This is a genomic window from Legionella saoudiensis, assembly GCF_001465875.1.
Taxonomy (GTDB): domain Bacteria; phylum Pseudomonadota; class Gammaproteobacteria; order Legionellales; family Legionellaceae; genus Legionella; species Legionella saoudiensis.
In genome coordinates, this window is record NZ_LN901321.1 from 57,672 (window position 1) to 115,342 (window position 57,671).

Below are 57,671 nucleotides of genomic sequence, written 5' to 3' on the forward strand. Positions count from 1 at the left end.
TAAGGCATTGATCGTCCGAATGGCATCATTGCGCAGGGGGTCAGTCATCACCATATAGCCAATGATGGTTTTGTCACGAGCAACCAGGACTAAGTCATCCCCACTGTCTAATTCCGGTAAAACTACATTCGCAGGAATAGTTATGCCCTGCTTATGCATTAAGGAGCGGCTGCCAATGATGTAGCTGGTGCTATTTATTTCCCCGATGATTCCTGAATGGTGCCTTCTATTTAATTCTGTTACCTCTAACTCATCGGAGTTATCGTCTTTAGTGTACGCATAGATCGCTTTACCTGTTGGATGAGCCGATCTTTTTTCTAAAGCCGCGCAAATCTTGCGAAGTTGTGATTCAGAGATTTCTTGCTCATTCAGAGCTTTTATTTGTTTGACTGCAGGGACTCCGGTGGTTAATGTACCATTCAAATCAAAAATAACAGTATCTATAAGCTCCGCATTTTGCAGTACTTTAGTGCTTTTAAATTGAACCCCATTTTCAGCTGCTTTATGCATTCCCGAAGTTACGGCAAGGGGAATAATTAAGCCTAATGTACAAGGACAAGCACTTACCAAAATTGATGCTACACACTGAATTGCTGCAGCCATCGAGAAAAATACCCCAATGGCAGTTCCTGCGGTTAAAGCAAATAAGAGGACCAGGGGAATGAAATATTCTAAAAGTTGTACTGCTTGTAGCTCAAGAGGAGACTTATCTAAAGCCGCTTTGGCAATTTGGCTATCGAGGCGGGAGAGATATGAGTTTTGATGGTTTCTGGTAACACGAATTTTTAATGGAGCCGCATTTTCTGCCAGGCGCATTCCCGCAAGCACTCTGGATTCGGACATGAAATAACGGGGAAGAATAGCTCCAGTTGTAATCGTATTATAAATGGTGCTTTCTGCAAGACATATTCCATCTAAAGGAATAATTTCTCCTGGATTAACAAGGATGACATCATCGGGTTGAATCTGGGTTAACAATACATTTTCTTCGCGCTCTGATGCTCCAGCTTCATTTTCAAAACTAAGTTTTCTTACTGTTTTAGGGGCCCGGTCTTGGAATTTGGCCGTACCAATTCGTGCTTTAATACTGTCTTCAATGCCAAGACCAATATGTCTAAAACCATAAATAAGCAGGGCTGCATCGAACATCATGGGTAGCCAGGGAGCATATAAAGAAGCAAGAGAAATAACTAGAATCAAGCTGGTACTTAAGGCAAAGAGACTATCCATGGTTAAGGCACGACTTGCTCGCCATTTTTTCCATGCATCAGCGTAGGAGTTCGCACCTAATGCGAGAGTTAGGAGGGTACTTAATCCCGCAAGGGGCAGCATCACGGCCAGTGACATAGCAGCGCCGCTTAAACACGCGGCTAATACAATAACACCTGCGCCACATCCGAGAAATCCTTTAAACCAGTGAGAAGAAAAATATTTTTTAGCTTGGTTAATAAAAAGCTCGCGCAGTTGAGGCGATGGAGAGGAGGCTTCAGTGTCTACAGTTTCTTCTATGGTTGGATGTGTTATTTGTGGATGCTTTGACTCGGGTATGTAATCATAGTCTTTACAAGTAAAGGAGAGCTCCTCAATGTATGTTCTTATCTTTTGCCAGCTAACTTGTATTTCTTCATCGGTATCTGAAATAACCATAGTGACTTTTTTCGGATCTTTAAATTGGGAGAAATCGGCATCAAAGGCGAGAAGATTGATGGATTCAGAAGCGAGAGCATGGGTTACAACGCGTTTAATGCTGCCACTACAACCACCACAAGTCATTCCGGAAACATAAAAAGTTAAAGTCTTAGACATATTTACCCGCTAATTTTGATTAGTATTTTATCTTTTGGTTTATTTATTGAGCGTCAACTAAAAACAACTTAAAAACAGCATGTTACAATTTGAGTGAAATCATATCACATATGACATTTTTTGCACCCTTTTTTTGCAAAATTGTTAACTTATATTTACAAAGGGCTAAAACTCGCTGCTATCTGAGGATTTTCAAAGGGCTAAATTAAATAATTGAGCAGTAATTTAATAGAAGATACTCCTTAGAGAAATAAAAAATTGGATGACAGCATTACGGCTTATCGCTATGCTTAACCCACTTTTTAGTAACTACGGAACATTAAAATTTGAGTTCTTTATCATCGAGAAAAGAAAGTTGGCTGGCAATTATTTTGGCGACTTATTGTACTTATTATTTAATCGTTTCCTTAGCTGCTGCTTGGGGGTTTACTACGGATGATGCCTACATCACTTGGCTTTATGCGCGCCAGTTAGTTGAAGGTGAGGGTATTAGCTGGCCTGCGCTTTTGCCTCGTGTCGAAGGATATTCAAATTTTCTTTGGCTTTTAATGGCTGCTTTAAGCTTTAAGCTCCATTGGCCAGTTGTTTTGACCATGAAATGGGTGTCTGTTTTTAGTTTAGGGCTGGGACTGGTTTTTTTATATCGTTTAAGCCGACTTTTTTTAAGCCCCTTACTGGCGATGCTCCCGGTATTCATTTTTAGCCATTATGCTGGCGTGGTGTGGTGGACAGTTAGTGGATTAGAAAGTACTTTTTTCTGCACCTTGGCATTATTATTAATATGGCAATGTGCCGTAGCTTTGGGATTTTCTGCGGTATGTGCACAGCCTACGGGGAAAAACCGATTATCTACTCGGGCTTGGGTGCTTACTAATATTAGCTTACTGTTACTGGGATTAACCCGATTTGAGGGAATCATTTGGGGTCTTCCTGTTGCCGTATTTATCATTTGTCAATGGCGTTCAAATCGTACAGCCATGCGCTTGCCAGACAAGAAAACATGCTATTTATGGGGCTTTATTACCTTTGCATGTTTAGTGCTTCCTTATACCATTTACTTCATTTGGCGTGTACGTTATTTTGGTCATTGGATTCCAAACAGTTACCAATGTAAGGCTATTTTGACTGGACAGAGTGGGGTGGTTGATCTTGATTATGTTCGCGTCATTCTTCCTTTAGTTGTTGCCTCCTTGCCCTATTTGTTAGCGCCTAAAGATTGCCGACATATCCTATTGTGGTTACCTTCTCTGCTCTATGGCACGATGTTATGGGGAGCTGATCCGGTTTTAGCTCATATGTTACGATTATTTTTAGCTCCTTTCGCCTTGATTTCTTTAGTGGCGGTTTTGGGTGTATCTGAGTTTTTAAGCTATTTTAATTTAGCAAAAGAAGATTTAAGGCTGCTCGTTTGCTTTATATTTATTTTAATAACATTTTTATTTATACCCGGGAATAATTTGTCTTCTGTACATGCTTTGGCTGCCAATTATCAAAGTCGAAATCAAAGCCGATTATTGATTGCCAGACTATTGAATGAGCAAGCGGCAAAGGGAGCTACTGTTTTATTGGGGGATTGTGGGGTGATTCCTTTTCATGCGCGCCCTGATTTACGTTTTATCGATAGTCAGTGTTTAAATAACGCAGAGTTAACACAGGCTCCTTATAATCTGAATTTTGCTTCCTATGCTTCTTATCTGCGTAAGCAGGTAAAACCCGATTGGGTTATTATCAGCAAGCCTGTTTTAGAGGCTCGAGGTGATTTTTTAATAAATTTACTCGAAGGTACAGATTTTTTAACCCATTATCAGTTTATTGCTCGGTTTGAATCAGGCCCTGTAGCACATAATACGAAGGGGCATTCGCAAAAAATGGTTGATAATGTATATTTGGTATATAAAAGAGGAGAATAATTTACCGAGACCTTTTGTAATTAGGGTTTTCCGTCGATGTCGGTAAATGTTTATTGTGGATGTGGGCTGGGCTTAACAGCCCAGCTTATTGCATGTTATTGAGAGTTTGTGGTGGTGCCTGCACCGGTGAAGTTCGCGCTAGGTTGAGTGGAGCGAGTATTTTGCAAGAGCATAATGCTGTTTGTCATTAAAAGACGTTCTTGTATTTGTCGATCCAAGTACATTTGATAATTGATTTCAGCTAATAAGGTTGCAATTTCTTTTTCAACGGTTGCTGGAGAAGCTGTATTAATTTGATTAATCCATTGTGTATTTTGACTCATATCCGCATTGAATAATCTCCAGGTAGCCATTTTAAATTCGCTCAAAGCTTGGCTTGCTGGTGCTTGCCCAGTAGTGCTTTGGTTTTGTGGTAACCTTTTAGACATAATGAAATATAAGTTACTTAACCCTACAGAATACTGCGCTGCATAGGTACGCAATGAAGTAAAATAATTATTGAGTGTTGTTTGCGCTTGTATTTGCTGCAACGAAGGCTGCTGGGAACCAGTTGAAGCGGTTGCAGTGCTATATAAAGTGTCATAGGCCTTAAGGTTAGGTAATTGTAATGGCGTTACAGAGCCAGAAACATAGCGAATAAAATTAGCGGCTTGTTGTGCTTGGTTTTGTGCATTTAAGCCCTGATTTTGGTTGTTGCCTTGATTGGAGTTATTGCTTGAGGTGCTCTGGGTCGAATACAAAAGCGGTGCAGTTAAGTTATTGCTGTTTAACTGGCTTAAAAATTGTTGGTTATATTGGTATGTAAAAAATTGATAAGTTGAGGGAATTTGCCCAATAACGTTCGCACTAACCACGCTTCCAGGTACGAGATTACCATTGGCATTAGAGGAACATCCTACCCAGGCAGAACCATCGTAATTCATACAATAGCTGTTATCGGGTGTACCGAGTATATTTAATATACCTTGGTTCACCGGGTCTTGTTGGAAGGTTTGCTGATCAATATTATTTACAACGGATACTTTACCTTGTTGCTGAGATGAGGGATTACTAAAGTTTTGTGCATTAAACGTGTTATTTGCCCATGCATTTATTGAGGAAGCACCTGAGACCTCACTTGGGACGATTTGCGCTAAGGCACTACTGAAGGCGTTAACAGGAAGCGCACCTAAAAAGGTATTAAACATATACGTTTGTACCACCTGGGTCGCAGTAGCGTTAAGTAAGGTTTGACTTACCGTACTGTTATTTTTGGTAGGCGATTGAGTAATGTTATATCCCAGGTAGCCGCCAAGGTTTACTAAATACTGTACTAAGTTTTGAGTGTTGGTCGCTGTTTGCTGGGTGCTGTACTGGGAGATATCATCTGCTACAGCGGGCAGAGCCGTCCAGCAAAACAAATTAATCACAGCGAATTTTGATAGTCGTTTCATCATTCATCCCCTTCAAGTGCGCGCAAAACGAGTTTGAGTCTATATTGACAAAAAACTCGCGATAATAAGCGTAAACGTTCAAATACAATGTTTCTCTTAAGAAAAACTCCTGCAGGATCATGGCTTCCAGTACTCGTTTCTTCCGCATGTATTAAGACACGTGAAGCGCTTCCCGGATGAACTGTATCGATTGCTTGTAACAAGCGTAGTCCTCTCCCTGATTTAATATTTCCTACGATACGAATGAACTTTTCCTCTTCAGACAGGAGTCCTAAATCGATTTTTTCAATATCATCAAGCTCCTTACCCAACTGCTCCATAGCAGCTTCAAATTCGGGGTTACCATCGAGAGTCCAGTCCTCTACACTTTCCATAAAAGTAATTACGCGATAGATCATTGGGTCAATATATTCAAACCAATATTGGGAGGATGCTTCATGGCTAAGATCGGGCATGATTTACTCTTTTTTTACTGTGTTAGATTAATGGACGAATTCATTACTTACTACTATAGTATATTATGAAGGGTAAAAGATAGATTTCTAATTTAAAGAAGTAAAAAATATGAAGAAGCAATCAGAATCGAGAATTGTAAAGCTTATTAGCAGTATTCTAAATGTTCGTGCATGGTTTGATTGGGAACGGGTGAGATCTTTTACTCTATACCTATCTAATGGGTTTAAACGGTTGTTTGTACCACAACAGAATAATGAGGTCGAGTCCTTTGATGAGGCCGCAGCCAAATTAAATCTTAGTGATACAACCTTAATGACAAAACAGAAAGCTTTGTTTCGTTTAAGCATCATCATGCTAATCGCAGCATGCCTAATTTTGGGCTATGCAGGTTATCAACTTTTTTATGGTTCGTTTAAGGCGGTTTTTGTGAGCTTAATAGTCACATTAATCGCATTGGCATTGGCTTTTCGCTACCATTTCTGGTACTACCAAATTAAAAATCGTAAGTTGGGTTGTACCGTTGACGAATGGTTTAGGCACGGATTATTAGGGGAGAAAAAATGAACAATTTTCTTACAAAAACCGTACTCCTCCTTCTCTTTCCTGCCTTGGCATTAGCGGATAACTCGCTGACTTTTGCACCGCCGGCCAGTGACTATTCAATCGTATTTTTGGGTAACTTATTTGGTATCGTAGATGGCGTTATAAGCGGTACGGGCAGCCAAATAATGGGTAGTATGTTTGGGGTGTTTAACTCCGCCGTTCTAGCTCTAGGCGGTATGATCATCATGTATACCTTACTCGTATCAACAATGAATACGGCCCATGAAGGACAAATGCTAGGACAAAAATGGTCCTCTATTTGGATTCCAGTACGCTCTACAGTTGGTTTATCCTTATTGATTCCTAAAGCATCAGGCTATTGCTTAATGCAAATTTTTGTTATGTGGATTGTAGTACAAGGTGTTGGCGCCGCAGATAAAGTGTGGAATGCAGCATTAAGTTACTTGAATCGCGGTGGAGTCATTATTCAAGCGCAGCAAGTAAACCCTGCTTCAGCACTGGTTAATGGTTCTGCTGGAATGACTGGTATCGCTTCTGGCGCGATGAATATTCTTGCTGGTCAAGTGTGTATGTTAGGTTTGCAAACACAACTACAAAATCAGCGGCAAAAATACCTTGATCAAAAGGCAAAAAATTCAGGACCTTGTTCTGGAACTCCTTCTGGAGCTATGGCAACGTTTTGTAATAGCACTGTTCCTGATTTTCTTGGTTCAGTAAATGCGGTAACTACGCAAAATAATAATCCCACTGCAAGCTATTGGACTGTGTCAATGCCTAATTTTGACTCAGGTTCCCCCTATAATTTCTTAAATGGTATTTGCGGTCAGATTCGTTGGAATAACATTAGTACTCTTACTTCAACGTCTACTACAGGTACTACCTCTGCTAATCCTTTCTGGGGCGCCATAGGAAAGACCTTAGGTTTCTCATCAAGTGGAAATGGAAACTCTTTAGCACAGGCAGCAGGACAAGGTTTGGGCTGGACACAAGGCACCACTACTAATTCAAATAACGTAGGTGCTAATTCCTCTGCTTTGAGCTCCGCGCAGGGACAGGTTGGACAGAACACCAATATAGGCGGTGTTTCTCTCTCCGCAGATGAGCTGCAAACCGCACAGATGTCACGGGCAATTGCCATTCAACAAATGTTTGTGGATTTATCTAATGTAACCCAAACTATAATCGGTAATGCTCCTGGGTTTGCGCCACCTGGCTCGAACAATTCGAATAGTGCTACACCATTTATTGCCAATCTTGCAAATCAGCAGTTTGGAGTACCTTATACTCAAAATGGAACTGTATGCTCCTCATATGGTCAGAACTGTTTGATTTGGGGACCTGCTTCAGGCAGCTCTGGTGGCGGCACATTGTTTAATGGAACAGAGTTTATTAATGCGATAAATGATTACAATGGCATTATGATGCCAACGCTAAACCTGTTAACCCAAATGAATAATAATACCAATGCTAGTAATGCACGTTCCTTCATTGCTAACGCATCAACTCAAGGCTGGATTATGGCAGGAGCCTACTTCTTTAATCTAGTGCAAATTCAAGGCAGTGCGACCCAGAGTGCGAGTATGACGGATAGTAATACCGGTTTGGATCAAAGTAGTTTTGATGCCACCCAAATCACTTCGTCTTTTGGTGATAATGGCAGTTGTAGTGGAGGTTCTTTCTCAACGCTATGTACTTGGTTTGGAGGCAACCGTGCGCCTATAGCTATGGTGCAATCATTAATCGATGGTTCAGGTATTTCATCGCCAACCTCTACCTCAGCAAGCAGCCTGGTACCTAAACCTAGTATGACTGCAAATCCAAATAGACCTGCTGTGGGTAGCTTACAATCATCAACAGTCTATGGGTTTATCAACAACTCAGTAATGATGCAAACGCCAGGACAACCAGGGTTAAAACCTTTGACCTTTGCGAATACTATTAACTTCCATGTTGATACATCATTATATACCTTACAACAACAAAGTTTCTCATGCGGTAAGGTTCAGATCTTATTCTTCTCCTTCTGTTTAGGACAATTGTTGGGTAACTTGTTCTATAATGTCATCTTCCTCTTCATCTATAACACCTTGATGCAGGTTTTTGGCCAGATTATTAACCAAGTGATCATGTCCTTCTTAATGATTCCGCTTAGTGGTATGGCTGATATCTTTAAACAAGGAGTGCAAGTACTGTCTGCCCCAGGAGTTAACCCCGTTGTGGCTTTAGCAAATATGGGTGTGCAATACATTAACTTCTCTGGTAACTTGTGGATCATGTTATTGGATATGGCGGTGACTAGTGCGTTAATCCCTGTATTTGGTCTGTTCATATTTGCGTTGATTTCCTTGTCTCTGCCTCTTTTACTCGCCTGGGTAGGAGTCATGACCACCATAGGATTTACAACTGCATACTATGTTCCTATATTGCCCTATCTAATCTTTACATTCGGTGCAATGTCGTGGTTGATCTCCGTTATCGAAGCGATGGTGGCAGCACCCATTGTCGCCTTAGGGGTAACTCACCCTGAAGGACATGATGCCTTTGGTAAAGGTGAGGCGGCAATTATGATCTTGATTAACGTCTTCTTAAGACCTTCGATGATGATTATTGGATATATTGCAGGTATCGCCTTGTCTTACGTGGGCGTATGGATCCTTAACTCTGGATATGATACAGCGATTGCCTTTATTCAACAAGAAAACACTAATAAGAGTGGCCTAGGCACCGCGCTTACAACCTTGGGTGGTGGGGTCTCTGATATGGCGTCAGGTACCGGTGGCTATTCGGATTGGGCCGGTGTTTATGCCTTCTTCTTCTCGATTTTGACCTACACTTCGATGTATTTAGTGTTAATTCAAAAATCCTTTACGCTCATATCTTACTTACCTGACAAGGTCTTACGTTGGATTGGCGGTAACCCTGAAAGCTTAGGACAAGAGTCTGCTCAATGGGCTGGTGAGGTGCAAAAACAACAAGAAGCTGGTATTAAAGATACCCGTGATGCTCAAGGTCAAATTGACAAGCAACTTGGTGGTGTTGGTATGAAAGGACTTAACAAAGCTAAGGGTGCTTTAGGTAGTATGGGTGGCGGCAGCGGTAATGTTGAAGCTACTGGTGACGGTAAAAAACCAGGCGGTAAAGGCGGCGGTGGCGGCAAAGGCGGCGGTCTAGGTGGTAAAGCCGGAAATATGGCTAAAAATATTGGGGGTGGTGAATCCGGTTAATAAGAATAGGGTTATTCACCTACTTAAGGTCTGTTTATATCTGATTGCCAATGCTAGCCGGAATATAAACAGACCTTAGTCTTTTATTAGTTGGGGGATTAGTGTGATTGTAACGGATGAAATAAACTATAATGATGCGAACACGATTTGCAAAGGATTTATCGCGTATGACAAAGGTTTTTCCTCACCACGTCCCACTGTGATGGTGGCCCATGACTGGGGAGGACGGGGCAATGATGCATGTAATAAAGCCATACAGCTTGCAAAACTAGGTTATGTCGGTTTTGCTATTGATATGTATGGGCAGGCACAGGTGGCCTTTGATAAAGTAGAAAAACGCGCCTTAATGACTCCGTTCATGAATGATAGGCAAATGTTAATTAAGCGTATTCAATCAGCATTTAATTTGCTCACTGAATTACCTCAGGTTGATACAAACAAAATTGCAGCGATAGGTTATTGTTTTGGTGGTCTATGTGTTTTGGATTTGGCACGTTTTGGCATTGACGTTAAAGCGGTTGTTAGCTTTCATGGGGTGCTTAAGGCCCCTGAAGAAGAGTTATTTGCCCCAATTAAGGCCAAAATCCTGATTTTGCATGGCTATGATGATCCTTTAGTTAAACCCGAAGAAGTGAATCAATTTGCTCTGGAAATGACTGCGCGCAAAGCGGATTGGCAAATCCATATTTATGGCAATACAGCACATTCATTTACTAATCCATTGGCAAACGATGATGAGATGGGCTTGCATTATAATGAGCAGGCTGCTCGGCGCTCCTGGCAGACTACAGAAATGTTTTTGAAGGAGGTTTTTGCGGAATGATAAAACAAATATCTGGCGCTTGCTCGTAGCTAATTAACAGGATGCGAGCAATTTAAGCGCATGGGCTTGTAACAATTCCTTTTTTCTTTGCTCCGATAGCTGCAGCTCGGTAAATAGGTCAGTAGAAAAACGAACCCAATCTCTAATATCCATTTGTGTTGTTTGCCCTAGATCTGAGCTGTAGATAACCTGAGGAATAGTCTTTAATACGGTACTAAAGTCCTCTTTATCCTGATGCCCTAAAAGGTAAGTCAATGCGGTTTGCTCCACCCAGACAAATTCATTTTGCGCTAACTCTTTTAAGGCAGGGGCTTTTAAATTAACTAATGGATGCGCTGGCTGGTTTAAGATTAATGCAGGCACGCTATACTGAATACAGGCATCCACTAAGCAGTAAACCTCTTCTTTGGATGCATGCCCTGTGGTTAAAACAATCGGATAGTCCTGTGTCATTTTTAATATATCAATTACGTTTTCACCTAATTGCTGTTCACTGTTAAACAATGTTTCACCGCGTTGGCTGTAAGGGCTTAAATGGGGGTAACTTAACTGTCGTGAGAGTTTTGACGGATAGCTGCGCCCCGTAATTGTAGGAAAATGGACCAGAAGTTTTGAGGGAATCTGGGGTTGATACTCATTTAGCGCCTGCATAATAACCCGATAATTAATTCCACCGGCGAGCTGATTTAATATTAATGAAGGGAAAACCGGCAATCCTTGTTGTTGGGCCAGGGTGGCCTGAATACTGGTTGCACCCAGATGGCTAGTTAAAAAAACGGCCCCACGTAAAGATTGATAAATTTCTCCTGCTTGCAATGCATTCCAGCGTCGTGCGTAAAGATCTGGACTGGCATGGTAATGAATATCAATAAATTGATAGTCCGCTAAGCTGTTCATTTCTTTTTAGCTCCCAGCCAAGGTTGATCATAGCGATAATCAATTCGTGCTTGCTCCAATGAGGAGCCTTCTTGAATGGCTTTCGCAATGTTAAATTCGGTGCATTTTATTTTTTCTGCTTTCTCAATCACTTCGGCCACTAATTGCTTGGGGATAACCAAAGCCCCATTATCATCTGCAAAAATGATATCTCCGGGGTGAATGGTAATCTCGTTAATGACCAGGGGGCACTGTTCGGCTACTTTATGGATGCGATTTTTTCCTGAGCGCATGTAGGTTCCTGCGCAAAAAAGCGGGTAATTTGCTTCGCGAATAAAATCGACATCACGAACTGCCCCATTGACTAGGGTTCCTGCTATATTCATATGCAGCGCCATTTTTGTAAGAATAGCCCCCCAGGCGGTACAATCAATGCGTCCCTCATTATCGATGACAATAATCGATTGCTCGGGTACTGCATCGATGTAATTCGCCGCATTTTTAAATCCAGAGCTTTTTTGCTCATTGGCAGCATAACGTACGGTATAGGCTGGTCCTACCATCTTCATACCTGGTGCTAATGCTTTGATATGTAATAAAGCGCCCTCAACATGGCAAGCATCTAATGCATCCGAAATTTCGGTAGTATTATAGGCATATAGTTTTTTTAGTTGTGCATCCATAGTGCTTTCTTCATTTAAGGTTGGGGTTTGATGTTTGCTTTTGGTAGCACCTAAGCATTGATCGATAATTGCATTGGCCATATCTGTGGTGCTTGATTTTCCACCTACATCATAGGTCACAAATCGTCCTTTATTGATAATGGTACGGACTGATTCGCTAATCAGTTTTGCTTGTTCTTCATAACCGAATTGCTTAAGCAGCAGACTGACTGTTAAGAACATGGCGCTTGGATTTGCGGTCTGAGGATGCATCTGCGGACCACTACCATGAACTGGTTCAAAATAACATTGTTTTTTTCCAATATTAGCGCTGGGAGCAAAGCCTAAACCGCCCATAACACCAGCCCCGACATCTGATAAAATATCGCCAAACATATTTTCTGCAACAATAACGCCAAATTCTTCAGGACGACGAATTAGCCACAGACCTACGGCATCAACATTGAGGATGTCCGCATGAATATCAGGGTATTTTTGAGCGATAGACTCAAAAATTTCGCGGGCAAAATGCCCACTTAGACGTAAAACATTAGGCTTGTCTGCAAAAGTGACGCGTTGCATTTGCTGCTTTTTTGCATAGTGGAACGCAAATTCAAATAGGCGCGTTAAACCGGCAGTTGATTGCACGCGCAAAGCACAACTTAACTCTTTTGCTGGTATCTGCTGCCAGTTTTTTTTCTTGGCAAGCAATTCAAGGAGGGCGTCAGGAGGAGGGGCATAATCAAAGCCTGCATAGAGGCCTTCAGTGTTTTCGCGAATAATGCAAAAATTGAATGGTTTTTCACTGGCTTGAATTGAAAAGCAAGGACGTACATTAGCGTATAAATCTAAATTTTGTCTTAATAAGATAATTGGCGAAATATAATTAAGGCCGCATTCACGTAGCTCCGGAGCTAACTCCTGTTGCGCTTCGCGCTGAGGTTTGCTGGTGATCGCTCCTAATAAAACCGTATCGCATTCATGAATCAAGTCCCAAGTTCTTTCTGGAATAGGAGTTCCTTCTTTTTGCCAACAAGACCAGCCAATTTCCCCTCGATGCAAACTAACGGGGAGATCGAGCGCTGTAAATATGGGGAGGGCGGCTTCAGTGACCTCAATGCCAATGCCATCGCCGGGTAGTACGGCGATTTTAAGTTTATTGAGATCCACTTAAAACCTCCAAAATGATTTTTTGACAGTAGCTTGGATTATCTTGCAGCACCCGCATACTGGAATGAGGCACAATAACTAATTGGCCGTTTTGGGCTGCGACCACATTTTTATTATTAACTAAATCGGAGTATTCACCAATTAAATGTAAATGTGGAACTTGGCAATTTCCTAATACAGTTCTGGAATCGGTTTGTAATACCCGGTTTAAACCGAAAATTAATCGCTTATAGGCTTGCTTACGGTCCATGTTAGTATAGGGTAGGGCAGGCATAGGATTGGGGTAAAAAACAGGCTTGTAAAGCGTCTGGAGCGCCTCTTCAAGCTTATCCTCCTGACATAAGCGAATGACAGAGCCAAGCTTTTGGTTTAATGAGTTATCTGCAAAACTGGGTGCTGAAAATAAGATGATTGTTTTGTTTTGCGAATGAAATAATGAAAAACATTGTTGAAGAATAACCCCTCCAAATGCAAATCCAAAAAAGGCATCATAGTCATTAACACAGGTTGCTAATTTTTGCTGCCAAAGTTGATAATAAGTGGTATTAGGAAGCTCTTCCATAATGGATAGCGAGTCAAGGTAATCAATCTCATAATCCCCATTGAGGAAGGTGAGGGTGTTCGCAATTGATGTGATATCTTCAGGATGTGCGGAAACAGGTCCAATGACTAGTATTTTCTTTTTTTGCATGCTGATGCACCTCTAGGACAATTTATTTTTTGCTTTATATGCTTTGAGATCCGCGGTGGAAAGATCGGTAATCCCTCGAATAAATTCGTCCATTTCAATCGCTTCATGTCCTATTTTTAGCACATCTCGTACGTAATTGGCAGCATCTAAGACATTTTGTAAATTATATTTTTTAACGTTAATGGCATGGAGATATGCCGTAAAAAACTCAGTTTTTAAATTCCCTATTCCTTTACCCATTCCTGCAAGTGAGGCATCAATAAAACGTACGCCTGAATCCAGCGCGGCAAGCGCATTCGTCTGGGCTAAACCGATATTATCATGAGCATGAAAACCAAAAGGAATCGAAATGGTACTCAGATAGCGGTTATAGATTTCTTTAGTGCGAGATGGTAATAAACTTCCATTTGAATCAGCAAAGTAAATAATATCCGGCTGATGGTTACTGGCTATGCCGACTACCTCATCTAATTCAGCATTTGTGTAATACGAAATGTGAATAAAATTAACTGAAACCATCAGGCCTAAATCCTGGGCCATTTTTATTAAGGGAAGAGCAACGGGAAGTTCTCCTCGCGCAATACAAATTCTTAATAAAACAACGCCGCAATTTTTGAGCTCTTGTAGATCATCTTGAGTTATATTGTGCGGATGAGCCATAACCGCCATTTTGGCCTTGTTAAGCAAGTCACGACAAAAAAGTAAATAATCTTTATGGCACCATCCAGCTCGCCCTAAGCCCTCAATAAAATGTAAGGAGCCATTGCGATAGCCAATTTCAATGTATTCAATGCCTGAATGGTCAAGAAGCGGCAAAAAACCTTTTAATTCATCGTCCGTAAAATGAAAATTTGTTCTATGCCCACCGTCTCTTAATGACGCATCCAATAGTTGTATGGAATCGTTCATATAATGCCTTTGGTCGTGAGTAATAGATACAGCACTGCGCTTATTACGGCAACAATAAATGCCTTAATATAAAATGCAGTACGTTTATTAAAGTATAGCGAACATAAATAGGCAAAAGGGTGCCGATAAATAAAATGACGCATTATTTTTCGGGTTACCAAATTAGCCGGCCCATACATAGGGAGTTCGTGAATGCGTATACTGGGGATTTCATTGGCTTCAATAATGACGCCGTCAGGGTATTTTATTGGTTTGTTAATGTCTTCACATTGCACATCAATACCGACCAATTTAAGACTGAGCGTATTTGCCACACGAATCATGAGCTTGCGGTTTTCCTTGCATATATTTTTACTTATATTCTCATAGGTACCTCCGCGAGTCGCATTACTGGTATAGCCTAAGACTATCCGTTCTCCGCCTCGCGGAATATAGGCTTCGGTGATTCCTTGTTCTTTAAGGCAAATATGAGCCTCTGCATCCAAGCTAATAGGGCCTAAAAATTCATTGATTCGTTTACGTTCTTTATTGGTGAGCTTAATTAAGTCGTTAATGTTATGTTTCCCATCGCCAATAACAAAGGATGGATGACGAAGCACGACGCCAATTACCTTTTGATTAAATACTAAGACTCTATAGGATAGTAAATTGGCATGAAATTCTTCCACAATAATATGTTCATAGGTGGAAAAAGCTTGAGTTAAGGCGGTTCTTAATTCATCTAGGTTTTGAATATTACATAAAACCCCTTTTCCTTTTTGCTCGTTTAGCGGTTTGATAACCAATGGAAAATTGAGTTGATCTGTCTGGTCGATAAAGGCATCATTTTCCAGCTCTTCTTTCTCAATTAAAACCGCTTTAGGAACGGGGATTTCTGCTTCTTCTAATAAGCGGTTTGCAATGTATTTATGTTTGCAGATACGCGTACTAGTGGAATAGTTTATCGGGGGTTCAGCATTACAAAAAAAATAACGGTTTTTGTGCAGGCGCAGCTCAAAACCATCTAATTCGTCAATAGGTTTTACTGGTAAAAATAAAGCCTGAGCACTTTTATAATAACGTAAAGCATTCCCGTTTATAGCTGTACCCCTCTGATTTATTGCTGATAGTCTTTAGCTCCAGCAATAATTAGTTTGTAGACACGTTCACTAATTATCCCTTGCTCGAATTTATTTTTAGCATCCCAGGTCATGAGCTGTCCCTTTTGGCGCACCAACTTACGTGTTGCCGCGGTAACATCATTAGGGTCACTTTCTAATAAAATATCGCGAACTTCTTCGTCAAATACTAAATATTCACGTAGTGCCACCCGTTTTTCATCCACAGTAGGAACTAGTTTTTGCCAAATACACAGTCTAATGGTTTCGAGAATATCAATGGTCCGTCCCAAGCGCTCTTCCCCTGCGAAGGAGGTTACGAGACGACGCATGGTTTCTGCAACCCCGGAGGTATGCAATGTGGTGTATACAGGGTGTCCTGTGAGTGCTGCTTCAAGTGCTGCACTGATGGTTTCCGCGTCGCGACACTCCCCTACCATGATAAGGCGTGGTTTACGACGCAAGGCGTTTCTCACACCATCCGCAAAGCTAGGCAAATGACGGGGAATTTCAGACTGGCTTACCACCGCTGAAATTGTTTCAATTTCGTCATAAACGAATTCAATAGGTGATTCATAGGTTAATACTTTACGATGCGAATCTTCTTTTTCAATTAAATCACGGATAATTGAAGCTAACAGCGTTGATTTCCCTGAACCAGTTGCCCCGGTGATAAAAACGATACCTTCCTGAGGCGCGACGGCATCAAGCACGACGTCCGGAAGATTCATGGTTTCTAGTTTAGGAGGGGTGGTAGGAATAGTCCTAAGGGTAATTTGAATGGCATCATGCCCCTCTACAAGGCAAGCAGTACCATTAACCCTATAACGGTAGCGTACGCCACGATTAGGGCGAAACTCATAGTGCGTATCAATATCCTTTCCTGAAAGCAGCTGGGTAGTCGCATTAGGTCCATAAATAGCATTAATTAAATCGCCAAGCTCAGTATTGGATAAGCGGCGATTTGTAATGCGGAGCAATTTTCCATAAACCTCAGCATAGATAGGCTCACCGGTTTGAATGGTAATATCTGATGCATTTAGTCGCTCCGTATGTTCCAACATTTTATCCATGAATAATGGCGTAAAACGAGTTGGTTCATCAGGCATTAAATGGTCTGTAGTCATAATTAAATTATCAGTTAGTCGTTGGAGTAATAACAGGCTGCCAAGATTTGTCTGTTATGATAATTTTAGACTGACTTGCCAATTTTTCCATATTCTTAAACTGTTCTAATGCATTTTCATCTTTGGCTACAGCAGCTCGCCATTCATTACTATTGATATTTAATGCAGGCAATGCCGTAATACGTAATACACGATCGTCAATACGGATTTCAGAAGCATCCCCAGTAACTCCTAAATCGGTATGGGATACATAAGGAGGAGAAACCATATTCATCGCTAATAGCTTGCGGTAAAGAATCATGCCACCAAAGTCTTCTTTAATGCGAGCAATGTTTTCTTCAAGAATTGTATTGGCTTGTTCAATACCGTTTTTCCAGCCTTTAGCAACATACATACACCAAATTTTCTTTTCTAATTTAGTCTTCGGTAGTAAGGTGTAGTTTGGATATTCTGGTTTAACATAATCGAGCCATAAATATTGGCGCCAAGTTGGTGGTGTCGTCACAAAATGCGCTTGTTTCGCTACCTTATAAGTGCGATCGGCAACACGAATATTTTGTGCATCAGCCAGGTTTAAGGTATTCCTTCCTTCCAATAACACGGGCGGGAGAATATTATGCTCTAGAGTCAGCGCATTAAAATCATAAATTGTATCTAGAGTACGTGTTTGTTTAGCCAATTGCTCATCAATCGCTTTGGCTCGCCATGCCAAGCCTGCTTGAGCCCCCAGGCTAAGCGCTGTTTCTTTAAGAGCCATTTGGCGAAACTTACCAGATTGTCTTCTGGTTCTTTCTTTAACCGTTGTATTGGCCATAGCTTGTAAGCCAGCCAATGAACCGGTATCGCCTACATATGCTGATTTGTTACATGATGTCGCTAATAAGGCAGACACAAGAACAGTGAGACTAAGAGTAAATTTTAGCATAACGTAATTCAACAACCTGACTGTTAGGGTAAACATGAATAAAAGCTTTTATCCCTGCTTGGTAATCTATATTACGCAGGATTTCAGCTAAGCTTTGATCTTTAACGGTAAGACTAATAAGTACAGGTATCGCGGGTGATTTTCCTAGGATACGTACTCTGTAATGCGCTGCTTTGGCAATGCGCGCAGTCAATTCTTCAATTGGACCAGACCAATCAACGCTGGCTCGGGCTTGTAAATTATAAGCATTAGGAATTGTTAATGTATTATCTTTGTGTGGTGGTACCACAACTTTTTCTATGCGAGCCATTTCATGCATTGAATCGCTAACCGAAATTGCCGCTTCCGCTAGTTTGATTGTGGCATCGTCACTAGGGTTATTTACCGGGGGCTTTTTAAAAAAAACTCCCGTAGATTTACAACTGGCAAGCAGGATTGAAGCAATTAACAGCGTGACAAGCTTGTTGTTCATTCAAATTCTTTTGGTCTAGATAATATTGGAATGATTGAAACAGGAGCCACGCTCCTTGTCAAGTCATAACGTAAATTCTGGAAAAGAATCACGGAAAATCTTTGTTAAATCAAGTTGCTTTTTACTAAGGCAGGTAGGATTTATCTATAAAAAAGGCACTTCGTTTTAGCTTTGGTTATTGGTGGATGATTGTTTGCCGCTAAATGCAGGCTGGGCTGAAAAGCCCAGCATTGGGAGTGATACATGCAGTGTTTTCTAGGCTTTCAGCCTAGCCTGCGCCTTACTTTATAATTTTTCAAATAAACCGTAGATCACTTGCCCCGCTTTCTTCAGTTTCACCGTTCGCCAGGATTGCTCATCTAATTCGATTAGCGTGGGCGATTCCAAATAAACTAAACCTCCGGGAACTAAAATGTCCTTCGTGGTTAATTCCTGAATGCATTGGGGAAGATAGTTGTGTGCAAAAGGGGGATCGAGAAAGATCATATCAAACTGTTCTTTGCATGATTGCAGAAAGGCTCGGGCATCCATTTTGAAGAGTTTTAAGATCGGACTATTAAATGAGCTGATTATTTTCTGCAAATTCGCATGCGCTAAGGGGGATTGCTCAACAAAAACCACTTGAGACGCCCCACGAGAAAATGCTTCAAAGCCTAACGCGCCGCTCCCGGCAAAGGCATCAAGGCAACGCGCGCCTCGGATATCATGCATTAACCAATTAAATACGGTTTCACGCACCCGATCTGGGGTAGGTCTTAGGCCCTCAATATCGGGGAAATGTAATTTTTTCCCCCGATATTGGCCTCCTATAATACGAATTTCCTGCTTCAAGATTGCCCCACTGTAACGAGAAGTAATTTATCCGGGTTGACCTGTTGTTGAAATGCTTGCTTTATTTCATCTTTGGTTACGGCCTTAATTCGGTCTACGTAAGTATCCAAATAATTATCCGGTAAATGATAAAAGCTCATTCGCAACAATAAGGTAGCAATACTGCGATTGCTTGCTAGTGAAAGCGGAAAGCTACCGGTAAGATATTGCTTTGCTGCATTCAGCTCCTGCTCGCTAGGTCCATTGCTGATGTAGGTATGTAATTCTTTTTGAATGACATCGAGAGCTTGTTTAGCTTGCTGGTTTCGAGTTGATAAGCTAATAAGAAAAGGGCCTTCTCCAGGCATGGGCGAAAATTGGCTTTCCACACCGTAGGTTAATCCCCGTTTTTCTCTTACTTCAATAGCCAGACGCGAAACCAAAGAGCCACCGCCTAAAATATAATTACCAACCATGAGTGGGAAATAATGAGGGCTCTGATGATCAATTCCTATTTGGCCAAGACGAATCATGGTTTGTGATGAGGGGAAGGGGGTATTCACATGTTCAGCTTGAGGTAAGGGCGCTGCTTGAGATACAGGTTGCGCAGGAGTACCTTTGGGTAGATTTCCTGTGAGCTGGTCGGCTAACTGGTGGGCCGTTTCACTATTAATATCACCTACCATGACGAGGACTGCATTTTGCCCAACAAAATAGCGATGATAAAAATCCGCGACTTGTTTTTTAGTAATGGCATTTAATGATTTGGTGGTGCCATTAACGGGATGCGCGTAGGGATGCTGCTGATATAAGGCTTTGAAAAACGCACGATCGGCCACATCTTCTGGCGATTCATGACTTTGCTCAATAGCCATGAGTAATTGCTTTTTTTCTCTGACAAATGCGTCATCGGTGAAATCCGGCTGATTAATTATTTGAGCAAATGTTTTGCTTGATTGAGCTAAGGCATCTTTACTGACCAGCGTGCGTAGATTTAAGATGAGCATATCGCGGCTGTTTTCTACACTGAATTGTGCTCCAGTATCCGCTAATGCCTCAGCAATGGTCGTAGCATCTTGGCCTGCACTGCCTTGATTTAACAAATGCCCTGTTAAAGAGCTTAAACCATAATGCGCTCCATCATAGGAGGAGCCTGCGGCAAAGGCCAGGCTTACATCCAGCATCGGTACTTCTTTGGCCGGGTAAAAAACGACGCGTACGCCATTCGCTGTTTGCCATTTTTCAGTTTTAAAACTCGTTGCCTGGGCTGGCGAGCACAAGCTGATGATTAACGCCACAAGGCAGGTATTTAATATTTTCATGAGTTCACCTTAGGAGTTATTTGTGGCTCTAGTTTGGCGACGGTCATGTTATTATCTTGAAAATAACGTTGGGCCGTTTGTTGAATTTGCTCTGCCGTTACCGCATTAATTGCTTGGGTATATTCATCAGCTTTTTTCCAACCAAGTCCAACGGTTTCTAACAAACCAAGTTCCATTGCCTGGCTAAAGATTGAATCTTTTTCATAAGTTTTTTGTGCAACTATCTGGTTTTTAATGCGTTGTAACTCCTTTTCACTGACGCGGTTCTTTTTCAAGTCAGCCAATTGCGTAATTAATCCTTTTTCTAAAGCATCCACGTTTTGGTTTTGGCTGGGAGCGCCATAAACAATAAATTGGGTTTGATAGCGAGTATATAGATTGTAATAGGTACTGGCACCCGTAGCGATATGCTGTCCACGGATGAGATTTTTAGCAAAACGAGCCCCTTCCCCTGCATCCATAATACCGGCAATAATTTCCAGCGCATAAGGCTCATATGCTGCCTTTGCTGTTTTTACTCCGGGTACTGAGTAACCAATCATCACCAGCGGCAGCTTTGCGGTGCTGGTTACTTGAATTGCCTTTTTACCCAGAGCGGGTGGCTCTTGTTGCGGTTTCCGTGCTGGAATTTTTCGCTGGGGGAGAGCCGCAAAATACTGCTGTGCTAAAGCATACACCTGCTGCGCATTTACATCGCCTACCACCACTAAGGTTGCGTTATTGGGCGCATAATAACGTTTGTACCATTTCCTTATATCCTCAATGCTCATTTGTTTCAGATCACTCATCCAACCAATCACTGGATGATTGTAAGGTGCAGCCAAATGCGCTGTTGCCAAAAAGCGCTCAAAGGCCAGAGCCTGGGGATTGTCGTCAGTTCGTAAACGACGTTCTTCCTGGATTACCTTAATTTCTTTGGCAAATTCATCAGCGCTAAGCAGTAAATTATTCATGCGATCTGCCTCTAGTTCAAAGCTTGTAGCTAAGCGTGAGGCATCGGTTTTCTCAAAGAAGGCTGTATAATCATTGTTAGTAAATGCATTCGATTGGCCGCCAATTTCGGCGATTGTCTTAGAAAAAACGCCCAAAGGATATTTTTCTGTTCCTTTAAACATCATATGTTCAATAGCATGGGAGACGCCGGTAATACCACCCGGTTCATCTGCTGAGCCTACATTGTACCAAATCATGGATACCGCAATAGGGGCTCGATGATCTTCTTTAACCAATATTTTTAATCCATTATTCAAGGTATACTCTTGAACTTGGCTGAAGGTTTGGCAAGATAGTACCATAAGTAAGGTGATTAATATTTTGCGCACAAATTAACCTCTAAGCAAAAAGATGATAGAATTCCACATTTTTTAGGATTTGTATACTAATATGATTAAATGGTTTAAACGAGGCCAAAGTGAAGCTCCGCCTGAGAGCAATGAACAGCAGGAAATTGTGGAGTCTATTCCTGAAGTAGCTCCGCGTCCGGTAGAACCTGAACCAGAAGTCACCAAAGAAGGTATTTTTGCTCGTTTTCGCAAGAGCTTAAGTAAGACACGTCATCAATTGGGTGATGGTATTGGGCGGCTTTTATTAGGTAAAAAAGAAATAAGCCAAGAGCTATTAGATGAGTTAGAAACCATACTTATCACTGCTGATCTTGGAATTAATACAACGCAAAAGGTATTAAAACAAATCGCCGAGGGCTTGGAGCGCAAGCAATTGGCTAACGGTGAGGCGGTTTATGATGCTCTTAAAGCCCATTTGCAGTCTCTTTTAACGAAAAACGATACGCCGTTAACTTTAGAAACTGCAGATCATTCACCTTTTGTCATTTTAATGGTGGGTGTAAATGGCGCAGGAAAAACAACCACGATTGGTAAGTTAGCGAAGCAGTTTCAACAACAAGGCAAAAAAGTCATGTTGGCTGCAGGCGATACCTTTAGGGCTGCAGCTGTAGAGCAATTACAAGTTTGGGGGGAGCGCAATGATATTCCCGTTATCGCCCAGCACACTGGTGCAGATAGCGCTTCGGTGGTTTTTGATGCACTGCAAGCAGCAAAAGCACGTAAAATCGATGTGTTAATTGCAGATACTGCCGGGCGTTTGCACACTCAGGGCAATCTGATGGATGAGCTGAAAAAGGTTAAACGCGTCTTACAAAAGCTTTGTCCAGAGGCACCTCATGAAACCATGTTGATCCTGGATGCAAGCATAGGGCAGAATGCATTAGTACAGGCACAACAATTTCATGAAGCAGTAAAACTAACAGGTATTACCATGACTAAGCTGGATGGAACCGCTAAGGGTGGGATATTGTTTGCTATTGCAAGTGAATTGGGAATACCCTTTCGGTATATAGGGATTGGTGAAGGGATAGAGGACTTGCGTCCCTTTGATGCTGAACAATTTGTTGGTGCATTGTTTCATGATCATATTTGAACAGGTGAGTAAACGGTATCCTGGGGGCTATGAGGCCTTAAGCAATGTTAATTTTTCCTTACAAAAGGGCGAAATGGCGTTCCTTACCGGCCATTCTGGGGCCGGTAAAAGCACTTTATTGAAATTAATTGCACTATTAGAGTGGCCCACATCTGGACAATTAACGGTAAATGGTGTGCGTTTAAATCACTTAAAACGTCGCGATGTAGCAGCACATCGCAGCCAATTAGGTATTACCTTTCAGTCACCTTATTTACTTAATGATCGCAGTATTTTTGATAACGTTGCCTTACCCTTGCAAATTCAGGGCACCCCTTATCCCATGATCGCAAAGCGAGTTCATGCTGCTTTGGATATGGTTGGTTTATTAAACAAGGAAAAAATGCTACCCCCACATTTGTCGGGAGGAGAGCAGCAACGAGTTGGTATCGCACGTGCTGTAGTGCATAAACCGGCCTTACTGTTGGCTGATGAGCCAACGGGAAATTTAGATCCCAAATTATCTACGGAAATTATGTCGCTATTTGAGCAATTCAATCAAGTTGGCGTGAGTGTATTAATTGCGACCCATGATTTGCCCTTGATTGCCCGTATGAAACATCGCATTGTGATGCTTAAAGGAGGGCGGGTGTGTTAAAAAAATTACAACCCTTTTTTGCTTATCATTTGCAAGCAGCCACTCAAAGTCTGAATTATTTGTGCAGTAAACCTGTAGCAACCTTAATGACTTCGGTAGTAATTGCCATCGCCTTGGCATTACCTGCTCTTTTTGGGGTATGTACGGATAACATAAACAAGCTGACCGCTGATTGGAAACGTGGTGGTCCTATTTCTATTTATCTAAAGCCTAATTTGACTGAAGCAGAGCAACAACAGCTTGTACAACATGTTCGTGACACGGAAGGAGTCGGGCAGGTTTCCTTAAAATCACCGGCCGACGGTTTAGCGGAATTAACCCGGCAAGAGGGAATGCAGGATATCATGCGTTATCTTCCTGAAAATCCATTGCCTGCAGTAGTGAATGTACAACCTGCCATATCGGTGGACTCTCCATTTAAACTAGACCAACTTGCAAAACAATTACAAAGCCTGGCAGGGGTAGAGCAAACTAAGGTGGATATGGAGTGGATTAGCCGGCTTGATGCACTGTTACGATTTGCCTCCCATTTTGCCGATGGTTTATTCATATTACTTGCTTTAGCGGTAGTGCTCATTATAGGTACCACATTGCGTCTAGCACTACATAGTCGCCAGGAAGAGATTCAAGTACTTAAATTAATTGGTGCTAAAGATCCTTTTATTCTTCGGCCTTTTCTGTATTCTGGGATTTGGTATGGGGTTATTGGCGCTGTTTTCGCCGCTTTTTTAGTTAATATTTTTATTTTAAGCTTGGCAAAAGCAGTTAATCACCTGGCATTTGTTTATCAAATGCACTATTCGGTCGATCTTCTTTCAGTGCGGCAAATCTTGCTACTCATTATATTTGCTATTATACTAGGTTGGATAGGAGCCTATTTGTCTGTAAAACGACAATTGGCCTCTATTGAACCTCAATTGTAGTTTTATTCTAAGAGGAGACGTATGAGCCAACAGTTGCAACTTGCTGCTATGAATTTACCCATAGGCAGTCTTGATGCGTACATTCATAGAGTTAATCAAATTCCTATGTTAACTTTGGAGGAAGAGCTTGCCTATGCCGAGCGTTTTCATTCTGAAGGGGATCTTGAAGCAGCTAGACACTTAGTTCTTGCTCATTTACGCTATGTTGTTCGAGTTGCTCGAGGTTATTTAGGTTATGGATTGCCCTTGAATGATTTAATTCAAGAAGGCAATGTTGGGTTAATGAAAGCTGTAAAACGATTTGACCCTAAAATGGGCGTACGCTTAGTTTCTTTCGCGGTCCATTGGATTAAAGCTGAAATCCATGAATTTGTATTACGCAATTGGCGTATTGTTAAAATTGCCACGACTAAATCACAACGTAAGTTATTTTTTAATCTCCGCCAGATGAAGAGTCGTTTGGGCTGGTTTAGTAATGAAGAAGTTGAAGCCGTAGCAAGAGATCTGGGCGTAAGCACTAAGGATGTTTTGTTAATGGAACAGCGCTTAAACGCTATGGATTCTCCCTATGAGTCCTCCTCTGATGGGGATGATGGCGATGATTTCCATGCCCCCGAGCGTTATTTATTTAATGCAGAAGATGATCCTGCCTTAGCCTTAGAAAAAGAAGACAGCGGGGATCAAGGGCGCGAGAAGTTAATGCTGGCTTTAGAACAGCTTGATGAGCGTAGCCAAGACATTTTACAACAGCGCTGGTTAGCAGATGACAAGCTGACCCTGCATGATCTAGCAGAAAAATATGGCGTATCGGCCGAGCGTGTACGACAGCTTGAAAAAAATGCAATGAAGAAGCTGCGGCAATACATTGAAGCGTAGATTATAGCGTGCTTATTTTGATATAGCCTGGTTGCCTGCAACCAGGTTTTTATTGTTTGTGCTAATATCTCCATGACATCACAACGCTTATTACTCTAAAAAATCCTGCACTAAACGATCTACCCGCTCATCCATCAATACACTCACATGATTCGCATCAGTTAAAATTCGCAAATCTGCATTAGGATACTGCCGGCAAAAGCGGATGGATTCCTGTGTACTTACCGTTTCATCCCTGTCTCCATGAATGCATAAAAAGGGTATATTCGGAGATTGAGAAATAAAATGATTTAATTGTATTCGGCTTAAAGCAATTTTCGCTTGCTCTTCCATGAGATGGCGCAATTGGATATATCCATGCCCACTGAGTCGGAATTTTTTGGCGACATGATTGACAGGGCCCCGCATTTGGGTAGGGGAGGCAATTAAAATGGCACGTTCTGGTTTATGAAGTAATCGCCATTCAGGAAGTTGTCCGGATAAATTTAACGTGTTTAGAAGCATGGAGCCTCCAAAAGAATGCCCAATTACACCATAAAACGGTCCATACTGGTTTAAAGTTTCTTTAATTACGGTAACAGCATCCATCCAGGGTAATTGCAGTCCCTTTGCTTCGCCATGCGCTGGAAAATCAATGGCATAAACTTCATATCCTTGCTGATGCAATGTATCAATAATTCGCATCATGTAAGCGGCTCTTGATATCCAGCCATGGGTGATCAGAATTTTTTTATCTTTTGTTGGTTTTGTAGGAATAAACCGATGCAGTACGTAATGGCGAGGAGAATCCACATGAATTACCTCACTACGCCTTTTTTCCATGATTTCGCAGGCTATTTTTGCAAAACCGCGGTACTCCTTTTCTAGGGGAAAATGGATGGGCGTAATAAAAACTTGATAGCAGAATTTAGCATGTAATAAATCTCTAACATAAGTTAATGATGTAGTTAACATGATACTAATTCCCTTTAATTTTCTTTTAGTTTAGACCAATTTTCCTGTAGGTACACAATTCGTTTATATCATAGTCTATAGCATAAAATTTTGCCTACTTTTATTGGCGAGAACCCCTAGCATTATTTATGTAATACAAAGATTAAATTACTGGACATTTAATTAGATTCACCTAGACTATCGTTACTAGTATTTCAGGGATAGCACATGCATAATTCAAATTATATTTATCATCAAGATGAACTGGAGCTCCATGGTTTTCTGGCTTATGACTCTTCTAAAGAAGGAGTTCGGCCAGCAGTGATTGTTGCCCATGATTGGTCTGGACGTAATGAGTTTGCTTGTCAGAAAGCAATGATGCTTGCAGAGATGGGCTATGTAGGCTTTGCTCTCGACATGTTTGGGAATGCTCAGCTGGGAACGACTACAGCGGAGAAATCAGCACTAATAGAGCCCTTGGTTTCTAATCAGGCACTGTTGCGCCGGCGTTTAGATAGCGCTTTAAATACGGTTCTATCCATTCCCGAAGTAGATAAACAGCGTATTGCCATTATTGGTTTTTGTTTTGGGGGTATGTGTGCTTTAGAGTTGGCACGTTCAGGTGCAGATATCAAAGGTGCGGTTAGTTTCCACGGCTTACTGAATAAGCCTGGAACGATGAAGTCAGATGTCATTAAGGCTAAGGTATTAGCTTTGCATGGCTATGAAGATCCCATGGCGAATCCTGAACAAGCGAATGCTTTCTGCCAGGAAATGACTGAAGCAAAAGCGGATTGGCAGTTGCATATGTATGGGCAGGTGAAGCATGCATTCACTAATCCAAATGCTCATGATACACAATTAGGCTTAATCTATAACAGTACTGCGGCAAAACGTTCATGGCAGGCAATGACTAATTTCCTACAAGAAGTTTTTATGTAATAAATAGTGGGAGGGAGCTATGAATGAGACATACGCGCTCTATTCAAACGCTCCTTCGTTATAAGCTTTGTAGGACAATGAACAAGAAAGGGAGTGATTATTTAAAGCCAATATGCCTAATTAATCCTCGATAAGAAATGTAAAAATACAGAAAATTACTGTAGTCTATGTAGCTACGTGATTTTAAAAAATATTTATAGCCTAGAGTGTCGCTTGTCAGACAAGAAAGAATTATAATCTCTCCAAATTAGCTCCGCTTCTGTGTTTTTTTCATAAGCCTTTTACTATTGATGCTAAATATAATATATTTAAAGTATGTGGTTTTCTGTGCTTTTTTTATAAGCAAAAATCAATAAAGTCGTGGAAATGGTGCCTTTAGCAGGAGCAAGCCAACTTGAGTTTTTCATCCGGTGATAACACTATGCAGTTGCATCATTTTTTTGAGCGATCAGTCGATAGCTTTTCGAGCAATATTGCCTTAATTTGCGATAATGCTTTTATTTCATACCAAGAATTAGAATGTCGTGCTAACCAGTTAGCTCATTATCTTGTTAAAAACAATGTATCAAAAGGCAGTATTGTCGGTATTCTTTTAGAACGCTCAGTGGAGTGTTATATAGCTATCCTCGCTACTTTAAAAGCAGGGGCAGCCTATGTTCCTATTGAAGTGGATTATCCTGAGGAACGAATTAATTACATTTTTTCTGACCTGCCATTTACCGCCGTATTAACTTCCTCAACTCAATTAGCGCAAAAAAAACTAGTATGGCCAAAGACTTTTGCTCTTGATAAGCTTAATGAAGAACTTTCGCAACAACCCACCAAAAGATTAGCTACAACACTAAATGAAGATAGTGCGGATGATTTATGCTATGTGATTTACACTTCGGGCTCAACTGGTAAGCCCAAAGGAGTTGAAATTCCACAAAGCAGTATTTGTCATTATGTAAAAGTGGCAAGTGATCTTTATGAGATAACCTGCAATGATCGTGTTTATCAAGGTTTTTCTTTAGCTTTTGATGCCTCATTAGAAGAGGTGTGGATGGCTTTTGCCAATGGTGCCACTTTGATTGCCTGCACTGCAAAAGAAGTTCGCTCAGGCTTGGGCTTAATTTCTTTCTTACAGCAACACCAAGTTAGTGTATTGTCTACGGTTCCAACCTTAATGGCTACTTTAGAAGGACAATTACCCGATTTACGTTTATTAATTTTAGGCGGTGAAACTTGCCCTGCCAGTTTAGTTAAAAACTGGAGCCGTAAAGGGCTTAGAATTATTAATACATATGGTCCTACCGAAGCGACTGTTATTGCTACTTATGCTGAATGTCATCCAGAAAAAGAAATTACCATAGGCAAACCACTTCCTGGTTATGAGGTTTTGATTGTTGATGAGCAGTTAAACGAAGTTGAGGATGGCGAGGAAGGTGAGCTATGTATTAGTGGCCTGGCTCTAGCTCGAGGGTATGTTAATCGTCCAGAAAATACAGCCGAGAAATTTGTAATTAATCCAGCAAATCAACAACGTTTGTACCGCACGGGTGATTTAGCCTCAAAAACAGAATGTGGTGATATACGCTTTGCTGGACGTATTGATGATCAGGTAAAGTTACGTGGATTTCGCATTGAGCTTAACGAAATTGAAGCGGTAATGATGCGATATCCTGGCATTAAGCAAGCGGTAGTATCGTTGCAAACCTTAGATCAGCCAACCCTGGTCGCTTATGTGGTACACGAAAAAAATACGAATTTTGATGCCAGTGGGCTCAAGTCCTTCTTAAAGGCTAATGTACCAGATTATATGATTCCAGCTATTACTGAGGTGGTAGAGTCTTTTCCTGTCCTATCGAGTGGCAAAGTAAATCGTAAGGCCTTACCTAAACCAACTCAAACTAAAGCAGAGACCGTTTATATTGCGCCTAAGTCTGAATTAGCAAAGGAAATTGCTCATGTTTGGGAGAAGGTACTTGATTATCCTAAAATTTCAGTAGATGCTGACTTTTTTTATGATTTAGGTGGACATTCCTTGCTGGCGGCCAAAGCAATTTCTAATTTACGAAGAATTTCTGCCTTACGCAATATATCGATTTTGGATTTATATAAAAACCCTACGATTAGCCAGCTCGAGCAAAAATTTAAAAATATTAATGTAAATGAAACTCAGGAAGTAGAACAAAAGCCCAAATATCGTGCTCCCCAATGGAAATATTATCTATGTGGTGTTGGGCAATTTTTTGGTTGTTTATTGCAATATGCGGTGGGTACCCTCCAATTATTGGCGGTAGTTTTATGTTACAGTTGGGTGACTTCAGAATATTCAATTATTTCTCGTGAATCACAGTTAGCCTTTCTAGCCTTATTTTTATCCTTACCCATTATTTCCTTAATGATTACTGTGGCTATGAAGTGGATTTTATTAGGCCGGGTGAAGCCGGGCGAATATCCGCTTTGGGGTTGGTTCTATTACCGCTGGTGGTTAGTACAGAAACTGCAAAAAAACTTATTTTTAGCCAAGTATTTAGTGGGATCTCCTTTGGCTAGAATTTATTATCGGCTCTTAGGGGCGAAAATAGGTAAAAATTGCCATATTGGCTCCATGCAGATCGCAGCCCATGATCTTTTAGTCATTGGTGATAATACCTCAATTAATACAGATAGTCGGCTCTATGGCTATATTGTTGAAGATGGCTGGTTGAAGATAGGGACTATTACTATTGGTGATAATTGCTACATTGGCTCTCGGGCTGTAATTGGTTTAAACAGTGTCATTGAAGATAATGCCGTATTGGATGACATGTCTATGTTACCTGAGCAGAGCTATATATCTCAAGGGGCCTATTTTTCTGGCTCGCCCGCGGTTTCTGGAACACTACCGGCTGATCACATCACCAGGAAAAAAGTAGAAGTTGAAAAATCAACGATGTTAGAAAATACAGTGTTTGGTATTTTACATTATCTAGGCATCGTTTTTGTGATGGTCATGTTTTATTTATGCCTGATTCCTGCGATTTCCTTTATTAGCTATTATTATGATCAAGGTAGTTATTTTACAACGATTTTCTTCGCAGTTCCTCTGGGCTCTGTGGTTTTTTTAAGTTTGTATTACCTGTGTACCATTGTCTGTAAAAAAATTATTATGGATAAGATAAAACCAGGGCAGTATCCATTGAAAAGCTTTTACTATCTTCGTCATTGGATTATTGTAAAAATGCTGGATAGCGATGAAATCTCCGTAATGGCTGATACTCTTTATTTACCCGCTTTTTTGCGTCTTCTTGGTGCTAAACTGGGGAAAAGCGTAGAGATGGGTGAGACTCCTCACATTATTCCCGACTTAGTAACGATTGAGGAAGGGGGGTTTACGGCAAGCTCCGTGGCTTTAGCTTGGCCTCATGTTTATCAAGGCGCCATTAATTTTGCTCCAGTTTCAGTTGGCCGTCGTGGTTTTGTTGGAAATGTTAGTTTACTCTCCTCAGGTAAAGAATTAGGTGAGCGCGCATTGCTTGGATGCCTTTCCATAACACCTCCAGGTGATAAAGCCACAGAGGTTAACTCTGCATGGCTAGGATCTCCAGCTGTTTATTTGCCCAAACGCGAAGTCTTTGTGGGCTTTTCTGATAAAGAGACGTTCTACCCCTCCAAAAAACTATATTGCACACGTTTGCTCATCGAGTTTTTGCGAATAATTTTACCTACCTCTTTTTCATTAATCGTTTTGTTTAACATGCTTTATATCCTAGATTATATGTTAACAAACTATTCTTGGGGCCTTACAGCGCTTGTATTGCCTGTTTCTGAGCTCTTCCTTACTATATGCATGGTTGGAGTTTTAGTAGGCTTAAAATGGCTTCTTTTGGGCAAATTGAAGCCCTTAACAAAACCTATTTGGGATCCATTCATTTGGAAGAATGATGTAATTGAATATTCTTATAATTATTACACCAATCCTCATTTAACAAATAAGATTTTAGGTACCCCATTTGCTCTTTGGATTCACCGTTGTTTAGGTACTAAGGCTGGAAAACGGGTATTTACTGATAGTGCTGAGTTTTCTGAATTTGACTTAATTACTATTGGTGATGATGTATGCATTAATGCAGAAACCATCATTCAAACACATCTGTATGAAGATCGCATATTTAAAGTATCCAATGTAACCATTCATTCGGGGTGTAATATAGGTACAGGGTCAATCGTGCTTTATAATACCGTAATGGAAAATAATTCTACTTTGGGAAGTCTTTCTTTGTTAATGAAAGGCGAATGTCTTCCCGAGAATACTCAGTGGGCAGGCATCCCTGCTCAATCAACCCTAGTTGCGTCAGGTTATCAGCAAGTACCTCAAGTTGCTACAGTTGATAACGTGGTGCAGCCAGGGGCTATACCTGAGTTATTGTAATCTCATAGGTTAGCTGAGCATAGCCTGGTTGCTCGCGAGCAACCAGGCTAAATGAGCTCAAAAATTACAAACAATAATTATCAATTAAACGAATATCGCCAATGCGTACGGCCGCAAAACGACGGTTTTCGTATTCCTCAATATATTCAACAGCGATGCCCTTTGCAGTTATGTCCGCATGAATTTGCGCGCAAGATTTCTCTTTCTGTTGAAATAATTGCGCAAAGATCTCAGCTAAAGCCTTCTCTTCTTTGTTTAAACGATTATTACGTGAGCTATAGGCTAAACCGCTGGCCTCACGAATAATAGGGCAGGGGATAATGTCTACATCCATAAAAAAGGCCTTAACCATTCCACGGATCAGTAAATATTGCTGGTAATCTTTTTCTCCAAAATAGGCTTTATGAGGCTTAACCAAATTCAGTAATTTCATCACCACGGTTAATACACCATTAAAATGGCCTGGACGATGAGCTCCTTCCATAAGCTGGCAAAGTTTATGTTCATGAACTTGATAATTATATTGATCCGGATACATTGCCTGCTCCGTAGGCAAAATACAAAAATCGACTCCTGAGGCTTCCATGATGCCTATATCCGCCTCTAACGTACGCGGGTAGTGCTTATAGTCCTCAGCCTGGTTAAATTGGGTGGGGTTAACAAATAAAGTAGTAGCGGTGTAGTGATTTTCTTTTTGGCTGGCTAAAAATAGGGAGGCATGCCCCGCATGTAAGTTGCCCATGGTTGGTGCAAAGCCAATAGTTTGCTCAGCAGAAAGCTGTTTTCGAAAGTTAGACCATTCTTGAAGATTATGAAAAATTTGCATGAATTACTCCTACATGTTTTGTAAGTGTCATAATAATGAGGCCAAGCATTGGTTCTACACATGTCTTGATGAGTGAAGGCTGGGCTGAAAGCCTAGCTTGGAGTTAGCATAACAATGTAGGCTAGACTTATCAGTCTAACCTACGCGTTTCTCTGCAATAACTTCTTAAGTTGGCGCCATTAAATATTTTTAAGTTAAACCTGCATCTAGAATGCGTACTCAGGTGTTGGGAAACTCACTTGATGTACCTGATGCGCATAAGCATTGATCGCCTCAAGCAATACTTCTTTACCCTGAGCGTAACGTTTAACAAATTTAAAGTTATGGCTGGTTTGCAGGCCTAACATATCATGCCAAACCAGGACTTGCCCGTCCGTATCGATACCAGCACCAATCCCAATTGTGGGGATACTCAATGATTCGGTAATGCGCTTGGCCACCTGTTGGGGTACGCATTCAATAACGAGAGCAAAGCAACCTGCTTGTTCTAGTTCAAGGGCCTGTTGCAACAGCATATCTGCTTGTTCCTGGCTTTTTCCCTGAACCTTAAAACCGCCTAATTGGTGAATCGATTGTGGCGTTAAGCCTATATGCCCAATCACCGGAACACCAGCCGTTACGAGATGGTTAATGGTTTTGCACGTATCCACATCGCCCCCTTCAATCTTCACAGCATGCGCTCCTGCACGCAAAAGGCGGGTTACGTTTTCAACGGTTTGAGCCAGAGAAATTTTATGACTTAGAAAAGGTAGGTCAGTAATTAAAAATTGCTGTTTTAAGCCGCGAGCTACTGCTTCTGTGTGCAGAGCCATCATGTCCATGGTTGCCGTAATAGTGGTCTCATGGCCATGTACTGTCATTGCTACTGAATCGCCAACAAGAACACAGTCAATGTCGGATTCGGCAATAGTGCAGGCCGATGGATAATCATAACAAGTAAGCATGGCAATTTTTTGCCGTTCTAGTTTTTTACGTTTAAAATCAGTAACTTTCATGCGGCACTCCTTAGTAGACTAAGTTGCGCATGACTAATAAAAAATGACTCAGGTACCTGTCGCATGGATCAAGTCCTCCATAAATTGAATAATAAGGGGTCGCTGCCGTGTTGTTTGCTGAATGCTTACTTGAGGTCAGCGCGCCAATGAGCTGATAATCCTATTATTTTAAGCAATTAACAGCCTTAGGTATCATAGTTCAAATTTAGATAATTGAGAAGATGAGCTTACCTGGATGGCGCATGCCATGCTGATATTTTAAGCGACATACAACCTTCGTCTCAAAGCTCAAACTCCAGTAACTGAGAGGGGGTTTCTTTCTTAGCGTTCTTTGTCGGGGCCTTTAAGAGAAGTAATAAAGGTAAAGCACATAAAACAAGCCACATCATAAAGCGAAAGTCTTGTAAATAAGCCATCAGAGTTGCTTGACGGGTGACCTCTGCATTAAGGGAAACTAGACCGCTAAGTGAGTTTACCGAATAAATTCCCAATTGACTGGCTTGCTGTAAATTCATATTAAAAGGGGTTATAAAATTAGCATAGGCCGCATGATTTATTTGCGTGCTTTGCGCTAATTTGGTCATGACGATGGAAATCCCAATGCTGCTGCCGATATTTCGTAATAGACTAAATAAAGCAGTACCATCATTACGATATTGCGGTGGTAAAGTAGCAAAAGACAGAGTAGAGAGAGGTACAAAAATAAAACCTAAGCCAAGCCCTTGGATAACACCACTTAAAACAATGTCATGACCACTAATATTGGCATTGAATAAAGTCATCATCCATAAGGAATAACCTGTAAGAATTAGCCCGAGAAAAATTTGGTAGCGTGTATCTACTTTCCCAGAGAGTTTACCGACAACCATCATGGCGGTCATAGTTCCTAAGCCACGGGGTGCTAGGAGTAGCCCTACATCAATTACTGGGTAATTTAGTAAGCCTTGCATGTACGGGGGCATTAGTGCCATGGTTGCCAAAAGAATAATGCCGATGATGAAGATAAATACTAGCCCGACACTAAAGTTACGATCCTTAAACATTGCTGGTTCAATAAATGGACTACGTGAGGTAAGAATATGAGCCACAAATAAATACAAACAGATAAGTGCAATAAGTCCTTCAATAATGATTTCATCACTATTAAGCCAATCTAGCGATTCGCCGCGATCTAGGAATAATTGTAATGCGCCAATAGCGATACTTAAAAACGCAAAGCCCATCATGTCGAAATGCTTACCAAGTTTCAGTTTATTTTCTTGCAGGTACATGGTCAAACCTAACCAGGCAAAGATACCAAAAGGTAAATTGATATAAAATACCCAACGCCAATTGTAGTACTCAGTTAACCACCCACCTAAAGATGGGCCAAGAATTGGGCCAACCATGACCCCCATGCCCCACATTGCCATAGCCGAGCCATGTTTTTCAGGAGGATAGGTATCCAGTAAAACCGATTGAGATAAGGGGACCAAACTTGCGCCAAAAATTCCTTGAAGTAAACGGAATAAAATAATTTGTGGGAGTGTTTGAGCCGCACCACATAACATGGAGGCAACAGTGAAACCAATCACCGACCAAATGAAAATACGCCGGCGACCGAAATGATCACCTAAAAAACCCGTTAGCGGTGTGAAAATTGCTGCGGCAACAATATAGGAGGTAAGTACCCAGGAAATCTGTTCTTGAGTAGCTCCCATTCCTCCTTGCATGTGAGGCAAAGCCACATTGGCAATGGTGGTGTCTAGTGATTGCATTACGGTAGCAAGCATTATTGATAACGTAATGAATAATCTATTTGTTGAGCTCGGATTATTTTCTAGCATGATTATTATTTAAGTGCATAACGTTTATGCTCTGTATCAATCTCCACCCATGAGCTTAAGCCCGAGCGTAGTTGCGGGCTGTTTGGACTGTGATTTAATTGAATCCGCACTGCAACTCGTTGTGCGATTTTAACCCAGTTTCCTGTGGCATTTTGGGCAGGAATGATGGAAAATTCAGAACCAGTTGCAGGGCTAATGCTTTGAACTACACCAGTCCATTTCTGCCCAGGGTAAATATCTACCGAAGCGGTTACCTTTTGTCCTGGTCGTACGTAAGTTAATTCTTTTTCGGTAAAGTTTGCTTCAATCCATGGATGCTCATGAGCCACCAGAGACATAGCGATTGCTCCTTGAGTGACATATTGACCTTTTTTAGGTGGGATATTTATGGTTCCAGAGACTGGAGCTTTTACTTCGGTGTGTTCCAAGTCAAGTTGCGCTTGCTCCAATTCGGCTTTGGCTACCAGATAAGTCGGATGCTGCTCTACCGGGGCATTAATGCTGCCCGCAAGTGATTCTGCCAGGCTTTGCAGGCTATGTTCTGTGGTGACGATTTGTTGGGCTGCAACTTCAGCGCTTTCACTCGCTTCATCCAGACTGGATTGAGACGCAAAATGCTTTTCTGCCAGGTCTAACTGACGCTGTTTATTGCGTAAAGAGAAATTATATTTGGTACGCGCTAAAGCAATTTCTGCTTTCTTTTCAAGGTAATTGGCTTTGAGTGCTTTAATATCGATACTTACTTGGGCCAATTTAGACTCTGCTTTTGCTAGAGCAACTTTATAGGGGCGCTGATCGATGCGGTAAAGTAGCTGGCCTTTTTTCACTCTTTGATTTTCCTGGACAAACACTTCTTGGATGACACCGGAAACTTGAGGGCTAAGAGGAATTAAATCGGCTTTGACATAGGCATTGTCGGTAGAAACATAGCGTCCACCGAAAAGATATAATGTTATTCCAAAAACAAGTACAACGGCTGGCACCACGACTAATAGAATAAAGCGCTTCGACCTGAGTGCTGCCTGGGTTTCTCTAGGAGTAGCGGATTCTTTTTGTTCGTTATGCATTTTCATCATCTTTGATTCTGAGTTATCATTTATGCTCGTTATAATAACAGGTTTTTTATGCAAATCACTGAAAAATTAGCTACCCCCGGCGAGCATGCTTTAAATTTACAAGGGGTGGTTGGTCAATTGGAAGCTGTTTTGACCGTTCCGCAGCAATGCGTTTCCAACTACATTGCTTTTTTGGGACATCCTCATTCCTTGCAGGGCGGCACAATGACCAATAAAGTAGTGACTACTTTAGCGCGCACATTCAAAGACTTAGGTATACCCTCATTGCGATTCAATTTTCGTGGGGTAGGTCAATCTGAAGGTGTTTATGACGCGGGAATTGGTGAAAGTGAGGATATGCTTGCTTTAGTTCAAGCTTGGCAAAAGGAGCAGCCTGAGGCCCAGTTTATTTTTGCTGGTTTTTCTTTTGGCTCTTATGTGACTTATCGCGTCGCAGCCCAGTGCGAGCACCAACTGCTGATTAGTGTAGCACCGGCGGTACATCATTATGATTATAAGGAATTTAATCCAGCACCTTATCCTTGGTTAATTATACAAGGGGAAGAGGATGAGGTGGTGCCACCTGATATGGTCTTTGATTTTGCGGCTCAATCTCAACCAGAAATACCAGTGATTCGTTTTGCTGAGACAACGCATTTTTTTCATGGAAAGTTAATCGAGCTTAAGAATAAACTGGCAGAGTATCTTAGCACACAGGTAAAGCTCATATGACCTTAACGGCCTATTATGATGCTGCGATTGAGCGCGGTGAGATTAATGATGATCCCTTACAGCGAGATATTTTGGCTCATATGGAGCGACTGGCAAATGATTTAGAAAAGGCAAACACATCTTGGTTTTCCTGGATACGTAAGCCTCATATCCAGGGTTTGTATATCTATGGGCCTGTAGGTGCAGGTAAAACCTATTTGGTTGATCTTTTTTATGACCACATCGCGGAAAGCCAAAAAGCACGTTTCCATTTTCATCATTTTATGCAGCAAGTTGATGCTCAGCTACGGCGCTTACAGGGACAAAAAGATCCTCTACAGCATGTTGCAAAGAAATTATCAAAATCCATTCGCGTGCTATGCTTTGATGAATTTTTGGTGCATGACGTAGCCTATGCGATGATTTTAGCGGAGCTATTACAGGCTTTAATCGCACATGGTGTCATCTTAGTCATCTCATCAAATACCAAGCCTGACGATCTGTATAAAAATGGAGTGCACCGTAAGCGGTTTTTGCCTGCGATTACCGCGATTAATAAAAATTGTCAGGTTTTAAATCTCAACGAGCTAAGAGATTATCGGGTAGGGCGTGAACCATTAGTTGATGCTTATTTGTTCCCTTTAAGTCCACAAACTCAGGAGAAGATGAAACAGCAATTCCTAAGTTTAGCGACTCCCACTCAAGGACCAGGGGAGATTTTAATCCAAAATCGTGATATTCCTTATCTGGAGCGAGGTGATAAGTCCATTTGGTTTGACTTTAATGTGGTATGCAATTTACCGCGTAGCCAATTAGATTATTTAGAACTTGCAGACAAGTTTGATTCTATTTTTATCAGTGGAGTACCGGAATTAACAGAAAATCATACCTTACAGACAATTATGTTTATTCACTTTATTGATGTAATGTATGACCGCGGAGTCAATATTATTATTAGCGCTGCAGTCCCTATTGAGCAGTTATATCTAAAGGGTGAGTTGTTGGAAATGTTTAAGCGCACCCGCAGCCGGCTGATGGAAATGCAATCGGTTGATTATTTAAGCCGTCATCCTAAGCGTGAAGTGCAAGAGATGGGGTAAGTTGGGGGCGAGGCCAAACGTAATGTAATTAATTAAAAAAACTGTCCTCATCGCGAACAAAGTAAAACAACCCAGTACTGAGTCTTAACAAAGCATCGTTTTGGGTTGCCTCCCAAAGCTTGCCATGACGAAATGTACATACCTCGTGACTGCTTATAAGCCAATTACGTTCTGTCTGGCATAAACCATGTGATGGTTAAATCCCAGCCTTTCCATAACTGGGCTTCGGTATATTTTTATCTCATATCCTTTTTCTTCGAGAAAGGCGGCCAGATGTTCAACACGATGTTTAATATCATGAACCTCGATGGCCAACTGTTTTATCATGGAAAACTGAGGTGGGGAAATACTTTTAATGACTTCAAATTCAGCCCCCTCAACATCTACTTTTAAAAAATCGATGCGGTCAATATTATTTTTTTCAATAAAACGTCCTAGAGATTCAAGTTTGCATTTGACTTTATGCGCTGCTGTTCTCTTCTGATAATTCTTTTTAATAAGATAATTGCGCATAAAAGGCAGGTATTTTAATAAATAATATAACTTTCGATCTCGCCGGCTCGAAAGCTTCAGCAAGGTATCATAATTCAATTGGGGTTGAAAATTTGAAATAATTTTATCTTCCGGTCGATAAGTTGCGGTGGCTGTTGCTGCGCCAAAAAGGGTAAATTCAACCATACATTCTTCGGCAACATTACCAATTCCCATATTATAAACCTGCACTTTATCTCCAAAAGGGGCTAAATTATTGCGCAAGCATTCAAATGTGGTGGGGATGGGCTCGAAGCTGTAGATTTTTGCTTGTTCATCACATTGATATAAAGCATATAAAGAAAAAATACCTATATTGGCCCCTATATCAAAGATTACTGAATTGGGTTCTAAAGTGAGAAAATCTCGTAAATAAGCATCTAGCCCGTATATCTCTTTAATTAGGATAGAAACTTCAAGTTCATTTACATAGTATAACTCTCCAATCGCGAATTCTTTTTTGTTGATCATTTTTCTTACTCTAAATTAGGGTCGACTACATTGGATACATCGGTCGGTCTTTGGGACATGCCAACTAAAATTAAGCGCTTACCTGTATGGGCTGTTTTTCCATGCAAGCAAGAGTAGTTATCTACAACCATTACATCACCTTTTTGCCATGGAGTCATTACTTGTTGCTCAAGCATCAATTGCTCAATGGTTGCGATTTCATGTTTTGCAAAATGCTCCCCATTGCCAAAACGAGCGATTAATGGGGATAAGCTAGGTAGCTGCATAATATAACGAGCAATAGGATTTTTTACCTTCAAAGCAACAAAATTGGTGTTGGTACTATAATAACGATTAAGATTGTGGCACTGGTTAAACCAAACTACTTTACCGGATATGGGATGGTGGCGATAAGGAGGCATTGTTTTTTTAGTGATTAAGCCATTTCCTATAGTCCACTCATGTTGATAAATTGTATCGGCGAGTATCTCATCAACGACGCTTTTTTCTTGAGTCTCAAATAGCTCCATCCATGTTCGGCAATTAATTCCTCCGCCTATTTTGCGGATTAATTTAAGTTTTATTCCTTCGCCATAAAAATAGCGACAATACATCACACCATGAAGTTCCAGTTTATTCTTTAGGGGGGCAGGAAGAGAAAACCATAATTTATTACCATCAATTAGGGGGGTACATCCTCCCGTCTCAGACGGTTGGGCGCAATTAAAATAGATATGGCTTGGTGTATCATAGTCATATGCCTTTTCATTATGCATAGGAATTGCTTTTTGCGTGTAATTAATGGAGGTATAAACTCCTTTTTGAATTTTTGTGCGGGGAACGGTGCAGAAATCATAATCAAAAACTGTACCTAAAGCACAAGCATTAATTACATTCAAAAATGCATCAGGAGAGTTGACTTGAAAATCACGAAATAATATGGCGCCATGTTTCAATAACTGCTCTTGAAATAATGTATTTTCTTCATTAAGAAATTGCACCAGGTGCTCTGCCGTTAATGGTTGTTGGTTTTGTGGTCGTATAATTAAGGGCAGTTTTTCTTGGTTAACAAAGCTGAAAGAAACTTGAACTTTTCCCATAAAATTCCCTTACTTGATAAGCGATTACGATAAAATTTATCTCTATGGTTTTTGAGCAATAACAATGACTCCTTCTCGGCCGTCAAACGTAACTTTTTTGGACAAATCTTTACGTGGATATAATTTAGCTTCTTTTATTACAAATCCCACCCGCTTTAATTCACGGCTTAAGACTTTGTCATCTATAAAGTGTAATGTATTTGCAGCCGCATAACGGGCAAGCTTGCCACTAATGAGTTGCTTTATGTCAGTAAAATAACCAGGCCATTGTTGATGTTCCCGAACACGTTGTTCATAGAGAGGAATAAGATCTTTATAGACAGCACGATAGGGCGAGGAAGATAAAATAAATAACAGGGCTCCAGGTTTAAGCCATTGATAGAGCTTCATAAATCCTATTAATAAATTATCGAGAGCCAAATAGCCGAGCATATGAGAAATATAACAGCCAGCAATACTTTCATTAGGCAAATTAATCGCGTTGGGAAACTCTCCGGGCAAGAGGGTTAACCGTGAGCGACACTCATTAGGGGTATTTTTATATAAGATATCGAGATGCCGTGGCTCCAGATCATTAGCAATGAGGGTCGCTCCAGCTTTTAACGCTTCAATGGCGACAAAACCGTAAGCTGCTCCCAGTTCTAAAACGGGGGCCTTTTGTTGCGCTGCATATTGGATAAATTGTTTTCCATATTCATCAATGTAAGATGAACAAGGTCCTTTCTTATTTAAGGTTTTGACAAGATAACTGTTAGGATAACGATAGGGGGTTAAATCATCAGGCATGAAAGAACCTATTGATATGTATGATTTAAATAGTGAGTTAAAAAAATCTTATTGTCAAATGAACTCAGTTTAGATAATAATCATTTGCATATATTTTACATAAGGAAATCTGTTGTTTTCCCTGAATAAAAATACGGAATGCTATTACAAACATGCTTTGGAAATGCATTTTCCGGTTATTTATAATTCTGAATTTGGTACCTTAGAACTTTCTTTAGGTACAAAACAGTACTTTTTTTTCCGTGCGGTTACCCCATTAAATAGCTATACCAACGCAATGGTTTCCAAAAATAAATATGCCACTAATTGTATTTTGGAAAAAGCGGGTTTACCGGTGCCTCATACAACCGCTCTTGACCGGGATCAATTCCAAGAGGGGGCGCTTGAGGAGGTCATTTCTGAGCTGTCATTTCCTTTGGTTGTAAAACCTGTTACAGGAGGGCTTGGAGAAGATGTACTCTGCAATATACAAAATATGGAGCAACTGGAAGAGCATTTGCGCGAACAATATGTAAAGTATGAATCCTTATTGATTCAGGAGTATCTTGGCAATTTACAATCTTATCGCGTATTGGTATTAAAAAATAAGGTGATTGGGGTTGTTTTACGTCACCCAGCTCATTTAATAGGTGATGGCAAACATAATTTGCAGGAGCTTGTAGAAATAGCCAATAACCAACGCCAAAAAATAAATGATACGCTAGGGCCGATTTCTATTGATACAGAATTTAACATTCGCTTAAAAGAGTTAAATATTGATTTGAATTATGTTCCTAAAAAAGGAGAATGGGTTACCGTAGGTTATACCTCTAATGCGACTCGCGGTGGAACTTATATTTCCTTAGGGAAACAAATTTGCAAAGAAAATAAGAAACTTTTTGTACGTGCGGCCAAAGCATTAGGCCTGACTTTAGTCGGCTTTGATGTGCAGTGTGCTGATATTAATGTGCCGATCGAACGCTCCGCCGGTGCGATTATTGAAGCAAACCATGGCCCCAGTGTTCGCATTCATGAACAAGCTATGGATGGAATCCCCACACCAGTGTGTAAAAAAATATTACGCACACTAATTTATAGGCATCCTTTTGCTTATTTGTATAGTTTATATCGAACTACTCGTCTTGCATTTTATCTTAAAATTGTCCTTATTGTAGCGCTGGTATATGGATTTTATGAGCTGGTTTCTATGGATGAGACAAAGAACATTTTCATGTAAGCGTAGAGCCATTTTCTTAACTTAATAGTAGTGCTTCCGTGGCAACCGGTTGTTGAATTATTTTCTTAAATGAGAATGATTCTCGATATCATTTGTGTTAGAATATACCTAAGGTTTTAACATCGTTTGATTATTCCATGACCAGGATAACTGAATTAACTCCAGGCGACCGTGCTCGATTAATGAGCTATGGAGCTACTGATGTGCAATACAGACGCAGACTTCTGTCTTTAGGAGTTACCTGTGGGACAGAGTTTGTTGTCATCCGCATGGCGCCGTTGGGTTGTCCCATCCAAATTGATGTGCGAGGCACTTCATTGACTTTGCGTAAAGAAGAGGCAAGCCAATTGATTTTGGAGCGTATATGACCCACGTTTTATTAGTAGGCAATCCCAATTGTGGTAAAACCACCTTATTCAATGCATTAACTGGTGATAATCAGCGTATCGGCAATTGGCCTGGGGTTACTGTAGAAAAGAAGACGGGATCTTTTTCTTTAGAAAAACAAGTAATTAACATCACTGATTTACCTGGAGTTTATTCTTTAGTGGCTAACTCCGGCGGAGTCAGCCAGGATGAACAAATCGCTGCACAATCAGTGGCAACCATGCAGGCAGATTGCATTATTAATGTAGTTGATGCATGTCATTTAGAGCGTCATTTGTATTTGACCAGCCAGATTTTAGAGTTAGGAAAACCCGTTATTATTGCGTTAAATATGATTGACATCGCAGAGCAACGAGGTATTTCAATTGATGTGAATGACTTGGCACGGCGGCTAGGTTGCCCAGTAATTCCTATTCAGGCGCATAAAAAAATAGGATTAACTGCCTTGGAGCAGGCTTTAGTCACACTACCACAAGTCATCTTACCCTGGACTCTTCCTTTATCTTCTTTAGTACAACAAGGCTTAATGGACATAGAAAAGGCCTTAATTGATGAGGGGTATAGTCAATCATTAGCCTACTATTTTTCCCGAAGAATCGCTGAGGGTGATGTGATATTGGTCAATGAGCGCATAACGCAGATCTTATCGACATTGAATACCGGTGATTTGGGGCTTGATGTATTATTGGCTGATGCTCGTTATCAGAAAATTCATGAGCTAGTTACCTCCGTGCAACGCAAGCGCAGTGACGCGAGTGAAAATTTTACAGCGAAACTGGATCGCATTGTATTGCATCGTTTTTGGGCATTACCCATCTTTTTTGGTGTCATGTACTTAATGTTTTTATTTGCCATCAATATAGGTGGAGCATTCCAAGACTTTTTTGATATCAGTACCGATACCATTTTTGTCCAGGGGGTTGCTTGGCTGATGCAGCAAATTCATGCTCCGAACTGGCTTATTGCTATTTTGGCGAATGGAATTGGTAAGGGGATTAATACCACCTTAACTTTTATTCCGGTTATTGCTGCTATGTTTTTCTTTTTATCTTTATTAGAAACCTCTGGATACATGGCTCGAGCAGCTTTTGTTGTGGATAAAGTCATGCGCGTTTTAGGGTTGCCGGGTAAATCTTTTGTACCCATGATTGTAGGTTTTGGGTGTAATGTTCCAGCGATTATGGCAGCACGCACGTTAGATTCAGAGCGCGATCGATTGCTTACCGTGATGATGAGCCCTTTTATGTCATGCAGCGCACGTTTAGCCATTTATGCGGTATTTGTGGCGGCTTTTTTCCCTTCTGGTGGACAAAATGTCGTTTTTTCTTTATATCTGATTGGTATTTTAATGGCCATTCTTACAGGTTTTATTTTACGTAAATCCCTGCTTAAAGGAAATTCTTCGCCACTAATTTTAGAATTACCGGCCTACCACAAACCATCGATGCGCCGCTTGCTTAAAGAAACCACCATGCGCTTGCGCTTTTTTGTGCTTCGCGCAGGTAAATTAATCATCCCCATTTGTGTGATTTTAGGCGCTTTAAATGCTATTACCTTAGGCGGTGGTATTAATTCGTCAGAAGCCAGCAGCGAATCCTTATTGTCAATAATGGGGCAATGGCTAACTCCGGTATTTACTCCTATGGGTATTTCTCCTGATAATTGGCCAGCTACTGTGGGCTTGTTAACTGGAATGTTAGCCAAGGAAGTTGTGGTGGGTACGCTAAACTCTCTTTATGCGCAAGCAGGGCACCTAGGCGAAATTGCTGCGGCAAGTTTTGATTTTTGGGGCGGAATTAAGGCGGCATTATGGTCTGTGCCAAACAATTTATTGCAATTAGATAGCGCACTCGCTAATCCGGTCTTAGCCAGTGCGGCAGATAATCCTGTGTCGCAGTCAGTTTATGGCATTATGGCGCAGCGTTTTGATGGACAAATTGGCGCTTATGCCTATTTATTATTTGTGCTTTTATATATTCCATGTGTATCTACCATGGCGGTTATTCGTCAGGAAGCAAATAAAAAATTTATGTGGATGTCGGTTATTTGGTCCTTTATTGCTGCTTATTTGGCCGCAGTGGGGTTTTACCAAGGAGCTAAATTTGTGCAACATTCACCACATGGTATCTATTGGCTTTTAGTTGCTGTATTGGCGTTAATCTTGGTTCCCATTTTGTGGCATTTTAATAAACGCATGCTGGGAGGGCAAAATGTTATTGCAAATACGTGATTATATTTGCCGACAGGGAGTGGTCAGTACCCAACAGTTAACCCGTGAGTTTCATTTAGACTTACCCGCGTTACAGCCTATGTTGGATCTATGGATAAAAAAAGGCGTGATTCGTAAATGCCAGGAAAAAGCAAATTGCCAGAGTACTTGCTTTAAATGTCGCATCAATGCTCCTGAATATTATCAATATCAAATCACATCGTCCTAAGGGCCTAATACGAGAGCGGTTCTTGAATCAGGCTTCGTCCCCGAATTGCGCTAACATAGGCTATATCATCTGGACCATTTTTTGTTTTGATGAAAGTACCTTTAGGGCCTACTCACTGTTTTTATTGTTTTTTTACATCTTTTTTACCACTATGTAATCCAACTTTGGTGCTCATTTTTGAAATATGGGCTAATATATAATTATAAACAAAAGCATTACATTGGGTACTAATACATGGCCAATGCATCAGATGACAGCAATATTGATCCTTTAGCAGATATGCCCGAGGAGCGCAGCATTGATTTGCGCAAATTGGAGATGGAAGCAGATCTTAATGATCCCGTAGCTTTAGTAGAACGTGTTTATCAGATTTGGTGGCACTGGGCTGATTTCCATCTTTATATTATTTCTCCTACTATTCCACCAGTATCACCACCTATAGTGATTAAGCCAGAACTTATTCCTGGAACTCAGGAATATGAGTTTGTTTATGATATCCATGACTACGGCTCGAAACTTTCTACTTCCAAAGGCGAAGATATGATTAATTCCGGCATGTCTATGTGTAAATTATTTTATACAATAGAAAAAATGATTTACATTTTAGTCGAACGCTTGAAGTCTGGGGGGGTTAGTACGGAAGTCGAAGTACAAGTTGCTTTTGGCGGTCACTTACTATCCCAAAGAAAAGCTTTTGAATCAATCATTAACTTGAATTATAACGTGGTCGTTACTAACTTCGACCCAGGAGCTTGGGGCGAACGTTATCTGCAGATTGTGAAACAAAATGCAGAAAAATATGGCTATCCTCCTGAGGCGCCACGCTCAACCTTTAGACAACCACATAAATCGCCAGGAATGAAGATTTAAGGGGCTGTCACTTATTTTACAAATTAAAGACAATCCTGGTTGCCCGCAACCAGGATCTGGTTAATAAAATAACATTTTAAAGAAAGAATCCTAAACCGCAGGCACCAGGCTACACTAGGTTATTGGCTAACCCACTAAATTTCGATTAAATTTTGGTCATTTAAACCGTTATATCTCCACACATTATGACTTAATCTTGCGTGATAAAAACAGAGTGCTATACTTCGCATTCGTGCGTCCTTTTATAACTTCAATTAAGGAAGAAACTAACAGTGAACAAGAAAAGACCCGTTAATCTTGATTTGGGTAGTTTAAAATTTCCCCCAATGGCAATTGCATCAATATTGCATAGGATTTCAGGGGTAGTTTTATTCCTATTATTGCCAATAATGTTGTTTATTTTTGGCCAATCAGTGCAATCGGCAGAGACTTTTGCACAGATGAAGGCATTGTTAACACATCCGTGCTATAAGTTGATCTTATGGGCCTTTGGGGCTGCATTGATTTATCACGTGCTTGCAGGTATCCGTCATATGATTATGGATTTGGGATTTGGTGAGCATCTTAATGCTGGTCGGCGTACTGCTGTTTTAGTAATAGTTCTTGCCGTTATTTTGTCAATTTTACTAGGATTCTGGATATGGTAACTAATGTCACCAGCTTAACAGGCAATGGGTTAAAAGATTGGTTAGTTCAACGTGTTACAGCGGTATATTTCGCAGTATATGTGTTTTTCTTTTTTGGATTTTTATTGTTGCATCCGGGGTTGAGTTATGATCAATGGCATAACTTATTTGTCAATCCAGTGGTGCAAATTGCAACTGCCTTAGCATTGCTTGCATTAACGTTGCATGCCTGGATAGGTATCTGGACGGTAACTACCGATTATATGAAATGTACTGTTTTACGTGTATCAGTACAGATGTTGGTTCTTTTATGGCTCCTTAGTCAATTGATTTGGGGCTTCATGATCCTTTGGGGGCGGTAAGCATGGCTATTGCACGGAATACATTTGATGCAGTAATTATTGGTGCTGGCGGTGCTGGAATGCGCGCTGCACTACAGATGGCAAATTCTGGTTTAAAAGTTGCACTTTTATCTAAAGTATTTCCAACGCGTTCACATACAGTTTCAGCTCAAGGCGGTATTACTTGTGCTTTAGGAAACTCGCATGAGGACGATTGGCGTTGGCATATGTATGATACTGTAAAAGGGGCTGATTACATTGGTGACCAAGACAGTATTGAATATTTATGTAAAACAGGTCCAGAAGCGGTTTATGAATTAGAACATATGGGCTTACCATTTTCGCGCATGGACAATGGTCGAATTTACCAACGTCAGTTTGGTGGACAGTCCAAGAATTTTGGCGGTGAACAGGCCGCACGTACTTGTGCTGCAGCAGACCGTACTGGACATGCTTTGCTGCATACCTTATATCAACAAAATGTAAAAGCAAAAACTCATGTCTTTAGTGAATGGTATGCTCTAGATTTTGTTAAAAATGCAGAAGGCCGGATCTCTGGGGTTACGGCAATGAGCATTGAGACTGGTGAAGTGGTATTTTTCCAATCACGCGTATGTATTTTAGCTACGGGTGGCGCGGGTCGTATCTATCAATCAACAACAAATGCCTTTATTAATACAGGCGATGGCTTTGGTATGGCATTAAGAGCCGGTATTCCATTGCAAGATATGGAAATGTGGCAGTTCCATCCTACAGGAATCGCCGGTGCTGGAACGTTAGTTACTGAAGGCTGCCGTGGAGAAGGTGGATACCTCATTAACAAAGATGGCGAGCGTTTTATGGAACGTTATGCGCCACGTGCTAAAGACTTGGCATCACGTGATGTGGTTGCTCGTTCTATGGCGTTAGAAATGCGTGCAGGTAAAGGTTTTGATCCAGGCGGCGTTGATTACGTGAAGTTGAAGTTGGATCATTTAGGTGCAGATTTAATTATGTCGCGCTTACCTGGAATTCGCGAATTGTCGATGAAATTTGCGGGGGTTGATCCCATTGTGGAGCCTATCCCAGTAGTGCCAACATGCCATTACAGCATGGGCGGTATACCTACCAACATGCATGGACAAGTTATTACTAAAACTAATGGCGAAGAGCATATTGTCGAAGGTTTATATGCAGTAGGTGAATGTGCTTGCGTTTCCGTACATGGAGCCAACCGTTTAGGTGGGAACTCTTTATTAGACTTAGTGGTGTTTGGTCGTGCCGCTGGAATCCATGTTGAAGAATTGTGGCAATCGAACCAATTACCTGATATGGCGTATATTAGTGATGAAGATATTGCCGCATCATTGGTTCGCTATAACCGTTGGAATAATTCGAAGGATGGCGAAAGTATTGCTGTTATTCGCGCTGAAATGCAACGTGTAATGCAAGAAGATTTTGGTGTATTTCGTACTGGTGAGGTTATGGAATCTGGTCTGAAACGTTTGCAAGCATTACGTGAGCGTTTGAAGAATGCGAAGCTGGACGATAAAAGCCAGGTCTTTAATACCGAACGTGTTAGTGCTTTAGAGTTAGATAACCTAATGGCTACTGCTTATGCGACAGCACATGCAGCAATTGTGCGAACTGAAAGTCGTGGAGCTCACAGCCGTGAAGATTTTCCAAAGCGTGATGACGCCAATTGGATTAAACACATACTGTACTTTGAGGAAGGTGAAGTAATCGATTTTCGTCCGGTTAATGCATCACCTAAACATATTGCGCCTTTTGAGCCGAAAGAACGCGTTTACTAAAGAGGATATACCAGAATGTCAGATAATAGAAATTTGACTTTATCAATTTATCGCTATAATCCTGAGGTGGATGCTAAGCCTTATATGCAAGATTATCAGTTGACGATACCGGCTAAAAGCGATCCTATGTTATTAACTTTGCTTGAGCGTTTGAAAGACGAGCAAGATCCTTCCATCACTTACCGACGTTCTTGCCGTGAAGGGGTATGTGGTTCTGATGGCATGAACATTAACGGAACAAATGGTCTGGCCTGTATTACCCATATTTCTCAGTTAAATACAGATAAAATTATTATCCGCCCTTTACCTGGTTTCCCAGTGATTCGCGATTTGGCAGTTGATATGTCTCAGTTTTATAAACAATATGAGCGTATTGAACCTTATTTACAAAATGACCAGGTGGCTCCTGCGCGCGAGCGTTTGCAATCGCCAGAAGAGCGAGCACAACTTGATGGATTATATGAATGTATTTTGTGTGCATGCTGCACCAGTTCATGTCCTTCTTTCTGGTGGAATCCAGAGAAATTTGTAGGCCCTGCAGGATTATTACAGGCACGCCGTTTTTTAGCAGACAGTCGCGATACTGCAACTGAACATCGTTTGGATAAACTACAAGATCCATTCAGCGTGTTTCGTTGCCGTACCATTATGAATTGTACGAATGTTTGCCCGAAGGGACTCAACCCAACTAAAGCGATTGCAGAAATTCGCACGCAAATGTTGAGGCAGGAAACCTAATCGCAGTAATGATTCAGTTAACCCCTTCGGCAATGAAGGGGTTGAGTCGTTACATAAACCTTTAGTTACACCCTTTGGAGAACGATAATGAGCAGTTCCAATCTGCAAAATGAATGGGCTTCTTCCTACTTGTCTGGTGGAAGTATGGCTTACGTTGATAGTCTTTATGAAGATTATCTTGCTGACCCTAACTCGGTTTCTGCCGATTGGCGAGCAGTATTTAGCGCCTTACCTAAGGTTAATGGCTCTAATCAAGAGCTATCTCATCGTGATGTTCGCGAATATTTTTTGCAGAATGCAGACAAGAAGGCTGCTCATGTCGTTCAATCGGGAGATAGCCATCAGTATGAAGTGGCGAGTTTAATTAATGATTTCCGCTCCCTAGGACATCTTGCGGCAAACCTCGATCCTTTAGAAATGACCGAGCGTCCGAAAGTTCCTAATTTAGATTTGAATTATCATAATTTGACCAATGTTGATAAAAACCGCAAGTTTTTTGCCGGTACTTCATTTAATGGGCCAGAAATGCCTTTAAATGAAATCTATGAAGCCTTACGCGAAACTTATTGTGGCAGCATAGGCATTGAATACATGCATATTTCCGATACAGCAGAAACCTCATGGTTACAGGAAAAAATGGAGTCTGTACGTGGACGAGCTACTTTCGATGCTGCAAAAAAAATGGAAATTTTAAAAGACTTAATTGCTGCTGACGGTTTAGAGCGTTATTTAGGTACTCGCTATGTGGGACAAAAGCGCTTTTCATTGGAAGGCGGTGACTCCTTAATTCCAATGATGAAAGAAATTATTAATTGCGCAGGCAAGGATAATGTAAAAGAATTAATCATTGGTATGGCGCATCGTGGGCGTTTAAACGTACTAGTTAACGTTTTAGGTAAAGAACCTAGCGTGCTTTTCCAAGAGTTTGAAGGTAAAATCAAATACGAGCGTACTGGTGATGTGAAATATCATCTTGGTTATTCTTCTGATATTAAAACAGCTTCAGGCTCTGTGTTACATTTAGCTTTAGCTTTTAATCCATCTCATTTAGAAATTATCGGCCCAGTAGTTGAAGGTTCTGTGCGTGCGCGTTTGAATCGACGCAATGATCTAGAGAAGAAAGACTCGGTTGTACCTGTTGTGATTCATGGAGATGCTGCTTTTGCTGGCCAAGGCGTGGTGATGGAAACCTTTAACTTTTCTCAGGCCCGTGGCTATTCAACAGGCGGTACAGTCCATATCGTTATTAACAACCAGATTGGTTTTACTACCAGCAATCCTTTGGATGCGCGCTCTACTCTTTATTGTACTGATGTTGCGAAAATGGTGCAGGCACCAGTTATTCATGTGAATGGGGATGATCCTGAGGCTGTAGTCTTTGCAACTCAAATTGCTTTTGATTTTCGTATGAAATTTAATCGCGATGTGGTTATTGATCTTGTTTGTTATCGCCGTCATGGTCACAATGAGGCCGATGAACCAGCGGTAACACAACCTGCAATGTACAAGAAAATTAAATCCATGCGCCCACTGCGCGAGCTTTATGCAGAAAAATTAATTCAGCAAGGTTTATTAACTGCTAAAGATGCCGAACAACTCGTGGATGCTTATCGTGATGGTTTAGATCAGGGCAAGCCTGTAGTTAACTTAGTTCATGGTGATTATGAGGGTAAATATGCGATGGACTGGAGTCCCTTCATTAATGGGAAGTGGACGGATAAAGCAGATACCACCATTACTAAAGGCGACTTGCAAAAACTTACAAAGCAGCTACATGATTTGCCAAAAGGATTCTCTTTACATCCAGTAGTGCAGCGTTTATTAAGTGAACGTGAAAAGATGACTGCGGGTGAATTGCCCATGAATTGGGGGTATGCAGAGACTTTAGCCTATGCAAGCTTAATCCATGAAGGTTATGGTGTACGCTTATCCGGTCAGGATTGTGGCCGTGGAACCTTCGCACATCGTCATGCGGTATTGCATGATGTGGAAACTGGTGAATCCTTTACTCCTTTAGAACACATTGCTAATGGGCATGGCCGAGGTTTTTCTGTAATAGACTCGGTGTTATCTGAAGAAGCGGTATTGGCATTTGAGTACGGTTATGCCTGCTCGGAGCCTAACTATTTAGTGCTTTGGGAAGCTCAGTTTGGTGACTTTGCTAACGGTGCGCAAGTAGTTATTGACCAGTTTATTAGTTCTGGTGAACAAAAATGGGGTCGTTTATGTGGTTTGGTTATGTTGTTACCACATGGTTATGAAGGACAAGGACCTGAACATTCATCTGCTCGTTTAGAGCGTTTCATGCAACTTTGCGCGCAGCATAATATACAGGTTTGTACGCCAACAACTCCGGCGCAAATCTTCCATTTATTAAGAAGGCAAATTATTCGTGATTTCCGTAAGCCATTGATTGTAATGACTCCGAAGAGTTTATTACGTCATAAGTTAGCTGTTTCCCCTCTAGAGGATTTATTTAAAGGCAAGTTCCATACAATTATTCCGGAAATTGATGCTTTAGATGCAGAAAAAGTAACGAAAGTGGTGCTTTGCGGCGGAAAGGTTTATTATGACTTATTACAAATGCGTCGTGATAAAAAACTGGATCATGTTGCCATTGTACGAATTGAGCAAATGTATCCATTCCCTAAAAAAGCGCTTATTGCCGAGATTAATAAGTATCCAAATGCTAAGGACGTGGTCTGGTGTCAGGAAGAACCCCAAAACCAAGGCGTGTGGTTCTCTTCTCAGCATAATATGAAAGATTGTTTACGCCCTGAGCAATCATTGCAATACGCAGGACGAGAATTTGCTGCAGCACCAGCAGTAGGTAGCCCGGCCTTGCATGCACAACAACAATTGGCACTCGTTGAACAAGCGTTGTTGGGATAAATTTTAGGCTATTGCTGTCTGGTATTGGCTCCAGACAGCGCTCTCTTTAAATGAATTTAATAAAATAAGAAGGTATAACCATGTCTATCGAAGTCAAAGTACCTGTGCTGCCTGAGTCGGTTGCTGATGCAACTGTTGCTGCTTGGCATAAAAAAGTAGGTGATAAAGTTACTCGTGATGAAAATATATTGGATCTGGAAACAGATAAAGTAGTTCTTGAGGTGCCAGCTCCTGCAGATGGCGTGCTCAGTGAAATTCTTTTCCAAACGGGTGACACGGTAACTTCAGGTCAACTCCTGGCAAAAATCACCGAAGGTGCTGCAGCTCCTGCGGCTGCTGAGACTAGTTCTAAGCCAAGCGAAGAAAAGCCTGCCGCAAGCAGTGCAGAAGTAAGCGCTCATGAAGATAAATCAACTAGCCCCGTTGTACGTCGTATGATGGCAGAGCATGATTTACAACCTGGACAAATTCCAGGTAGCGGTAAAGATGGTCGCATTACAAAAGATGATGTTCTTTCTTATATTGAATCCAACCGCGGTAAAGCAGCTCCAGCTGCAAGCAAGCCAGCCCCTGCCCCAGTAGCTGCAATGGGCGCTCGTGAAGAACGTCGTGTACCGATGACTCGTTTAAGAGCAAAAATTGCTGAGCGTTTACTCGAAGCACAACATAATGCAGCAATGTTAACTACGTTCAACGAAGTTAACTTAAAAGCAGTAATGGATATGCGTGCTCAATATAAAGACAGTTTTGAGAAGAAGCATGGCGTTAAACTTGGATTTATGTCTTTCTTCACTAAAGCAGTTGTTGAGTCATTAAAGCGTTTTCCCGCAGTAAATGCGTCTATTGATGGTCAAGATGTCGTCTATCATGGCTTTTATGACATTGGTATTGCGGTATCAACCGAACGCGGATTAGTAGTTCCTGTGATTCGTGATGCAGATCAAATGAGTATGGCTGAAATTGAACTGGCAATTAACGATGCTGCAAGCCGCGCTAGACAAGGTAAATTGTCTATGGAGGAAATGCAGGGTGGTACCTTCACTATTACCAATGGTGGAGTTTTCGGTTCATTATTGGCAACGCCAATTATTAATCCTCCACAAACTGGTATTCTTGGTATGCATAAAATCGAAGACCGACCTGTAGTTGAGAAAGGTGAGATTGTTATTCGACCAATGATGTATGTCGCTTTATCTTATGACCATCGTTTAATTGATGGAAAAGATTCCGTACAGTTCTTAGTGAGTGTTAAAGAGTTATTGGAAGATCCTGCTCGTCTTTTACTTAATGTTTAATAATCACAATTAACAGCAAGCCCGTGTTCGCGGGTTTTGCTTTTTTATAAAGGTAATTGCAATGAATTTACATGAATACCAAGCCAAACAATTATTTGCTAGCTATAACTTACCTGTACCCAATGGCCAGGTAGCTTACACCGTTGAAGATGCGCTTCAAGTTGCTTCTCAATTATCCACAAAGCGTTGGGTTGTTAAAGCGCAAGTGCATGCGGGTGGCCGCGGAAAAGCAGGTGGTGTTAAATTAGTTTCTGATCGTGATGAGTTAGCTGCTGCTGTTAAAGCCTTACTCGGAACTCGTCTGGTAACATATCAAACAGATGCACACGGACAACCTGTAAATGCAGTATTGATTGAAGAAACATGTGACATTGACCGTGAATTATACCTTGGTGCTGTTGTTGATAGAGCAACGCGTCGTGTAGTAATTATGGCATCCACTGAAGGCGGTGTCGAAATTGAAAAAGTAGCTGAAGAAACTCCTGAGAAAATCTTCAAAGTGGTTGTGGATCCATTAGTAGGCGTTATGCCATTCCAAGCACGTGAAGCTGGATTTAAATTAGGTCTGAAAGATGAGCAAATCAAGCAATTTACTCATTTGATGATGGGCTTGGGTAAAATGTTTGTTGAATGCGATTTAAGTTTATTAGAAATTAATCCTTTAGTTGTTACCAAAACAGGACAGTTATTGTGTCTGGATGGAAAAATCAATATTGATGGCAACGCTTTATACCGCCAGCCAAAATTGAAAGGCATGCGCGATACGTCACAAGAAGATGAACGTGAAAACCGTGCCAGCGACTGGGAGTTAAATTACATTCCTCTTGATGGTTCAATTGGTTGTATGGTTAATGGCGCAGGCTTGGCCATGGCGACTATGGACGTAATTAAGCTGCATGGTGGTGAGCCAGCAAACTTCCTGGACGTAGGTGGTGGCGCAACCAAAGAGCGTGTTAGTGAAGCACTAAAAATTATTTTATCTGACGATAAAGTTAAAGGTATTTTAGTGAATATTTTCGGCGGTATTGTTCGTTGCGACCTCATTGCTGATGGTATTTTGGCGGCAGTAAAAGAAGTCGATGTTAAGATCCCTGTGGTTGTTCGATTAGAAGGGAATAACGCTCAATTAGGTGCTGACATTTTAAATAAGAGTGATTTAAACGTAATTGCTGCAACCAGTTTAACTGATGCTGCGAAGAAAATTGTGGCAGCCGTTGCTTAATTAATTGATTGCTATAGAGCGATTGCTTGCAGTTTGAATCTGCAAGCTTAAACTAAATTTCGAGGTCAACAATGAGTGTATTAGTTAATAAAGAAACCAAGGTACTGTGTCAGGGATTTACTGGCAAGCAAGGAACTTACCATTCAGAACAAGCGATTGCGTATGGAACGCGTATGGTTGGTGGGGTAACTCCAGGTAAAGGTGGGCAAACGCATTTAGGTTTACCTGTATTTAATACTATGCGTGATGCGGTAGAGGCAACTCATGCTGATGCAACAGTGATTTACGTTCCAGCACCATTTTGCAAGGACTCCATTATTGAAGCTGCGGATGCAGGAATTAAATTAATTGTTTGTATTACTGAAGGTGTCCCTGTTCTGGATATGTTGGATGTTAAAGTTTACTTAGAGAACAATACTGATGCTCGTTTAATTGGACCAAACTGCCCAGGAATTATTACTCCAGGCGAATGTAAAATTGGAATTATGCCTGGTTCAATTCATCTACCAGGTAAAGTAGGTATTGTTTCGCGTTCAGGTACTTTAACTTATGAAGCCGTAAAACAAACTACAGATAAAGGATTTGGACAAAGTACTTGTATTGGTATAGGTGGTGACCCCATTCCAGGAACTAACTTTATTGATGCATTAGCTTTATTTGAAAAAGATCCTCAAACTGAAGCTATTATTATGGTTGGTGAAATTGGTGGTTCTGCAGAAGAAGAAGCTGCTGAATACATTAAATCTCATGTAAGTAAACCGGTTGTATCTTACATTGCCGGTGTTACTGCTCCTGCGGGCAAGCGCATGGGGCATGCTGGCGCAATTATTTCTGGTGGTAAGGGTACTGCTGCTGAGAAATTCGCTGCTTTAGAAGCTGCTGGCGTAAGAACAGTACGTTCTCCTGCTGATTTAGGCGATGCTATAGCAGAAGTAACTGGCTGGTAGTACCGCCGTTACTGCCACGACGTGTAGGTTGGGCCAGGGGTCCAACCTGCATTATAACCATCATCCTTAAATTTAGGCTGAATGGCGCTATTCAAATGGATGTAACCCCATGACTAATTTTCGAAGTATTGCTGACATAAGACGTGATTATGGCGAATTAAAGCTAGAAGATCAGGAAATTCCCCAGGAGCCGACTGAACAATTTCACTTATGGTTCACTGATGTTTTAAAAAATGAAACCAATGATCCTACCGCAGTGGTACTTTCTACTGTAGATGGCAATGGCCTTCCTGATTCCCGAGTTGTTTTATTAAAAGGTTTGGAAGGTGGAAATTATATTTTTTACACCAATTATCAAAGCAACAAAGCCATGCAATTGCAAAAGACACCTTATGCAGCCCTTAATTTTTATTGGCCACAAATGGCAAGACAAGTTCGCATTCGTGGCAAAGTGCAGAAGGTAAGTCCAGAGCAGTCTGATGCCTATTTTTCCTCCAGACCTGTAAAAAGTCAATTTAGTGCGATCGCATCCCCGCAAAGCCATGAAATTTCCAGCAGGGAAATGTTAGAAAAAGCCCTAAACGATTTGATCCAACAGCATGGCCAAAAGCCCATAATTCGACCCGAATATTGGGGCGGATATATGGTTATCCCTGATGAAATTGAGTTCTGGCAAGGAAGAGATAATCGCCTGCACGATCGAATTCATTATTACCGGCAAGAGGGCAACTGGCTACATCACCGCCTGGCACCCTAACGGCAAAATTTGCCGGCAACACATTGATGCAATGATACTTACTGAAGAGAAACTTCTCCCAGGGCTTTTCCGCATTCAACAGCCTACACCATTCCAATTCCTTTCACATGAGGGGACTCCTCCCTAGAAAGGGATCTAGTTGTAAGCAACTAGACTATGACAAGAAAAATCACATACTATTCAATAAGTTAAAAAAATAAATTTTCTAAAATAAAAAGTTGGCCCAGTAATTGCATCTATATATATAGAAATCGTAAACTGATAAGGACCATGATTTTTGAAGAAATTGTCAAAAATGAGTAAAGGTTTCTAATTTGGCTGTTAGCAGTATTTTAAAGTCGTAAAATTGCTTTAAGTGCAGAAATTATCGGCATGAGAGATAAAAAATTGCACATAGCTTTAATTATAATACAACTTGGAGTATCACAGTTGAGCTTGGGAAAATACATACAGGATACATAAAATTGAGGGTACAATCATGAACGACATTACTGCCTTACTACCACACATTAAATTACGTTTTAACATCGATCATCCAAGCTACGAAGAGAGCTATGCCTTAGGATATGATTGTGCGTTAGCTTATGCAGCTGAAGAAGATAATCCTTTTCCAAAAGGATCTAAAGAAGCTGAGCATTGGTTAGAAGGATGGTGGGATGCGTTATCTGGTGATGAGCCTTTATTCGATATCAGTGCTTATTCACAAGAAGAAACCTCTTTAGCGCCAGAAACGGCTGCGAATGATCAGCAATATTGCCAAAAGCATAGTTTCCTATCCTTGGTAATTGAAATTAGTGGAGCAATAGCCGCTTCAGCATTTGTTGGATATCAATTATTTGAGTTGGTAGCCTAGTCAGGCTACTTACTCAGCGAGCGCTGTTCATGAGCGGTAGAGTTGGTTATAATTTGCCTTTTACCGGATCAAAACACGCTGATGAATGCACTCGACAATGCCATAAAAGAAGCGCTTATTTCTGCTGGAACATCAAAAGAAGCAAATAAAGCCTACCTAGAATTTATTAAAGCCAACTTTATTATCCCAGTAGAGAAACATAGCGAAGGGGAAGAACCACGAGTCTTATTTCTCCAGGAGGGAAATGAGCTATTTCTTCCTGTATTTACTGAGATGACATATCTTGATGCTTGGGCTGTAGAGATTGCAACGGAAATTGATCTACTTAAACTATCAGGTGTTGATTTGCTCAAAGGTTTAGGAGAGCAGGTTACCGTGTGTTTAAATATTGGTAGTGAAATTTATAAAGAGTTTAATCCTTCCGAAATTGCAAGAATGCGCTCTATGGTATTGAAGTTTTTTAAAAATTAGCAAGTGTCCCTTATCTTTACCCCTG

At 41.0% G+C, this 57,671-nt stretch carries 50 protein-coding genes (1 of these 50 only partly in view); 28 read left to right on the forward strand and 22 right to left on the reverse strand.

The genetic code is table 11. The features are described from left to right. Nucleotides 1–1,806: the 5' portion of a heavy metal translocating P-type ATPase gene (locus BN3124_RS02675; protein ID WP_058533332.1), read on the reverse strand. It extends 729 nt beyond the left edge of the window; the window shows 1,806 of its 2,535 coding nt (coding positions 1–1,806); the start codon lies at nucleotides 1,804–1,806; the stop codon falls past the left edge of the window. Between the two features lie 326 nt (nucleotides 1,807–2,132). Between BN3124_RS02675 and BN3124_RS02680 the strand changes: the two genes are divergently transcribed. Then, nucleotides 2,133–3,716, forward strand: a complete 1,584-nt coding sequence (locus BN3124_RS02680) for a hypothetical protein (RefSeq protein WP_058533333.1) — start codon at nucleotides 2,133–2,135, stop codon at nucleotides 3,714–3,716. Nucleotides 3,717–3,811: 95 nt separating this feature from the next. Here the strand turns inward: BN3124_RS02680 and icmX are convergent, their stop codons facing one another. Together icmX and icmW are read right to left on the reverse strand one after the other, a co-directional pair. After that, nucleotides 3,812–5,149: a type IVB secretion system protein IcmX gene (icmX, locus tag BN3124_RS02685; protein ID WP_058533334.1), complete on the reverse strand. Its 1,338-nt coding sequence runs from the start codon at nucleotides 5,147–5,149 to the stop codon at nucleotides 3,812–3,814. Continuing rightward, nucleotides 5,149–5,604 (reverse strand): type IVB secretion system protein IcmW, encoded by a 456-nt coding sequence (gene icmW, locus BN3124_RS02690; RefSeq protein ID WP_058533335.1) that lies wholly within the window; start codon nucleotides 5,602–5,604, stop codon nucleotides 5,149–5,151. Before icmW ends, icmX begins: the two co-directional genes overlap by 1 nt. Before the next feature lie 109 nt (nucleotides 5,605–5,713). Between icmW and icmV the strand changes: the two genes are divergently transcribed. From icmV to BN3124_RS02705, 3 genes are all read left to right on the forward strand, one after another. Next, nucleotides 5,714–6,169 carry a type IVB secretion system protein IcmV gene (icmV, locus tag BN3124_RS02695; protein WP_058533336.1) on the forward strand — a complete coding sequence of 152 codons (456 nt, stop codon included), beginning with the start codon at nucleotides 5,714–5,716 and terminating at the stop codon, nucleotides 6,167–6,169. Next, complete coding sequence (gene dotA, locus BN3124_RS02700) at nucleotides 6,166–9,393, forward strand: type IVB secretion system protein DotA (protein WP_058533337.1); 3,228 nt, start codon at nucleotides 6,166–6,168, stop codon at nucleotides 9,391–9,393. The genes icmV and dotA overlap by 4 nt, the downstream gene beginning before the upstream one ends. 103 nt (nucleotides 9,394–9,496) lie before the next feature. Continuing rightward, entirely contained in the window at nucleotides 9,497–10,216 is a 720-nt protein-coding gene (locus BN3124_RS02705) for a dienelactone hydrolase family protein (RefSeq protein WP_058533338.1), read from the forward strand. A gap of 33 nt (nucleotides 10,217–10,249) precedes the next feature. Here the strand turns inward: BN3124_RS02705 and BN3124_RS02710 are convergent, their stop codons facing one another. From BN3124_RS02710 to BN3124_RS02760, 11 genes are all read right to left on the reverse strand, one after another. After that, complete coding sequence (locus tag BN3124_RS02710; protein ID WP_058533339.1) at nucleotides 10,250–11,113, reverse strand: DUF6282 family protein; 864 nt, start codon at nucleotides 11,111–11,113, stop codon at nucleotides 10,250–10,252. Further along, nucleotides 11,110–12,924, reverse strand: coding sequence for an isocitrate/isopropylmalate family dehydrogenase (locus BN3124_RS02715; RefSeq protein ID WP_058533340.1), 1,815 nt, complete (start codon nucleotides 12,922–12,924; stop codon nucleotides 11,110–11,112). Before BN3124_RS02715 ends, BN3124_RS02710 begins: the two co-directional genes overlap by 4 nt. Next, nucleotides 12,911–13,615, reverse strand: a complete 705-nt coding sequence (locus BN3124_RS02720; RefSeq protein ID WP_058533341.1) for a hypothetical protein — start codon at nucleotides 13,613–13,615, stop codon at nucleotides 12,911–12,913. The genes BN3124_RS02715 and BN3124_RS02720 overlap by 14 nt, the downstream gene beginning before the upstream one ends. 12 nt (nucleotides 13,616–13,627) lie before the next feature. After that, nucleotides 13,628–14,524, reverse strand: coding sequence for a beta/alpha barrel domain-containing protein (locus BN3124_RS02725; RefSeq protein WP_058533342.1), 897 nt, complete (start codon nucleotides 14,522–14,524; stop codon nucleotides 13,628–13,630). Continuing rightward, nucleotides 14,521–15,624: a UDP-N-acetylmuramyl peptide synthase gene (locus BN3124_RS02730; protein WP_330138361.1), complete on the reverse strand. Its 1,104-nt coding sequence runs from the start codon at nucleotides 15,622–15,624 to the stop codon at nucleotides 14,521–14,523. Before BN3124_RS02730 ends, BN3124_RS02725 begins: the two co-directional genes overlap by 4 nt. Next, a complete protein-coding gene (dotB, locus tag BN3124_RS02735) occupies nucleotides 15,621–16,730 on the reverse strand; it encodes a Dot/Icm type IV secretion system ATPase DotB (RefSeq protein ID WP_058533648.1) in 1,110 nt (369 codons plus the stop codon). The genes BN3124_RS02730 and dotB overlap by 4 nt, the downstream gene beginning before the upstream one ends. A 28-nt stretch (nucleotides 16,731–16,758) precedes the next feature. Continuing rightward, nucleotides 16,759–17,673 carry a type IV secretion system DotC family protein gene (locus BN3124_RS02740; RefSeq protein WP_058533344.1) on the reverse strand — a complete coding sequence of 305 codons (915 nt, stop codon included), beginning with the start codon at nucleotides 17,671–17,673 and terminating at the stop codon, nucleotides 16,759–16,761. After that, nucleotides 17,654–18,145, reverse strand: a complete 492-nt coding sequence (gene dotD, locus BN3124_RS02745) for a type IVB secretion system lipoprotein DotD (protein ID WP_058533345.1) — start codon at nucleotides 18,143–18,145, stop codon at nucleotides 17,654–17,656. The genes BN3124_RS02740 and dotD overlap by 20 nt, the downstream gene beginning before the upstream one ends. 285 nt (nucleotides 18,146–18,430) lie before the next feature. Further along, entirely contained in the window at nucleotides 18,431–18,976 is a 546-nt protein-coding gene (gene rsmD / locus BN3124_RS02750; protein WP_058533346.1) for a 16S rRNA (guanine(966)-N(2))-methyltransferase RsmD, read from the reverse strand. After that, a complete protein-coding gene (locus BN3124_RS02755) occupies nucleotides 18,973–20,277 on the reverse strand; it encodes a M16 family metallopeptidase (RefSeq protein WP_058533347.1) in 1,305 nt (434 codons plus the stop codon). The genes rsmD and BN3124_RS02755 overlap by 4 nt, the downstream gene beginning before the upstream one ends. Continuing rightward, nucleotides 20,274–21,599 carry a M16 family metallopeptidase gene (locus BN3124_RS02760; RefSeq protein ID WP_058533348.1) on the reverse strand — a complete coding sequence of 442 codons (1,326 nt, stop codon included), beginning with the start codon at nucleotides 21,597–21,599 and terminating at the stop codon, nucleotides 20,274–20,276. Before BN3124_RS02760 ends, BN3124_RS02755 begins: the two co-directional genes overlap by 4 nt. A 61-nt stretch (nucleotides 21,600–21,660) precedes the next feature. Here BN3124_RS02760 and ftsY point away from each other — a divergent pair, with 61 nt between their 5' ends. Genes ftsY through rpoH form a run of 4 tightly spaced genes read left to right on the forward strand, consistent with a single transcriptional unit; the run spans nucleotide 21,661 to nucleotide 25,149 of the window. Further along, nucleotides 21,661–22,713: a signal recognition particle-docking protein FtsY gene (ftsY, locus tag BN3124_RS02765; RefSeq protein ID WP_058533349.1), complete on the forward strand. Its 1,053-nt coding sequence runs from the start codon at nucleotides 21,661–21,663 to the stop codon at nucleotides 22,711–22,713. After that, nucleotides 22,700–23,350 carry a cell division ATP-binding protein FtsE gene (gene ftsE, locus BN3124_RS02770; RefSeq protein ID WP_058533350.1) on the forward strand — a complete coding sequence of 217 codons (651 nt, stop codon included), beginning with the start codon at nucleotides 22,700–22,702 and terminating at the stop codon, nucleotides 23,348–23,350. Before ftsY ends, ftsE begins: the two co-directional genes overlap by 14 nt. Beyond that, complete coding sequence (gene ftsX / locus BN3124_RS02775) at nucleotides 23,344–24,273, forward strand: permease-like cell division protein FtsX (protein WP_058533351.1); 930 nt, start codon at nucleotides 23,344–23,346, stop codon at nucleotides 24,271–24,273. Before ftsE ends, ftsX begins: the two co-directional genes overlap by 7 nt. A 21-nt stretch (nucleotides 24,274–24,294) precedes the next feature. Next, the gene (gene rpoH, locus BN3124_RS02780; protein ID WP_058533352.1) at nucleotides 24,295–25,149 is read left to right on the forward strand and encodes an RNA polymerase sigma factor RpoH; all 855 of its coding nucleotides are present in this window, start codon (nucleotides 24,295–24,297) and stop codon (nucleotides 25,147–25,149) included. Nucleotides 25,150–25,239: 90 nt separating this feature from the next. On the opposite strand, the gene BN3124_RS02785 is transcribed toward rpoH, so the two are convergent. Continuing rightward, a complete protein-coding gene (locus BN3124_RS02785; RefSeq protein ID WP_058533353.1) occupies nucleotides 25,240–26,103 on the reverse strand; it encodes an alpha/beta hydrolase in 864 nt (287 codons plus the stop codon). Nucleotides 26,104–26,310: 207 nt separating this feature from the next. Between BN3124_RS02785 and BN3124_RS02790 the strand changes: the two genes are divergently transcribed. Continuing rightward, a complete protein-coding gene (locus BN3124_RS02790; RefSeq protein ID WP_058533354.1) occupies nucleotides 26,311–27,024 on the forward strand; it encodes a dienelactone hydrolase family protein in 714 nt (237 codons plus the stop codon). A gap of 394 nt (nucleotides 27,025–27,418) precedes the next feature. Then, nucleotides 27,419–31,420, forward strand: a complete 4,002-nt coding sequence (locus BN3124_RS02795; RefSeq protein WP_230849054.1) for a Pls/PosA family non-ribosomal peptide synthetase — start codon at nucleotides 27,419–27,421, stop codon at nucleotides 31,418–31,420. Nucleotides 31,421–31,484: 64 nt separating this feature from the next. Here BN3124_RS02795 and panC read toward each other — a convergent pair whose 3' ends face one another. The 4 genes from panC to BN3124_RS02815 all read right to left on the reverse strand — a co-directional run bounded on the left by panC (nucleotide 31,485) and on the right by BN3124_RS02815 (nucleotide 36,143). After that, on the reverse strand, nucleotides 31,485–32,246 hold the full coding sequence (gene panC / locus BN3124_RS02800; RefSeq protein WP_058533355.1) for a pantoate--beta-alanine ligase: 762 nt from the start codon (nucleotides 32,244–32,246) through the stop codon (nucleotides 31,485–31,487). 206 nt (nucleotides 32,247–32,452) lie between these two features. Then, nucleotides 32,453–33,241, reverse strand: coding sequence for a 3-methyl-2-oxobutanoate hydroxymethyltransferase (gene panB / locus BN3124_RS02805; protein WP_058533356.1), 789 nt, complete (start codon nucleotides 33,239–33,241; stop codon nucleotides 32,453–32,455). 281 nt (nucleotides 33,242–33,522) lie between these two features. Beyond that, nucleotides 33,523–35,067: a DHA2 family efflux MFS transporter permease subunit gene (locus tag BN3124_RS02810; protein WP_058533357.1), complete on the reverse strand. Its 1,545-nt coding sequence runs from the start codon at nucleotides 35,065–35,067 to the stop codon at nucleotides 33,523–33,525. A 5-nt stretch (nucleotides 35,068–35,072) separates the two neighbouring features. Then, the gene (locus BN3124_RS02815) at nucleotides 35,073–36,143 is read right to left on the reverse strand and encodes an HlyD family secretion protein (protein ID WP_058533358.1); all 1,071 of its coding nucleotides are present in this window, start codon (nucleotides 36,141–36,143) and stop codon (nucleotides 35,073–35,075) included. Nucleotides 36,144–36,191: 48 nt separating this feature from the next. Between BN3124_RS02815 and BN3124_RS02820 the strand changes: the two genes are divergently transcribed. Both BN3124_RS02820 and zapE read left to right on the forward strand, forming a co-directional pair. Further along, nucleotides 36,192–36,854: an alpha/beta hydrolase gene (locus BN3124_RS02820; RefSeq protein WP_058533359.1), complete on the forward strand. Its 663-nt coding sequence runs from the start codon at nucleotides 36,192–36,194 to the stop codon at nucleotides 36,852–36,854. After that, on the forward strand, nucleotides 36,851–37,933 hold the full coding sequence (zapE, locus tag BN3124_RS02825) for a cell division protein ZapE (protein ID WP_058533360.1): 1,083 nt from the start codon (nucleotides 36,851–36,853) through the stop codon (nucleotides 37,931–37,933). Before BN3124_RS02820 ends, zapE begins: the two co-directional genes overlap by 4 nt. 153 nt (nucleotides 37,934–38,086) lie before the next feature. Here the strand turns inward: zapE and BN3124_RS02830 are convergent, their stop codons facing one another. The 3 genes from BN3124_RS02830 to BN3124_RS02840 are packed head-to-tail and all read right to left on the reverse strand — an operon-like array spanning nucleotide 38,087 to nucleotide 40,800. Further along, nucleotides 38,087–38,935: an FkbM family methyltransferase gene (locus BN3124_RS02830; RefSeq protein ID WP_058533361.1), complete on the reverse strand. Its 849-nt coding sequence runs from the start codon at nucleotides 38,933–38,935 to the stop codon at nucleotides 38,087–38,089. Nucleotides 38,936–38,940: 5 nt separating this feature from the next. Next, entirely contained in the window at nucleotides 38,941–40,014 is a 1,074-nt protein-coding gene (locus BN3124_RS02835) for a TauD/TfdA family dioxygenase (protein WP_058533362.1), read from the reverse strand. Between the two features lie 42 nt (nucleotides 40,015–40,056). Further along, nucleotides 40,057–40,800 (reverse strand): class I SAM-dependent methyltransferase, encoded by a 744-nt coding sequence (locus BN3124_RS02840; protein ID WP_058533363.1) that lies wholly within the window; start codon nucleotides 40,798–40,800, stop codon nucleotides 40,057–40,059. 112 nt (nucleotides 40,801–40,912) lie between these two features. On the opposite strand from BN3124_RS02840, the gene BN3124_RS02845 reads away from it, so the two are divergent. From BN3124_RS02845 to BN3124_RS02920, 16 genes are all read left to right on the forward strand, one after another. Beyond that, the gene (locus BN3124_RS02845; RefSeq protein WP_230849055.1) at nucleotides 40,913–42,016 is read left to right on the forward strand and encodes a UDP-N-acetylmuramyl peptide synthase; all 1,104 of its coding nucleotides are present in this window, start codon (nucleotides 40,913–40,915) and stop codon (nucleotides 42,014–42,016) included. A 137-nt stretch (nucleotides 42,017–42,153) separates the two neighbouring features. Next, complete coding sequence (locus tag BN3124_RS02850; RefSeq protein ID WP_058533364.1) at nucleotides 42,154–42,384, forward strand: FeoA family protein; 231 nt, start codon at nucleotides 42,154–42,156, stop codon at nucleotides 42,382–42,384. Next, nucleotides 42,381–44,633 (forward strand): Fe(2+) transporter permease subunit FeoB, encoded by a 2,253-nt coding sequence (gene feoB, locus BN3124_RS02855; RefSeq protein WP_058533365.1) that lies wholly within the window; start codon nucleotides 42,381–42,383, stop codon nucleotides 44,631–44,633. The genes BN3124_RS02850 and feoB overlap by 4 nt, the downstream gene beginning before the upstream one ends. Continuing rightward, complete coding sequence (locus tag BN3124_RS02860) at nucleotides 44,614–44,841, forward strand: FeoC-like transcriptional regulator (protein ID WP_058533366.1); 228 nt, start codon at nucleotides 44,614–44,616, stop codon at nucleotides 44,839–44,841. Before feoB ends, BN3124_RS02860 begins: the two co-directional genes overlap by 20 nt. Before the next feature lie 279 nt (nucleotides 44,842–45,120). After that, nucleotides 45,121–45,711 (forward strand): virulence factor, encoded by a 591-nt coding sequence (locus BN3124_RS02865; protein WP_149865199.1) that lies wholly within the window; start codon nucleotides 45,121–45,123, stop codon nucleotides 45,709–45,711. Between the two features lie 272 nt (nucleotides 45,712–45,983). Next, nucleotides 45,984–46,358, forward strand: coding sequence for a succinate dehydrogenase, cytochrome b556 subunit (gene sdhC, locus BN3124_RS02870; protein ID WP_058533368.1), 375 nt, complete (start codon nucleotides 45,984–45,986; stop codon nucleotides 46,356–46,358). Beyond that, the gene (gene sdhD, locus BN3124_RS02875; protein ID WP_058533369.1) at nucleotides 46,352–46,699 is read left to right on the forward strand and encodes a succinate dehydrogenase, hydrophobic membrane anchor protein; all 348 of its coding nucleotides are present in this window, start codon (nucleotides 46,352–46,354) and stop codon (nucleotides 46,697–46,699) included. Before sdhC ends, sdhD begins: the two co-directional genes overlap by 7 nt. A gap of 2 nt (nucleotides 46,700–46,701) precedes the next feature. Then, a complete protein-coding gene (sdhA, locus tag BN3124_RS02880) occupies nucleotides 46,702–48,471 on the forward strand; it encodes a succinate dehydrogenase flavoprotein subunit (RefSeq protein ID WP_058533370.1) in 1,770 nt (589 codons plus the stop codon). A 15-nt stretch (nucleotides 48,472–48,486) separates the two neighbouring features. Further along, complete coding sequence (locus tag BN3124_RS02885) at nucleotides 48,487–49,209, forward strand: succinate dehydrogenase iron-sulfur subunit (protein WP_058533371.1); 723 nt, start codon at nucleotides 48,487–48,489, stop codon at nucleotides 49,207–49,209. 87 nt (nucleotides 49,210–49,296) lie between these two features. After that, complete coding sequence (locus BN3124_RS02890; RefSeq protein ID WP_058533372.1) at nucleotides 49,297–52,101, forward strand: 2-oxoglutarate dehydrogenase E1 component; 2,805 nt, start codon at nucleotides 49,297–49,299, stop codon at nucleotides 52,099–52,101. Nucleotides 52,102–52,181: 80 nt separating this feature from the next. Then, nucleotides 52,182–53,396 (forward strand): 2-oxoglutarate dehydrogenase complex dihydrolipoyllysine-residue succinyltransferase, encoded by a 1,215-nt coding sequence (gene odhB, locus BN3124_RS02895; RefSeq protein WP_058533373.1) that lies wholly within the window; start codon nucleotides 52,182–52,184, stop codon nucleotides 53,394–53,396. A gap of 61 nt (nucleotides 53,397–53,457) precedes the next feature. After that, the gene (gene sucC, locus BN3124_RS02900) at nucleotides 53,458–54,618 is read left to right on the forward strand and encodes an ADP-forming succinate--CoA ligase subunit beta (protein WP_058533374.1); all 1,161 of its coding nucleotides are present in this window, start codon (nucleotides 53,458–53,460) and stop codon (nucleotides 54,616–54,618) included. A 71-nt stretch (nucleotides 54,619–54,689) separates the two neighbouring features. Then, nucleotides 54,690–55,565 (forward strand): succinate--CoA ligase subunit alpha, encoded by an 876-nt coding sequence (gene sucD, locus BN3124_RS02905; RefSeq protein ID WP_058533375.1) that lies wholly within the window; start codon nucleotides 54,690–54,692, stop codon nucleotides 55,563–55,565. Nucleotides 55,566–55,674: 109 nt separating this feature from the next. After that, nucleotides 55,675–56,322, forward strand: a complete 648-nt coding sequence (gene pdxH, locus BN3124_RS02910) for a pyridoxamine 5'-phosphate oxidase (protein WP_058533376.1) — start codon at nucleotides 55,675–55,677, stop codon at nucleotides 56,320–56,322. Nucleotides 56,323–56,800: 478 nt separating this feature from the next. After that, nucleotides 56,801–57,175, forward strand: a complete 375-nt coding sequence (locus BN3124_RS02915) for a hypothetical protein (protein WP_058533377.1) — start codon at nucleotides 56,801–56,803, stop codon at nucleotides 57,173–57,175. 81 nt (nucleotides 57,176–57,256) lie between these two features. Next, nucleotides 57,257–57,646: an SseB family protein gene (locus BN3124_RS02920; protein WP_058533378.1), complete on the forward strand. Its 390-nt coding sequence runs from the start codon at nucleotides 57,257–57,259 to the stop codon at nucleotides 57,644–57,646. Nucleotides 57,647–57,671: the final 25 nt, after the last annotated feature.

Excerpts from the sequence above, each read along its gene's own strand:
- icmX (WP_058533334.1), bottom strand. The coding sequence starts at position 5,149 with ATGAAACGACTATCAAAATTCGCTGTGATTAATTTGTTTTGCTGGACG.
- icmW (WP_058533335.1), bottom strand. The coding sequence starts at position 5,604 with ATGCCCGATCTTAGCCATGAAGCATCCTCCCAATATTGGTTTGAATAT.
- icmV (WP_058533336.1), top strand. The coding sequence starts at position 5,714 with ATGAAGAAGCAATCAGAATCGAGAATTGTAAAGCTTATTAGCAGTATT.
- dotA (WP_058533337.1), top strand. The coding sequence starts at position 6,166 with ATGAACAATTTTCTTACAAAAACCGTACTCCTCCTTCTCTTTCCTGCC.
- BN3124_RS02710 (WP_058533339.1), bottom strand. The coding sequence starts at position 11,113 with ATGAACAGCTTAGCGGACTATCAATTTATTGATATTCATTACCATGCC.
- BN3124_RS02720 (WP_058533341.1), bottom strand. The coding sequence starts at position 13,615 with ATGCAAAAAAAGAAAATACTAGTCATTGGACCTGTTTCCGCACATCCT.
- BN3124_RS02725 (WP_058533342.1), bottom strand. The coding sequence starts at position 14,524 with ATGAACGATTCCATACAACTATTGGATGCGTCATTAAGAGACGGTGGG.
- dotB (WP_058533648.1), bottom strand. The coding sequence starts at position 16,730 with ATGCCTGATGAACCAACTCGTTTTACGCCATTATTCATGGATAAAATG.
- BN3124_RS02740 (WP_058533344.1), bottom strand. The coding sequence starts at position 17,673 with ATGCTAAAATTTACTCTTAGTCTCACTGTTCTTGTGTCTGCCTTATTA.
- dotD (WP_058533345.1), bottom strand. The coding sequence starts at position 18,145 with ATGAACAACAAGCTTGTCACGCTGTTAATTGCTTCAATCCTGCTTGCC.
- BN3124_RS02755 (WP_058533347.1), bottom strand. The coding sequence starts at position 20,277 with ATGAAAATATTAAATACCTGCCTTGTGGCGTTAATCATCAGCTTGTGC.
- ftsY (WP_058533349.1), top strand. The coding sequence starts at position 21,661 with ATGATTAAATGGTTTAAACGAGGCCAAAGTGAAGCTCCGCCTGAGAGC.
- ftsE (WP_058533350.1), top strand. The coding sequence starts at position 22,700 with ATGATCATATTTGAACAGGTGAGTAAACGGTATCCTGGGGGCTATGAG.
- rpoH (WP_058533352.1), top strand. The coding sequence starts at position 24,295 with ATGAGCCAACAGTTGCAACTTGCTGCTATGAATTTACCCATAGGCAGT.
- BN3124_RS02785 (WP_058533353.1), bottom strand. The coding sequence starts at position 26,103 with ATGTTAACTACATCATTAACTTATGTTAGAGATTTATTACATGCTAAA.
- BN3124_RS02790 (WP_058533354.1), top strand. The coding sequence starts at position 26,311 with ATGCATAATTCAAATTATATTTATCATCAAGATGAACTGGAGCTCCAT.
- panC (WP_058533355.1), bottom strand. The coding sequence starts at position 32,246 with ATGCAAATTTTTCATAATCTTCAAGAATGGTCTAACTTTCGAAAACAG.
- panB (WP_058533356.1), bottom strand. The coding sequence starts at position 33,241 with ATGAAAGTTACTGATTTTAAACGTAAAAAACTAGAACGGCAAAAAATT.
- BN3124_RS02810 (WP_058533357.1), bottom strand. The coding sequence starts at position 35,067 with ATGCTAGAAAATAATCCGAGCTCAACAAATAGATTATTCATTACGTTA.
- BN3124_RS02815 (WP_058533358.1), bottom strand. The coding sequence starts at position 36,143 with ATGATGAAAATGCATAACGAACAAAAAGAATCCGCTACTCCTAGAGAA.
- BN3124_RS02820 (WP_058533359.1), top strand. The coding sequence starts at position 36,192 with ATGCAAATCACTGAAAAATTAGCTACCCCCGGCGAGCATGCTTTAAAT.
- zapE (WP_058533360.1), top strand. The coding sequence starts at position 36,851 with ATGACCTTAACGGCCTATTATGATGCTGCGATTGAGCGCGGTGAGATT.
- BN3124_RS02830 (WP_058533361.1), bottom strand. The coding sequence starts at position 38,935 with ATGATCAACAAAAAAGAATTCGCGATTGGAGAGTTATACTATGTAAAT.
- BN3124_RS02835 (WP_058533362.1), bottom strand. The coding sequence starts at position 40,014 with ATGGGAAAAGTTCAAGTTTCTTTCAGCTTTGTTAACCAAGAAAAACTG.
- BN3124_RS02840 (WP_058533363.1), bottom strand. The coding sequence starts at position 40,800 with ATGCCTGATGATTTAACCCCCTATCGTTATCCTAACAGTTATCTTGTC.
- BN3124_RS02850 (WP_058533364.1), top strand. The coding sequence starts at position 42,154 with ATGACCAGGATAACTGAATTAACTCCAGGCGACCGTGCTCGATTAATG.
- feoB (WP_058533365.1), top strand. The coding sequence starts at position 42,381 with ATGACCCACGTTTTATTAGTAGGCAATCCCAATTGTGGTAAAACCACC.
- BN3124_RS02860 (WP_058533366.1), top strand. The coding sequence starts at position 44,614 with ATGTTATTGCAAATACGTGATTATATTTGCCGACAGGGAGTGGTCAGT.
- BN3124_RS02865 (WP_149865199.1), top strand. The coding sequence starts at position 45,121 with ATGCCCGAGGAGCGCAGCATTGATTTGCGCAAATTGGAGATGGAAGCA.
- sdhD (WP_058533369.1), top strand. The coding sequence starts at position 46,352 with ATGGTAACTAATGTCACCAGCTTAACAGGCAATGGGTTAAAAGATTGG.
- sdhA (WP_058533370.1), top strand. The coding sequence starts at position 46,702 with ATGGCTATTGCACGGAATACATTTGATGCAGTAATTATTGGTGCTGGC.
- BN3124_RS02885 (WP_058533371.1), top strand. The coding sequence starts at position 48,487 with ATGTCAGATAATAGAAATTTGACTTTATCAATTTATCGCTATAATCCT.
- BN3124_RS02890 (WP_058533372.1), top strand. The coding sequence starts at position 49,297 with ATGAGCAGTTCCAATCTGCAAAATGAATGGGCTTCTTCCTACTTGTCT.
- odhB (WP_058533373.1), top strand. The coding sequence starts at position 52,182 with ATGTCTATCGAAGTCAAAGTACCTGTGCTGCCTGAGTCGGTTGCTGAT.
- sucC (WP_058533374.1), top strand. The coding sequence starts at position 53,458 with ATGAATTTACATGAATACCAAGCCAAACAATTATTTGCTAGCTATAAC.
- sucD (WP_058533375.1), top strand. The coding sequence starts at position 54,690 with ATGAGTGTATTAGTTAATAAAGAAACCAAGGTACTGTGTCAGGGATTT.
- pdxH (WP_058533376.1), top strand. The coding sequence starts at position 55,675 with ATGACTAATTTTCGAAGTATTGCTGACATAAGACGTGATTATGGCGAA.
- BN3124_RS02915 (WP_058533377.1), top strand. The coding sequence starts at position 56,801 with ATGAACGACATTACTGCCTTACTACCACACATTAAATTACGTTTTAAC.
- BN3124_RS02920 (WP_058533378.1), top strand. The coding sequence starts at position 57,257 with ATGAATGCACTCGACAATGCCATAAAAGAAGCGCTTATTTCTGCTGGA.